The following is a 57,671-nucleotide window of genomic DNA, read 5'->3' as shown; positions in this document are numbered from 1 at the left end:
TTAATGGGGAGTATAATAAAAAGGACAACACCTTGAAAAATATAAATTATGAGGAGTTACGCGTATACAGAAAAAGACCGATTACGCTGCTGCGCTCCTTAGGCTATGCCATGAACGATCTCAACGGGTCGGCGTGGGGAACGCTGGTCGGCTCTTACCTGATGATATTTCTCAGCACCTGGGCGGGGTTAAATGCCGGGGTGGTGGGGACCATGTTATTCTCGCTTAAAATACTCGATATGATCGTTTGCGGGGTGATTGGTGGCGTTTCCGACCAGCTCTTTCGCACGGCGCTTGGGCGCAGACTGGGGCGCCGACATAGTTTATTTTTAATCGGCGCGACGCTCACCTTAATCTGTTTTCCGCTGCTGTTTACGGTCCATGTCGGTTCTTATCTATGGTATTTCGTGGTGTTGTTCCTGCTTGATACCGCCCAGTCGTTTAATAATATTGCGTATGAAACGCTCGCTACGGAAATGACCGAGAAGGCGCATGAGCGGGTGAAACTGAGCTCGGTGCGGATGTTTGTCTCCGCCTTTGGCACCTTTGCCGTTACCGGCTTGCCTGCGCTGCTGCTGGCAATGCTGGGCAGCGATAGCGCCCAGGCTTATACCATTTCCGGGATTGTGTTTGGTATTGTCCTGTTTGCCGGGACCGTCATTACCTGGCTGACTACCTGGGAGTTTTCACCGGGATATGTCGCAGCGTTCGAGAAAGGCGCTAAGGAGCCACGAGCAAAAAACATTATTTACGCGAGCAATGAATATCTTCACGTGATGAGAACCAAAGCTTGCCGTCGAACCTGCGTTATCTATTTTGTCTCGTATTTCGCGAAGGACTGTTTCAACACCGCCTTTTTCTTTTATGTCGTATTTATCCTCGGTCTGTCACAGGGAATGGCGCAGGCTGCCTCGTCGCTCTCTATTATTGGTTTGATGGTGGTGCCGATCGCCACCTATTTTATGTTTAAATTAGGGCCGAAATGGCTCTGGTCAGTGGCCTTTGCACTAATGATTGCCGTTCTTATCTATTATCTGGGGTTATATGTCTTGCATATTTCGCTCTCTGATGGAAGCGCATTCATTACTATTTTAATCTTGTCAGGATTATTCCAAATCGGGCGGCAGACGATGGAATATACGGTGTGGAACGTGATTCCGCTGGTACCGGATGTCGATACCCTGGTTTCTACCAAACTGCGCGCTGGAACGTTTGCTGCGTGCCAGACTTTTACTCGTAAATTAACCGGTGCGATCGGCTCCGCGATTATTGGTTGGATCCTCGCTGTTGGCGGATTTGATAAGTCTCTGACGGTGCAAACTCCAGCGGCACAAATGGCCATCATGACCGCTTTTATTTTTATTCCGCTTATTTGCCTGATCTACTCCCTGTATCTGATTCGCACATTTAATCTGAATCCGCAGACCCACAAGGTTGTTAAGGCTGAGATGGATCGTCTGCAGCAGGGGGGAGCCAAAGAGGATGTTGATCCGCAGACCCGGGCCATCGTCGAGGATCTCACCGGCTACGCTTATGATGAAATTTGGGATGCCAAAAAATGACTATCTATACTGTCAGCGAAAATAGCGATCTACAGACCCTGATTGACGAAGCTGCCCGTACGGCAACCGCCGAACATGGCGCAGAGATTTGTTTCCCGCCCGGCACCTGGCTGACGGGGCCATTGACCCTGTCCAGTCATATGACCCTCACTCTGGAGGAGGGGGCGACAATCCGTTTTATTGCCGACCCGCAGCTCTACCCGCCGATCTGGACGCGCTGGGAGGGAGTTGAATGCTATGCGCTGCATCCACTCCTCTACGCTGCGAATGCCTGCAACATTACCCTGCGCGGAGCGGGCGTGATTGATGGGGCTGGCCAGTGGTGGTGGGACACCTTCCGCCAGATAGAAGAGGAAGACCGTCAGGCGCCGCGGGAGATCTGGGAACTGCCGCTGGCGGCGCTGAATCCTGATTATCGTTCACGCCCCGGCGGCGGCGGGCGCCCGCAGACGCAATTCCTGCGCCCGCCGCTGGTTCAGTTCTGGAACTGTTCCGCGATTCGCCTGCAGGGCATTACCCTGCAAAACTCGCCATTCTGGACCCTGCATACCGTCTATTCCCGTGACATCATCATCTGCGGCGTGAAAATTATCAACCCGGCCGATGCCATCAATACCGATGCTATCGATCTGGATTCCTCAGAGAATATTACTATCGAGGACTGTCTGTTTGATGTGGGTGACGACGCGATTACCTTAAAATCCGGCTCGGGAGCGGACGGCCTGCGCATCAACCGTCCCACCCGCAACGTTACGGCACGTCGCTGTCGGATCCTCGCCAGCCACGGCGGTATCGCCATTGGTTCGGAAACGGCGGGGGGAATTGAAAACGTATCGGTGAGCGATTGCGTTTTCGTGGGCACCCAGCGGGCGATTCGCCTGAAATCCCGGCGCGGCCGGGGCGGCACCATTAAAAACATAACATTGCGCGATCTGACAATGGATGGCTGCTGGTGCCCGATTGTGATCGGGCAATATTTTGCCCCGGGCGTACTGGCGCATGAACGCGACGTGACGCTTTCCGAACAGCCGCAGCCGCTGACCGCCATGACGCCGCATATCCGTAATGTCGATATTGAGAATGTGCTGGCGACCAACGTGCTCTCCAGCGCCGCCTTCATTGTCGGGCTACCGGGAGCGCCGATCGACAATGTGAACATCAGAAACTTCAGCTATGCCCTGGCGCCGGAAGAACGGCTGCTGGAGACCTGGAATACGGAACCCACGGCAGGGCATTTTCACGACGACGATCGCGGCATTAAGGTGATTAACGCCCGCAACGTGAAAATTGAGTAACCTCGCGCTGCAGCCGACGCATTAGCCTCGGGCCTGGCCGCGGTCAGGTCCCGATCTGCTGCAGGTTGGTGTTGTTACCACTTCATCTCGCCGGTGTTGACCTTCGCGCTCAGCTCCAGCGAGCTCTCTTCCGCCAGCTTCGGCCAGCGCTGCTTCATCTCTTTGATCACGCCGGCGGAATCCTTATGCTTCTGCAGCGCCTGCTCAAACTGCTGCAGGTAGTCGCGGGTGAAGACGATTGCGCGGTCGCCTGCCGGCGGCGTGCCAAGATAGTGTCCCGGAATCACCTGCTGCGGATGCAGCGCGGTCATATGGTCGAGGGTTTTAAGCCACTGCAGGCGGCTTTCAGCGGTCTGGGTATCGGCGGTCCAGACGTGCATGTCCCAGGCGATGCCGGTACCGCCGAGAATGGCCTTATTACCCGGGATCCACACATAGGCGGCGTAGCTATCCGGCTCGCGGATTTCGACCTTCTCGCCGTCGATGGTAAAGGTGTGGGCTTCAATCACCTGCGGAGCATAGACCTGCTGCGGGGCGCCGTCTTTCATCTGCGGTCCCCACCAGGCCAGCTTCGCGGCTTTGGTGGCGTTAATGTGATTGACCACTTCCTGCGTCGCGACAATTTTCGCCTGCGGGAAGGCTTTAACCAGCGGCTCAAGGCCGAAGTAGAAATCCGGATCGCCGGAGGTGATCACAATCCGGCTCAGCTTCTTGCCGCTTTTACGGATCATTTCAACCAGCTTCTCGCCGTCCTTGACGCTGAACTGGGCGTCAAACAGCACCGCTTCGTGAGGGCCGGAGGCCAGCGTTGAGTTGACGGCGAAAATCCCTTTATCCTGCGGGTTGTAGGTTTGCAGCTGCAGCGGTGCGGCGAAGGCGGCGCTGCTGAACAGGGCGGTGGCGATGGCAAGGGTCGAAAGTTTCATGATTGTTTTCTCAATGTCGGGTGAATAACGCTATTTTACGTATTTCCTGATTTGCGAAAATTCCTGAAAAAAGAGATGCTGAGTTTCATAAAACGTGCAGATGGAAATGACGTATGGATAGAATTATCGCCGCCAGGGTGTATATCCGCATTTGCGAGCTGGGCAGCCTCAGCGCCGCCGCGCGGGCGCTGGGCATGTCGCGGCCGATGGTCAGCCGCTATCTTGAGCAGATGGAGCACTGGGCCGGCAGCCGCCTGATCCACCGCTCCACGCGCCGGCTAACGCTCACCGCCGCCGGTGAGAAAGTGCTGCAAAAAACCCGCAGCCTGACCCAGCTTTCGGATGAAATTGCCGGTCAAACCGAACGGGCGGTGCCCAGCGGTACGCTGCGGGTGGCCTGCGCCCACTTTACGGCGATGCAGCTTATTTCTCCGCTGCTGCCGGATTTTCTCGCCCGCTATCCGCAGCTGCGTCTTGAGCTGGATATCAACAACCATCCGGTCAGCCTGATCGGCGAACGCATCGACGTGGCAATCCGCATCACCGATAACCCGGAGCCTGGCGCCATCGCCCGCCGGCTGGGGGTCTGCCGGTCGGTGCTCTGCGCCTCGCCGCGCTGGCTGCAGCTGCACGGCCAGCCGCAGACCCCCGACGACCTGAGCCAGCATAACTGCTTGCATTACAGCCATTTTGCCGCCCCGCAGTGGCAATTTACCGATCCCGAGGGGGAAGCGGTGTCGGTGGCGGTCTTCGGCAACCTTAGCGCCGGGATCTCCTCATTGCTGCTCGATGCGGCGGTAGCTGGCTGCGGCATTGCGATGCTGCCGGTGCTGGAGGCGCAGCGCGCTCTGAACAGCGGGGCGCTCAAGCCGGTACTGCCCGCCTGGACCCCGAAAGCGCTGAGTGTCTACGGCATTTATCTCTCCCGGGATTACCAGCCCAGCGCGCTGCCGCTGTTCCTCGACGAAATCCAGCAGCAGCTGGCGCAAATCAGTTAACGATACTGTCTCCCGCCGCCCGATCCTGAAGATACCCTGCAGACCCCGCATCGCGCGGTCTGCAGGTCTGTTCATGTCCGCAATCTGGCGCCACGGATATTTTGTGTACGGTTCTCTTTCGTGAGCCATCTCCGACTTTCATTCTAATCCTCTGAGCAAATCTAGACATATCGCAATTTGAGATATATCAATATATGTACATTATTTTACCAATGATTAACATTCAGGAGCGGAGAATGGATCTGGGGATTGCCGGCAAGCAGGCGTTCGTCTGTGCATCATCGCAGGGGCTGGGCCTGGCCTGCGCGACGGCGCTGGCGGCTGAAGGGGTAAATGTCGTCCTCAACGGGCGTCATGAAGAGAAGCTGGCACCGGCCGCGGCGGCGCTGAGCGCGCGTTTTCCGCACATTGCGGTGGCGACTATGGTGGCCGACCTGACACAGCAGGAAGGCAGGGCGGCGATCCTCGCGGCGTACCCGCAGATCGACATTCTGGTCACCAACAACGCCGGTCCGCAGCCCGGGGCGCTCGCCGACTGGCATGAAGAGGCGCTGCTGTCGGCGATGGCGGCCAATTTCATTCCGGCGGTGCAGCTGATTCGGGCCTGGCTGCCGGGCATGCAGCAGCGGCGCTTCGGGCGGATCGTCAATATCACTTCGGCGATGGTCAAGGCGCCGCACTACATGATGGGGCTTTCCACCTCGGCCCGCACCGCGCTGACGGCGATCTGTAAAGCCATTAGCCGCGAGGTGGTCGCCGATAACGTGACCATCAATAACCTGCTGCCGGAGCGCATCGATACGCCGCGCCAGGCATTTATGCTGGAGCGATTGATGGCGAAAGAGGGCATAAGCCTGGAAGAGGCGCGCCGCCGCAATGAAGTCACCATCGCCGCCGGTCGTTTCGGCCGCCCGGACGAGTTTGCCGCCGCCTGCGCTTTTCTCTGTAGCCATCAGGCTTCCTACATTTCCGGGCAAAACCTGCAGCTCGACGGCGGGTCCTACGAGGGGCTGCTATGAACGCCGATATCCAGGCACTACTGGCGCTGGAGAACGAACGCCAGCAGGCGTTGGTTGCCGGAGACCGCCGGCGCCTCGCGCCGCTGCTGGCTGACGATCTGCTGCATATTCACAGCACCGGCATGGCGCACAGTAAAAACGCGTTCCTCGAACATGTAGTCAAAATGGGTGGTTTTGTCGCTATTGAGCGGCCAACGCCGGAGATCAGGCTGCTGGGCGATATTGCCATTATCAGCGGCGAAACCTGCAATATTGTGCGTTTGCTGAGCAATGGCACCGAACAGGTTCGCCACGGTTATTCCACGCTGGTGCTGCGTCGTACCCCGCAGGGCTGGCAGATTGTGCTGTCACAAATGACGCCCTTCGCGGCATAAAAAGGAGTGATATGAAGCTCGTGCGCTATACCCACCAGGGACGAACGCGTCTCGGAAAAGTTGTCGGTTCCACGGTTATCGATCTGTCCGAAATTGCCGGCATCGAACATTCGATGCGCCTGTTGCTCAACGACCTGCCGGCGCTCCGTGCACGGCTCGAACAGGCGACCGGCCCGGCGGTGGCGCTGGAGGATGTCCACCTTGAGGCGCCGATTATCGATCCGCAAAAATTTCTCGGCATCGGCATGAACTACCGCAAGCATGCCGAGGAGGCGCGGCTGGCGGGCATCACGATCCCGTCGTCGCAGCTGTGGTTTAACAAACAGGTGTCCTGCATCAACGGCCCGTTCGACCCGGTGGTGAAGCCGCGTCTGAGCGAGCAGATGGATTATGAAATCGAGCTCGGGGTGGTTATCGGTCGCCGTTGTCGCCACGTCCGCGCCAGTGAAGCGCCGGGGGTGATTGCCGGCTACCTGATCGTCAACGATCTCTCCGCCCGCGACTGGCTGAAAAAATCGCCGACCTTCACGCTGGGGAAATCCTTCGATACCCACGGGCCGCTGGGCCCGTGGCTGACCACCGCCGATGAAATCGCCGACCCGATGGCGCTAAATATGACGCTGACGGTAAACGGTGAATACCGCCAGCAGGCGGCCACCGGCGATATGATTTACGACATCTATCAACAAATTGAATATCTTTCCTCGGTGATGACGCTGGAGCCGGGCGACGTGTTTGCCACCGGAACGCCTTCAGGTATTGGCGCGCCGCGCGACTGCTTCCTGCAGCCGGGAGATGTGATGCAGCTGACTATCGATGGCCTGGGGTCGATGACCCATCGCGTAATCGCCGACGAAGACGCTGACGCCGCGACAGGAGAGGCAAGATGAGCCGACACCTATTTCGCGACTATCTGCTGCCCGCCGACGCGCCACGAATTCTGGCTGCCCGCAATGTTGACGTCGCCACCTACGGTGCGAGGATGCTGGCGACGGAGAAAGCCCGCGATCTGCAGGCCCAGTGGCAGGCGAAACTGGATGAGACGTTTCGCGGGATCACCACTGACGGGGCGGTTCGCCGCGGACTGTTCCCGTTAGCGGATGAAGGTTTTGTCGTTGATGAGGCGGTTGCCGCTGCCACGGTGCTGCTGGAGACGCTGGACGCCAACGCCCGACAACGCGTCTGTCAGCCCATTGACGCCCCGCAGTGGCGGGCCTGGTATAACCCGGAAATCCCGTTCAATGACTATGGCGTGCGCCTCGAAGCTACCGGCCCGGCGACGCGCGAGGCGTTTCTCGGCCTGCTGCGGACCTGTACCAGCGACAGCGGGTTTAATAAAGTCACCCGGCTGATGGACGCCAACCATTTTCTCGGCGAGCTGTATGACCTTAACAACATCATGAATCGCTGGAGCTTTCACTTCATGCTGTTTGGCGAGCCTTCCGTCGACAGGCCCTGGGGCTGGAATATTTACGGCCACCACGTCGCCTTTTGCTGCTTTATCGTCGGTCGCCAGCTGACCATCGCCCCGACCTTTATGGGCGTGGAGCCGAACGTTATCGACCGCGGCGATGACAGCGACGGGGCGTTGTTTACCGAAGAGGAGCGCTGCGGCCTGGAATTAATGCAGGCGCTGACGCCAGACCAGCAGACACGGGCGACGATTTTCCAGCACATGGAAGACCCGGCGATGCCGGTCGAACGCTTCAATTTTGCCGACCAGCGTCATCTCGGCGGCGCATTCCAGGATAACCGCATTATTCCCTATGAAGGCATTTGTGTGGCGGAATTTACGCCGTCACAGCGGGCGCAGCTAATGGCGACGGTGGCCTGTTTTCTGGATTTTCTACCCGATGCCCCGCGACAGCACCGGCTGGCGTTAATCGAGCAGCACCTGGCAGACACCTGGTGGTGCTGGATCGGCGGCTGCGGCGATGACGATGTCTTTTATTACCGCATTCAAAGCCCGGTGGTGATGCTGGAGTTCGACCACCATAGCGGGATGTGGCTGACTAACGAACAGCCGGCGCGTTTTCATATTCATACGATTACGCGTATTCCTAATGGCAACGATTATGGTAAAGCGTTATTGAAACAGATTCAGCCGTAAGCTGTGCAGTTCATTTCTGTCAATATCACCTGTCGCCGTGACTATTATTCACGGCGCGGGTGGGCGCACTGACGCGCCACTCACTAAGCGGTAATAAGCGGTAAATAAAAAACATCTCTGTCCCCTGCAATGAGGTTATCTGGCAATGGAATTAAACGGTTCATTCAGAGTCCCGACGCGGGCATTATTTCCGTTGGCGTTATTATGCAGTAGCGCTTACGCCAATACAGCCCCCATTGGCAATGATTCTGATTCATTTAACGACTGGCTGGCGCAAGGTAATATCTATGGAGAAGTCAAGACAATGCAATTTTTTAAGGAGTACAGTGGCACCGTCGCCGATAAACAAACCCACGCCTTCGGCGGCGATATTCAATATGTCAGCCCCGAATTTTATGGTTTTAGCTTTGGCGTCGCGGAATATGGTTCATGGAACCTGGGGCTGAATCCCGATAATAGTGAAAAAACCGAAGGCTATCTGCCGGCGGATAATATCAATGTGCTGGGTAAAGCCTATCTGCGCTACCGCGGATATGGTTTTAACCTGCAGGGCGGGCGCATCACGCTGGATACGCCTTTTGCCAACGGCGGTGAAGGCCGGACGATGATCCCTGCGTTGTATGAAGGTTTTGGCGGCGACTACAGCCTGCTGGATAAGCAGCAGCTGAAGCTGTACGGCTACCGGATATATCGCTTCAAGCCCTTTAGTTCCGATACCTTTGGCAAAGGCGATACCGGCGCACCTGAAGTAGACGATACCTCTATTCCGTCGGTGGACAGCGATGGTTTCACCACCTTCGGGCTGCGCTATGGTCATCTGTACGATGCTCAGGCCGAAGCCTGGTATTACCATTTCGATAAGCGGGCGCAGATGGCTTTTGCCGGGACTGAACTGCCGGTTCGGGGGTTAAGTATCGGTGACTGGACGCCATTTTTTGGCGCGCAATATCTGCATGAATGGGATACTTCCGATCAATCCTGGCCGTATAAAAATATCGATACCGATCTCTATTCCGCGCGCATCGGTATTCGTTCGCGGCAACACAGTTTCTCGGTAATTGCCACCCATGTGCCGAGCAAAGATGACGCCTTTTTAAATGGCGCCTATTTTGCGCCATATAACTTCGGTATTTATGACACGACCCCCATTGAGGCCGGACAGCCGCTGGCGTCGATGATTACCAGTAATCAGCCAGGCGACGCGCTGGCAGTGCGCTATGTTTATCATAATCAAAACGCGCTGGCGGTTATCGGCTATACGCGGCTGGATTTAAAAGACTCCAGCGGTATTTATTATCCGATTGCCGCCAAAGATATTAATGCCGGGTTTATGATCTTAGGCTATAACCTGACGCCACGGTTACATGCCGAATTTGAATTTGATTATATTGACTCACCGTCGCCGGTTACCGGTGATTATCATGCCGAACGTCTGCGCCTGGTGTATAAATTTGGCGCGATGATGCCGGATAACGATTATTAATTGTCAACAGGATCTGCCGTAACGGCAGATCCTGACAGGAGCATAAGCATGAGTGACCGAACCAGTATTTATAGCCAGGGCTTTGTCCACAGTAACCCCGTGCCGGCGGCCTGTAGAATTGGCAATATGGTGTTTTCCGGCGTGATATATGGCCGCGATCCGCTAAGCGGGGTCGTCCCGGATGATATCGATGCCCAGTGCGCGTTAATGTTCGCTAATCTCAAAACCGTGATTGAGGATGCCGGAGGCTCGCTGGATAATATCGCCCGTCTGACGCTATGGATGGCGGATAAAAGTGAGCGGGAGCGGGTCAACCCCCACTGGCTGCGTTATTTCCCCGACCCGGCATCGCGCCCGGCCCGCTACGCCATTGATGCGGTACTCAGCGGCAATATTCGCGTGCAGTGTGATTTTATCGCCGTACTTTAACCGCCATTTCACCAACGTTTTCTCCGCAGAAATCACTCTTATTCCTCACGCGAATAAAATTCAGACCGGCTTCATCGCTTTACGATATATTTAAAGTCTAGTTATGTTGCAATGGATGAAAAACAGGAGTCGACGATGGAACAAACACAACGCTCCGGAAAAAAGTCCGCCGACACCAAAACCTCGGCTGTCCCGCAGAATGCGGGGCAGACCGGGCGTCGTGGGCGGGTATTCGATTACGGTGAGCTACGCGTGCTGCTCCTGGCGATGCTGTCTGAACAGCCGAGCCATGGGTATGAACTCATTCATGACATTAAAGAACGCTTCGGCGGGTTGTACAAACCAAGTCCCGGGGTTATCTATCCGACCCTGACCTGGCTGTACGACCGTAACTATGCGGTGATCGATCTGGAAAAGGGCGGTCGCAAACGCTACAGCATCACCGACGAAGGACGGGCCTGGCTGACGGCGAATCAGTCGGTGATGGATATGCTTAAGTCGCGGGTGGCGCCGCAGGCCAACCGGGAGTCACCGCCGGTGATGGTCGAGGCGATGGATCATCTGAAGCGGGCGCTGAGCCTGCGGATTAAGTATGAGCCGCTGCCCGCTGGGATGATTGACAACCTGGCGCAGGCGATTCATCTGGCCGCCGAGCGGATTGAGCATCTGCTGACTACCCCGGTACCCGCTGAAGGGCTGCATTCGAGTATTGCCCATATCACGACGCCAAATGCGCCGCGCTTTATGCGCCGGCTGTGCAGCCATTTTCAACATCGTACGCCGGTGGTCAACGATGAGAACAGCGGGCAGTTTCGTCTGAGCATCGGCGATGTGCGGCTGGATGTGCTGGATAATGCGCTGCAGATTACGCTGACCGCGTCGCAGACCGACGATCTTACGGAGATGGAAACCATTCTGGAACGCCATCTGGCAGAGGCGGCGGTGCGCGAGACCTTAGATATTCGCTGGCAGCGGAGCTGATGTTGGTGGTGTAAGCTCTGTGGGTGGCGCACGAAAAAGGGTTCATGTTGTTTATGAACCCTTTTTTTATGGTGTGGTGTAGGGACTGGTGGTTTGGTTGAAAATGGCGGATTCAGGATTGTCTGTGGGATATTCCGTTCACGATAAGTTCTGCGTCATTTCTCAATGTCGTTGTGGGTGAACGGCCTGGGGGGCGTTTCGCTCGCCCCCCAGGACCCCCGGCATTGCGCTGAAAATTGCCGCTTCGCGGTGTGCTCCACTCCGGCTTCATCTGGCGGACCGGGCCGGACTCGACATCCCTGTCTCGACCAGCCCTCTGACGGCCGTCGTGGCCGTCAGTCCTGGATGCGCACCTGCGTTCCCGCCAATTTTCTTGATGCGCCTAACCCCCTTGCTGCCAGCCCGTTGTCGACAGAACCTTCTGCTGTAGCGAAGCAGATCTATGGTGAACGATTAGTCGAGATGGAACATCCGCGCCGCATTTCCGCCGAGGATATTGGCTTTATCTTCCGCTGAGATATCCAGGCTCTGAATCGTATCTACCCCCTGGAAGAACCAGTCTTTACGGATCGGGTAGGAGCTACCGTAGATGATATTTTTGCCACCGATCACCTTCACTGCGGCTTCCAGCTGGGCTTTACCCCATTGTGGTGCGCCGGAAGTATCAAAGAAGATATTGTTGCTTAACTGCGCGCGCAGATTGCCGGTTCCGGTCTGGAAACGATCCACCGCATCGTTGAACTGATGCTGCGGCGGCACCAGCATATCGGCGAAGGCATAGAACGCGCCACCCAGCATGGAATGGATAAAGCGCAGGTTCGGCAGCTCATCAAACATACCGCTGAACAGCTCGCGTCCGACGGCGGTGGCCTGGTCGATACAGCGACCAAACTGGCGACGCTGGTTGGTGTACGGCAGCACCGAGTGGTAGTCCACCGGCAGCGGCGTATGGTGAACCACCACCGGCACCTCCAGCGAGTTCAGGTAGCGCAGGTAAGGGCGGAACGCCGGATCGTCAAGGTAGATTTGCCCGTAGTGCGCGACAATCTGTGCCCCACGGAAACCCAGTTCATTCAGGCAACGATCCACTTCACGCAGACAATCTTCGGTACCCCACGGCGGTACTACCGCCAGCGCCGACATCTTGCCGCCGCTGCGTTTCACATACTCGGCCATCCGGTCGTTGACCTTTTTACAGGTCTCAAGATCCAACCACTCCTGCCACACCGGCAGACGGAAGATCGCATGGTCAATGCCCGCTTTTTCCATGTCCGCCAGCTGGCTTTCAAGGGTGTACTGGCCTTCGGCGTAGTTAAGGTTCACGTAGCCTTTAGGCTGTTCGATGATCAGCTGACGCAACGGTTTACCTTCAATCTGCTCAACCCGGGTGTGCACGCCGTACTGTTTCGGCACGCAGTCGAGAAACGCGTTCAGCAGTTTCTGGTCAGAAAACAGGTCGCCTGGCAGCCAGTGCATGTTGGCATCGATAATTTTAGTCATCTGTACTTTCCTTTTGTTTTTGATATGACGTTGGGGTGTTGTTATTTCTGTTCTGTAGCAAAAACGGACTGATATTTTCCGGGCGCCGCGTTCTCTTTCTGTCCAGGGATCCGCATCCCGGCTTTGGCGTGATATTCGCTAAAAATCGCCAGCGCCTCTTCATGAGGGAAAATGGTTTCGATATCGTCAAACGGCTTACCGCCGCTGCGCTCCTCGACAATCCGGCGCACCACCTCCGGGCCTTCGCCACGGGACGCCAGCACCAGCCAGTTCACCTTGTCGCGGCGCTCTTCTTCGTAGGCCTGCAGTGCGGCGACCGGGTCGCTGATGGCGCTCAGTTTTTCCGCCAGCACCCGGGCGTCAACGAACGCCTGGCACACGCTGTTGCCGCCGCGTGGGTACATGGCATGGGCGGCGTCGCCGAGCAGGGTGATTCGGCCAAACGACCACTGGGGGAGCGGGTCATGATCGATCAGCGGGAACAGGTAGCATTCACGGGCCTGGCGGATCATCTCGCTGACGTTGAGAAAACCGAGCTGGCAGTCGTCGAACACATGTTCGATCTCTTTCACGCCGGTCTGCTGGTTCCAGTCCTCTTCGCTTTGCGGTTTTTCCGCCTGTTCAATCACCCAGTTGACTAGTTGATTGCCCTGACCATCGACATTGTCCTGAATGGGGTAGACGATCAGGGTGCCCTGACGAATCGGGTCGCCGATGTGCAAAATCGAGCCGCCGGTTTTGATCGGTGGCATCACGGTGACGCCGCGATACAGCGTCAGGCCGGAAAAGTGGCTGCGCTCAGACGCCGGCAGCAGCTGGCTGCGTACCGCGGAACGAATGCCGTCGACGCCAATCACCACGTCGGCGCGTACCTGCTGCGGTGCGGCGGGATTCTGGCTGTTATCGAAGGTCACGGTCACGCCGTGCTCATCCTGAGTGAAATCCACGCAGCGGCAGCCGAGAGTAATGGCGTCGGGGCCCAGACGTTCCTGCACGGCACGGTAGAGCATCATCTGCAGATGACCGCGGTGCACAAACCGCTGGTCATGCTCATACCCCATATGGCGACCGCACTGTTCGCCGAAAATCTGCTGGCCATAGCCGGTGTAGAAGATGGACTCCTGAGCCTCGACGGAGATTGCGCAAAACTCCTCGTAAAGCCCCAGTTCTGTTAACTCTTTCACCGCGTAAGGTTTGATATCCACGCCGACGCCCAGCGGTTTAATTTCCGGTACGGCTTCAAATAAACGTGGGGTAAATCCCTGCTGGTGTAAGCGCAGGGCTGCAGCCAGCCCTGCCGGACCGGCACCAATAATGACGATATCCAACATAATGACTTCCTCAGTGTGTTTTATCGGCAGGCCTGATGGCCTGCCATCGTTAGTTCACGGATGATTTGTTAATGCCTGCGCTCTCGGTGGCGCGATGTTCAACGGTCGATTTATGGTTCGGATCGCGTAACCACACGGGGATACCGACCAGGCATACCGCCAGTCCTCCCATCACCAGTAGCGAAAGCGAGTGGCCGGTATGGTTGTGCAGCGCATTGAAGAACAGCGGCGGGCCGAGAAAGACGCCGATCAACGTCAACTGCGTGATAAGCCCGCTGGTTGCGCCAATGCTGTCCCGCGAAGGAGCCACCACCGGTGCCAGCGCCCACATGCCCACCAGCAGACCGCTGCCGAAGGTAAAGACCCACGACGCCACCAGCGAAGGCCACAGCCCCAACTGCAGGCTGAAGATCATCAGCGCCGGAAGACCCGTAAGCACGATCCCGATCGCCCCAATCAGCGTCGCCCGGACCCCGCGGTTGAGCAGGGCGCCGACCATCAGACAGCCGATGCCGTTACAGACCATCGCCACCACGTTCCAGCGCGAGACCGCCAGCACATCCACGCCATAGTTTTTGGCCAGCCACGGTGCGAGGGTGGTGATCACGCCGGTCTGCAAAAATGCATCAGCACCGAAGGAGATCCCCAGCAGCCACGGCAGCGGGCTTTTCAGGACATCGCGCAGACCCCGGGTTCGCGAGAACATGACCTTTTCTTCCGCACTGCGTCGCGGCAGGCACAGTTGCGCCAGCATCACCAGCAGTAGCGTCAGGATCGAGTGGGCCAGGAACGCCGCCCGCCAGTCGGCAAAATGCTCCGCCAGGCCGGCGGTCAGGAACGGCAGCAGAAAGCTGGCGGGGACAAAGGTCGACCACAACGCCATCGCCATCGTTCGCTGTTTGCCGGTGGTGATACGGATCAGCAGCGTCACCGCGGCCACCGCCGCCAGAACGTAGCCGACGCCGGTAATCGCGCGACAGATAAGCAGTAGCTTGAAGGTCGGAGAAGCAATCACCAGCAGATCGCCGGTGACGATCGCCAGCGCGCCAATCAACAGCACCACCCGGTCGCCGAAGCGGTCGACGGTGTAGCCCGCCAGCAGCGCGCCGAGGGCGACCATCAGGGAAGGGAGCGACATGATCAGCCCCACCTGACCGTGCCCGTTAATCTGAAACTCTCTGGCAATGGCGCCCAGCTCGGTCACCGCCTCGCTGACGGTCATTGCCGCCATCACGCCGAGCGCGTAGGTCACCAGAATTCTGAGGTAAGCATTTTGAAAAAATGTAGCCACAATCGTACTCCTGGATGCTGTTAAGTTTGCTCTCAGGCCGCGTGCGACGCTGGGAGCGATGAGGTACAGCGTGTGACGATGTGCAAAATCAGGCGTCGTTGGCCATGGCCAGGAAGCGTTCCAGATCCGGCGGCTCCACCCGCAGACGCGGCGGCTGCGGTGTGACCCCGACGAAGGTGGTGGCTTCGGTAAACCACTTGTTCTGTGCCGGCAGACCCCACTGGTCGGCCCGTTTCGGATCGGCGAGATCCCAGCCGATCGCCGGTTCCGGATCGATGTGCTGGTAATGGGTGTTGAACAGCTCGATGCGGTGCCCGTCGGGATCGCGGAAATAGATGAACAGCGCGCCGCTGATCCCATGGCGTCCTGGGCCGCGCTCCAGCTGCGGGGCATAGCCGAGCGCGCCAGCCACATCACAGGCGCGGATCATGTCGTTGGTGTCCGGGATGGTGTAGGCAAAGTGGTGCAGACGCGGGCCGACGCCGTTGGTAAAGACGATGTCGTGCGGGTTGCCTTTGCGCTGCATCCACACGCCCCACAGCTGCGTTTCGCCTTCCAGTTCGGACCAGGTGTATTCGCTGGTGCGAAAGCCCAGGCGCTGATAGAAGTCGAAGGCGGTACGCACGTTGCTGGCCTGCAGCTGGTAGTGGTCAAGCCGCTGGGCGCAGGCGCCGCGATAGCGATCGTACTGCTTGAACATCCGCTCACACGGCTCCATGCTGGCGCAGAATTCCAGCGGTACGCCGATGCTGTCATTGACGTGCAGGGTTAATCCCTGCCAGGGAACATCCACCAGTCGGGCATCAATGCCCTGGTCGTTGAAGTACGCCATCGCCCGCAGAATGTCCTCATCGCTGTGGACCCGCATGCCGATACGCGCACAGCCCGGTTGCGTACTTTTACGCAACACCAGACTGTGGTGACCGCGCTCTTCCAGGCCACGTAACCAGACGGTGGATGCATCTTCATCGCTGACGATCAGGCCAACCAGCTCGCAATAGAAATGTTTACTTGCCTCCAGGTCCCGTACGTTCAGAACCACATGGCTGGCCCGCGTCACGTTGAAGGGGGGCTGGCCGACGATCTCATTTATGTGCTGCATTGTAGGGTTCTCTCTTTCAGTCATCACTTCAGGTATCGGATACGTGGCGACTCTGCGGTCGCCTGTGCTGATCAAGACAATGCTCAATTGAGATATATCTTTTATTGCGATATATCGTGTAATGAACTGATAGTAGATGAGCCGAAAAAATTCGCTATCTCGCAATGATGAAAATGTGATCTGTTGCGCGAATGTTAATCATTGTCATTATGCTGTTAAAAAACAGCCCGCGGCGTGCGCTGCATTAACGTTTTGTTTTCGATAGAATTGTCCGAATCGGGACCCAGGATCGCCTACGCCATCTATACTCAGGATTCGACATCTCAACAGGAGCGAATCGATGGCAATCCATAAGAAAGGTCAGGCGCACTGGGAAGGGGATTTGAAAAGTGGGAAGGGGACGGTATCGACCGAAAGCGGCGCGTTGCACCAGCAGCCCTACGGTTTCAATACCCGTTTTGAAGGGGTGAAGGGGACCAACCCCGAAGAGTTGATTGGCGCGGCGCATGCCGCCTGTTTCTCGATGGCGCTGTCGCTGATGCTGAGCGAAGAGGGGTACACGGCCACGTCGATTGACACGGTTGCCGTGGTGACCCTGGATAAATCCGGCGGCGGTTTTGCCATTACTCAGGTGGCGTTGCAGAGCCAGATAGTCCTGCCGGGCATTGATGCGGCGGCCTTTGATGGCATTATTCAGAAAGCGAAAGCTGGCTGCCCGGTATCGCAGGTACTCAACGCCGAAATTAGTCTCGACTACCAGCTAAATCCTTGAGCCTCCGGTGCCCGTTTGCCGCGGGCACTTTCTCCACTGCGTTATGCGGAATATCTTCATTCGGGTTAAATTTCGGGCCAGTTTCGCGCCAGATAGTGGTATCTTTTGCCGTCACGGACAGCATCAGGCACAGCAATGACCCGCATACGAGAAGCGATCGAGGCCCAGGTTCTGGGTCTTACCGGTATGGCATTAAAAGAGATTGATTTTGAGCAGCCGAAAGGGGAACCGGGGCTATTCGGTCCGTCCTCCGCCATCTGGCAGGTACACGGCGATTTCACTTCGATGCTGTGCGGCGGCATCAGCGCCTTGCTGTTACAGATGCTGCACCCGCTGGCGCTGGCCGGCGTCTGGGATCACTCCAACTTTCGTGACGATATCTTTGGTCGCCTGCGGCGCACCAGCCAGTTTATTTCTGCCACCACCTTTGGCACCACTCCCGACGCCGAGCGCCTGATTGCCAAAGTGCGCGGGATTCACCTGCGGGTCAGCGGCTGGGACAAAGACGGAACCGCATATGAAGCCAGTGACCCGTCGCTGTTGACTTGGGTGCATGTGGCGGAATGCAGCAGCTTTATGGCGTCGCACCTGCGCTACAAGCGCACCGTGGTCAGCGAAGCGCAGCAGACGCAATATTTTCATGAAGCGGCGGAAATTGCCCGTCGTCTGGGCGCGCAGGATATTCCGCTGACTCCGCGCCAGGTGGCGGAGTATCTGCAGGATATGCGCCCGTCGCTGCGCTGCGATGAACGCACGCGGGAGGTGGCCGATGTGTTGCTCAACACCCGATTACCCAGCCGCCTGAGCCAGCCGGTGGGGCAGCTGCTGATGCGTGCCGGGGTAGATCTGCTGCCGCCCTGGGCGCAGGAAATGCTGTCGCTGCGACAACATCCTGTGCAGCGACATACCGCGAGGCTGGCGGTGCATGGGGTGGCCAGAGTGCTGCGGGCTTCGGTGCGTAATGGGGCTTATCATTGTGCGATGCGCCGCATGAACGAGCATTAATTAACATATATATACTCGTCATACTTCAAGTTGCATGTGTGTTGGCTACGTTCGCTCACCCGAATCACTTACTGGTGTAAGCTCATCGGGATTCACTCCCTTGCCGCCGTCCTGCAACTTGAATTATTTAGAGTATAAATGAGAGTGTATTAATTATTTTCTGGCGCGATATGCGCCATGATGATGCTATTTTTCCGGTGCCTAACTTTATTTCGTTAGCATATATTTCGCCCGCACAGGGCGTATTATCTCGGGAGCCGCAACGCGCGACGATGTTATTTTCCACGCCGAGTAAAAAACGACCGCTATTTCCTGCTTGTCGCCACCACGCCGCTCGATGCCGCATGATAGCTGGATCCACGCGCTGCTGGCAGAAGATTGCCTGAAAGCGAAAAAGGGACCATACTTGATCCGCCATTATTCCATCGCTGGTTTATGGTTATTCACTAACGCGCGTACACTTGCAGTATGCCGGGGATCTGTTCAATACAATAAGCCAATCGGTTAATAGCGTTACGCTATTGCCAGAATCGGCATTCAGGAAGTTAGCTCATGATCATTCGACCAGAACAACACTGGTTTCTTCGCCTGTTTGACTGGCACGGTTCGGTGCTGTCAAAAATCGTCTTTCGCCTGCTGCTCAACGTGCTGATGTCGATTATCGCGATTATTAGCTATCAGTGGTATGAACAGCTGGGGATCCATTTAACCGTTGCGCCGTTTAGCCTGCTGGGTATCGCCATCGCGATCTTTCTCGGCTTTCGCAACAGCGCCAGCTATAACCGCTTCGTCGAGGCGCGCAACCTGTGGGGAACGGTATTAATTGCCGAGCGCACGCTGATGCGCCAGCTGAAAAATATTCTACCGGCCGCCGCAGAAACGCATAAAAAAATAGCCAGCTACCTGATTGGCTTTAGCTGGAGCCTGAAGCACCAGCTGCGAAAAACCGATCCCAGCGCCGATCTTTACCGCCTGCTGCCGCGCGACGCGGCGGCGGAAATTATCGCCAGCTCGATGCCGACTAACCGGATCCTGCTGCTGGTGGGGCATGAGCTAGGCCAGCTGCGCGAAGCGGGGAAGGTCAGCGATATCACCTACGGCCTGATGGACAATAAGCTGGACGAGCTGGCGCACGTGCTGGGCGGCTGCGAACGTTTAGCGACCACGCCGGTGCCTTTTGCCTACACCCTGATTTTGCAACGCACCGTCTACCTGTTCTGCACGCTGCTGCCGTTTGCGCTGGTCGGCGATTTGCACTACATGACGCCGTTTGTCTCGGTGTTTATCTCGTACACCTTTTTGTCCTGGGATTCACTGGCGGAAGAGCTGGAAGATCCGTTTGGCACCGCGGCGAACGATTTACCCCTCAACGCCATGTGCAACACCATTGAGCGCAACCTGCTGGATATGACCGGCCAGCACCCGCTGCCGGAGCCGCTGCGCCCCGACCGCTACTACAACCTGACCTGATCGACTGCCGGGCATGACTGTTAAATAAGTTAAATCTAACGTGTGATAGATAACATTGATTATACAGTTCTGCGCCTGATTGTTATGCTTTCGTTAACAAAACGTCCGCCTGCGGTTATCGCGGCGGACGTATCGTTTTTACGTCGACCCACCGTTCGACGGGCATTCAGGAGCAGATATGAACATGAAAAGACGCGCAGTGCCTGGCGTGCATCCCTATGACGGTCCGGCCGGCGGCTGGGGCGCGCTGAAAGCGACCGCCATTGCTGTGCGTACCCAAATGGATGCCCTCGTTGCGCCGCAAACTCTGCTTCGCACCAACCAACCGGATGGTTTTGACTGCCCCGGCTGCGCGTGGCCGGACAAAGAGCACAAGTCGACCTTCCAGTTTTGTGAAAACGGTGCCAAAGCGGTGACCTGGGAAGCGACCAGCAAGCGCGTGACCCCGGCGTTTCTGGCGGCAAATACCGTCAGCTCGCTGCTGGCAAAAAGCGATTTTGAACTGGAAGGATACGGGCGTATTACCACGCCGCTGGTCTACGACCGGGACAGCGACACGCTGCGTCCGACCTCGTGGGAGCAGGCTTTCGCGCGTATCGGCGAGGTGGTCAGCACCATGGCGCCGGACGAAGTGGAATTCTATACCTCCGGTCGTGCCTCCAACGAAGCGGCTTATCTGTTCCAGCTGTTTGCTCGCGAGCTGGGCACCAACAACTTCCCGGATTGCTCCAATATGTGCCATGAATCGACCAGCGTCGGGCTACCACAGTCGATCGGGATTGGCAAAGGCACGGTTTCGCTGGATGACTTTGACACCACCGAACTGGTGATTTCTATCGGCCATAACCCCGGCACCAACCATCCGCGAATGATGGGCACACTGCATGAGCTGTCGCGCCGTGGGGTGCCGATTATCGTCTTTAACCCGTTGAAAGAACGTGCGCTGGAGCGTTTTGCCGATCCGCAAAACGTTATCGAGATGGCGACCTACGGCTCCACGGATATCGCCTCAACCTATTTCCAGGTCAAGGCGGGCGGCGACGCGGCGGCGCTGAAGGGTATTGCCAGGGCGCTGCTGGAGATGGAAGAGGCGCAGGGTAACGTTCTCGACCGACAGTTTATCGCCGAGCATACCCAGAATTTTCAGGCCTTCGCCGACGATTTACTCGCCACCCAGTGGCAGGATATCGAGCGTGAATCCGGCCTGACCCGCGCGGACCTGCAGCGGGTGGCGCAAGCCTATGCGGCATCGAAAGCGACGATCGTCACCTACGGCATGGGGATCACCCAGCATAACAAAGGGACCTCGAACGTCCGGCTGATCGCTGACCTGCTGCTGATGCGCGGCAATATCGGTAAACCCGGCGCCGGGATCTGCCCGTTGCGCGGTCACTCAAACGTTCAGGGCAACCGCACCGTCGGCATCACCGAGAAACCGAGCGCCAGCTTCCTTGCGAAGTTGCAGGCGGAATTTGGTTTCGTGCCGCCGCAGGAACATGGTCATGATGCGGTGAAAGCGCTGCAGGCGATGATCGAGGGTAAATCGAAGGTGCTGTTGTGCCTCGGCGGTAACTTTGCGGTGGCGATGCCCGATCATGCGCGGGCCTTCCCGGCGATGCGCGGGCTGGATCTCAGCGTGCATGTCGGCACCAAACTTAACCGCTCGCATCTGCTGGTGGCGAAAGAGACCTTTATTCTGCCGTGCCTGGGGCGTACCGAGCTGGATGAGCAGGAGACCGGGCGCCAGTCGATCACCGTGGAAGATTCGATGTCGATGGTCCACGCTTCGTCGGGCAAGCTGAAACCGGCCTCGCCGCAGCTGCGTTCGGAGCCGGCGATTGTGGCCGGCATGGCGATGGCGGCGCTGCCCGCCACTAAAATCGACTGGCTTTCGCTGGTGGCGGACTACGACCGTATCCGCGATCTGATCGAGCGCACCATCCCCGGTTTTGACAACTACAACCAGCGCATTCGCCACCCGGGCGGTTTCCGGATGCCGCTGCCGCCGACGGAGCGTATCTGGCCGACCCCGAGCGGTAAAGCGATGTTCTCGGTGTTCCACGGGGTCCATGAAAATGTGCAGGTCGAAGGCGACGAGGTGATGCGGCTGGTGACCTTGCGCAGCCACGATCAGTACAACACCACTATTTACGCTATGGATGACCGCTACCGCGGCATTTTCGGCCGCCGTGACGTGCTGTTTATGAACGAGCAGGATATGGCGAAGCAGGGGCTGGAGCATGGCGACCGGGTGGATATCACCACCGCCTTGCCGGACAGCGACCTGCGGCTGGAGGATATAACCCTGGTGGCCTACAGCATTGCTCCCGGCACCGTCGGCGCCTACTATCCGGAAGCTAACGTGCTGGTTCCGCTGGACTATATTGATCAGGAAAGCGGCACGCCGTCGTATAAATCGGTGCCGATTCGTCTGACCCTGCGTTCAAAAGAGATCCTGCCGCTCGCAGGAGTACGTTAATCCCTCCCGTCCGGCTGCCGGTACCCACCGGCGGTCGGACGGTCACTGTTTTACGCTCGCACTCGTTTCCTCAATCGCCGAACCGCTGCCACTTCCGAATGGCACTGCATCGCATTGCCTGTGCGGCTTGTATTTGGCCGATGCGGAACGTAACATTTACCTGACATGCTTTTTTTTCCGCGACGGACGAGGTCTGCATCGTCGTGAGGTTCGTCATTAGCGGACCGTTCTACACCGGGTCAACCATGGATATCAAACAGCTCAAATACCTGATCGCCCTCGATCAAACCCGTCATTTTGGTCAGGCCGCGGCGCTTTGCCATATCACGCAACCCACCTTATCCATGCGTATTCGCAGTCTGGAAGAGGAGCTGAATCTGGTACTGATTCAGCGAGGACAGCGCTTCGAGGGCTTTACGGCCGAGGGCGAGCGTATTCTGGCATGGGCGCGGGCGCTGCTGGCGGCCCATGACGGGCTGGAAGCGGAAGCGGCGATTTGCCGCGGTCAGATGGTGGGGCAGCTGCGGGTCGGGATGGTGCCGCTGGCCAGTCTTAACCCGATGCAGTTGATTAAACCGCTCAGCGAGAAATATCCTGAGCTGCAGTTCAGCCTGCTGTCGCTGACGTCTGAGCAGATTATCGACGGCGTGAGCCGCAACCAGCTCGATCTTGGGATCTGCTATCTGCACCATGTCGACAGCCAGCTTTTCCACGTGCGGTGGCTCCCGACCACGCGAATGGGGTTGCTGCACGATAAACGCCACTTTCAGTTTGCCCAGGGCACCCCGGACTGGGAGACCCTGGCCGCCTTGCCGCTCGGTTTTCTCACCAAAGGCATGTACTACCGTGAATCTATCGAGATGAGCTTTAAGGGCAAAGGACTGACGCCGAAAACGGTGTTTGAAAGCGACTCGACCTTTCAGATAATCCAGGCGGTACAGGCCGGGATCTGCTGTGCGATTATGCCGCTCAACAATGGTCTGGAAGCGTTAAGCGATAATCTCGACATTATTCCCATCGCCGAAACCGAAGTGGATTCCATGCTGGCGCTGATTATGCGTAATAAAGAGCCGGTGTCGTCGCTGGCGGAAAAATGTTTTGCCGATGCCCAGCGGATATTTAACGAGTAGCCGTTAGCGAGCGGACGGCTTATTTGCAGTCATCCTGATTGAGGCGGGTAAATAACGTGTTCGTACACAATATTACCTTGTCGCACCATGCCTGTTGATATGACACGAGCCGCGCCGCCAGACATTTTCCGGCGGCGCGGCGCGTGGTTATCAGATATCTTCCAGCTGAATACCGCGGGTTTTAGGCCCAAAAATACCGACCGAGAGCATCACCATCAGCATGCTGGCCACGATAAAGCTAATCACCCCCGGCGCACCGGCGTACTGCAGAATGATGCCGATCAGAATACTGGTGATGGCCGTCGAGAGGCGGCTGAACGAATAGCAGAAGCCGACCGCCCGGGCGCGAATGTGGGTCGGGAACACCTCGGCCTGATAGGCGTGGTAGCTGATGGTCAACCAGGCGTTGGACCAGGTGATCATAAAGCCGCAAATAACCAGCATCACCGGACTATTCTGCAGGGCGAAAAGGGTGCCGAACACCACCGTCATCAGTGCGGAGAGCACGATCTGCCATTTGTTCTCGAAGCGGTGAACAAAGCGGGTGCAGACCAGGCAGCCAATCGGATAGGCGAGGGTAATGAAAAAGGCGTACAGCAGGCTGTGGGTGATGCTTGCGCCCTGGCCTGACAGCAGCGCCGGCAGCCAGTTGCCGAAGCCAAAAAAGCCGATCGCCTGGAAGAAGTTCATGACCATCAGCATGATGGTGCGTTTGCGATACTCCGGCGCCCAAATCTCCTTAAAGGTGCCGGTCTGCGTTTTCGCGGTCCCGGTCTCCGTGCGGTGCTGCGGCGAGGGGGCAATACCGCAGCGCTGCTCCATCTCACACATCACCGCATGAGCGTCGTCGTTGCGGCCTTTGACTTCCAGCCAGCGGGCCGATTCCGGCAGCTTCTTGCGAATGACCCAGATAACCAGCGAGCAGAGCGCGCCGAAGATAATGACCCAGCGCCAGCCGCTCAGGCCGAACAGGGTGATCGGCACCAGCATCCATGACATCAGCGCCACGGCGGGCACCGAGAGAAACTGAATGAAAAAGGCAAAGGCGAAGGCTTTGTTGCGCAGGTGGGTGGGCACCCATTCGCTTAAGTAGGTGTCGATGGTGACCAGCTCAATCCCGAGGCCAATGCCGACGAGGAAGCGGAAGAAAATAACCCCCTCCGCGCTGCTCTGAAAGGCCATCAGCAGCGAGAACACGCCGTACCAGGCGAGCGCAAACATAAAGGTCAGGCGGCGGCCGAGCTTATCCGCCAGCGGCGCGAGGAGGCTGGCGCCGATAAACAGGCCGAAAAAGGTCGCCGAGGCGAAGGCAGCCTGATCCGATATGCCGAAAATACCCTGCTCGCCGACGTGAAAAATATTCTCCGCCAGCAGGCCGGTGCTGATGTACCCGGTCTGAAAAAGATCGTACAGCTCGAAGAAACCACCGAGCGCCAGCAGGGTGATAAATGACCACAGGCCGAAGGAGGCAGGCAGCGCATCGATGCGGCTGGTCAGGCTGGAGTGGGGCTGTCCTGCGGGGGCAAAGGGCGCATCCCCCAGAACGTGGGTGGTAGACATATTATTATTTTCCTCAGATAAAATGTTTGCCTGCTAATGTTAATTGATTGTTAATAGTTTTAAATTTTTAATCGCCCGCTCTATATCCATTCTTCAGATGAATATCTGGTGAATTTTATCAGGGGTTGTGGAAAACGCTGGTTTTTCGCGATCGGGCGCCGCGGATTTGAATGAAATGACTAACGGGCCGCAGGATCAGGTTCGGGTGGAGAAGATGGGGGAGGGGAGCTGCGTATCAACGTCGTTATCGATGTCGTTATCAATGACGCCCCTGCTTAACTGCCAGCCGCGGCGGACGGCGCTCGCTTTAGATTAAGATCTACGACGGCGTTGGCCTGGCCGGTGGCGTACGAAGATGACTCATCCGTACTCATTGCGCCCAGGCGCTTACTTTAAGCGGATATCATTCTCTTTCGCCCACTTTCTTAAGCGTCCGCAGGCATTCGCATAAGGTGACGACGTGTTAAACGAGATCATTCGCCCCATCGTCCATTTTGTGTACCAGGGTTTGGCATACAAAATGTCATCGCTGCGCTCGTCAATCAGCCGCACTATCTCATTTTTTACCGTCTGCAGCTCAGCGATTAGCGAGCCGTAGCTTAAGCCCCTGTAGTCTGAGTAAAATTTTTGCGCCAGAAGGCCAAGCTGATTCCATTTATAGCCGGTCTCCGGAAAATCGACGGACAGCCCTTTAGCATCAGAAACGATCCACTTTACGACCAGCGCATTCCAGCCCAGCAGGTACGAAGCAAGGTCATGAATGCTCATCTGGCTACCTTTGGCGTGCCCATCCATTGCGCTCTCTGCGGTAAGTTCTGCCGGTATGGCATGCAGGTAGCCCATTAATTTATCGAAGTTTTTATCGATAGCGCTCAGTAATTCAGATTTTGTTTGCGGCACGCTCATAAAGAATTCCCTCTCACGTAAGGTTCAGTGTACGCGCAGATAGTAGCGCTGAAAATAAGCCCGGGGGCACGATGAGATCACGTATTTGTCAATGCCGTACCTTTCTTTCCCCCGGCGCTGTGACCTATTTTGCGTCCTCTCGCTGCGGGGGGAGCGCCTGCAGTATTCTGCTGGCCTCAGCTTCACTCAGCGAATAGTCAAAAAAGCGCTGATAAAAGTCGCGGGTGACCGCCAGCATATCAATATCGGCGAAGCGCTGAGGCTGGAGCTGCTTTGCCGCCCACTGAATTTGCAGCGCACTTTCGGTCCCGTAGCGATCCCACGGGAAAACCCCCGCCGGGTTTTGCAGCACCCGGTGATTTTTGACCGCCCGCAGGGTGGAGAAGAGGTCACGATAGGCAGAATGGGCTAAATCACCGCATCCCGCGCCAAGGATAATCATATCCGGCTGCCAGGCCAGCACCTTTTCCGGCGAAATCTCCTGCATATTACCTTCGATCCCGACGGCCGCGTTCTGCCCGCCGGCCAGGCGGATCCAGGTGTCGATCAGCGTATGGCCGCCGTCGATCTTCAGCGGCTTCAGCGACTGGATATGCAGCACGCGCGGGCGTTCGGCGTCGGTCAGCGCGGCGGTGCGCTGGCCGATACGCGCGATAGCCTGCTGTAAATAGCGGTTGTAGGCCTGGGCTCTGGCCAGCGCCTGCGGCGTCCCGAGCACCTCGGCGGTGGTGGTGACGGAGCGCGCCAGCGACGGGTAATCGGTAAAGCTCATCTCCATGACCGGCAGACCGGCCTGGCGGTACGCTTCGGCATCGCCGTTGCCCCGGGCGACAAACACCACCTCGGCCCCGCGCGCCAGCAGCGCCTCGCTGGTGAAGTGCGGGCCGCGGCTGATAAGCGCCTGGTTGAGGCGGGGAGTGAGGTGAAACATCCACGGGCGGCTGTCCGGTCGATTTACCGTCGCGACGATGGTATCGCCCGCGCCGAGGGTCATCAGCAGCGAGTGGTGGGCAAACCACCCCTCGGCGATACGATCGACGCGATCCGGCAGCGTGACGCTACGTCCGGCATCGTCCGTCAGTTGGCGGCTGGCGAGAGCCGGAAACGCGAGCCAGGCGCAGAGTACAGCGGCAGCGATTTTTCTCATTATGATCCTTAGAAATCAAACTGTACCGAGGCCGTCGCTTCGCGCGGCGCGCCGAGCTGGGCGCTGGCGTAGCCGGCGCCGGTGTAGCCGGTAAGGGCCCCCGGAACGATATTGGTCCAGTAGCGGCGGTTGGTCACGTTAGTGACTGCTAACCGGAAGGTGGTGTCGGTCCCGAACAGCCGGGTGCGGTAATTGCTGCCGACATCCACGGTGGTATAGCTGCCGACCCAGCCGTCGTTGGCGCTATCGGTGGCCCGGCGGCCGACGTAGCGAACGTTGCTGTTCATGTCCAGCCCTGCAAGCGCATCGATGCTGTAAATCACCAGCATATTGGCGGTGAAGCGAGGCAGGCCGACCACCTGTTTGCCGTCAGCGCTGGCGCTGGCGGTATTGTGCAGACGTGGGTCGAGCCAGGTGCCGCCGCCGAACACGCGCAGAGCGGGCGCGATGCGGCCATCGGCCATCAGCTCCAGTCCGCGGTTTTTCTGCGTTCCGTCTTCGGCGAAATCACCGCTGTCGTTGGTGTAGGCAAACGGGCGCTCGGCCTGGAACAGCGCCGCGGTGAGCAGCAGATCGTTATGCATCGCGTACTTGGCCCCGGCTTCAAGCTGGCGGCTGCGGTAGGGATTGAGAACCTCGCCGGCGTTATTGGCGCCGGCCGGGGCGGTGTCGCCCTGCTGCATGCTATTGGCCCAGGTGGTATAGAGCGTCAGATTATCGACCGGCTTATACATCAGGCTGGCGGACCCGCTGGTACCGCGGTCATCGTGGCTGCTGCTGCGCTGGCTGCTCTTGCCGTAGTTGTCGACGGTAAACAGGCTTTCGCTGCCGGAGAGCAGCAGGCTCCACTGCGGGCTGAAAGTCAGGGTATCGTTGAGCAGAAAGACGTGCTGGGTGGTGGTCGCTGAATGATAGCGATCGGTGAAGTCCGGGTAATCCGGGTGCTCGTAGTCAGGGCTGTCGTCGAGGGTCGAGCTGCCGAGCTTTTGCGTCCCGCCATCGCGGGGGTTGTAGTTCTTCCACACGAAGCCGCGTACCCCCATCGCCAGGTCATGCTGCAGCCAGCCGGTTTCAACGCTGCCGGTGAGGTTGGCGAGATAGCTATTAATGGTAAAGCGGCTGGCGGCGGAGTTTGCGGTGGTGGTGGTATAGCTGCCGTTATTATCGGTTAAGGTGTTGGTGACGGTGGTGGATTCGCGATCCGCAATCTGGCGCAGGACGCCAACGTCCAGCAGCCAGTTGCCGTCAAAGTCGTGTTTGATATGCAGGCTGCCGGTGGTCGTGGCGTCGTCATTGCCGGCGTAATACTGGCCGTACTTGCTTTTGGTTGGATCAAGCGGCGACGGGAAACGGGTGCCTTTGGCTAAAGCAAAGGAGCCGGGCAGCCCCTTTTGATAGAAGTGATAGTAGCCGAAATTGCTCTCCAGAACCGTCTGGTCGGTGAGCTGAAAATCGAGCGCCAGACCCGCGTACTGGTTGCGTTGACGGCTGTCGCGGGTGTAGCCGTTGCCGTCCTGGCTCATCAGGTTCAGGCGATATTTTACCCGGTCACCGGCGTCCAGCGGGCCGCTGAGATCCAGCGCGACGTTGGCGCCGGAGCCGGTTCCGCCGCCCACCGTGACCCGCCGCAGCGGCACGTCGGTGGCGCGCTTAGAGACGAGGTTAAACATGCCCGCCGGGTTTGCCGGGCCATACAGCGCGCCGGCCATCCCGCTCAGAACCTCAACGCGCTGAAACTGCTCGGCCGGGTACTCGGTAGTGGAGACCACGTTCAGCCCGTCGATGGTGCTGTTCTGCACCACGCTGCCCTGCATACCGCGGGTCTGCGGACGAACGCCGTCGCCCTGAACCGAGGGCAGGTAGCGATAGATATCCTTCACGCTGCTGGCCTGTACCTGGCGGGTGAGCGAATCCGACAGGGTCTGTACCGACCACGGGACGTCAATCAGCCTGCGTTTGCCGAGGCTGCCAAGCGTCGCCTGCTGTTCGGCGGCGGGCGTGGCGTTATCCAGCGTTTCGGTCGGTGTTTCAGCGGTGACGACCATGGTTTCCGCGGCCTGAAGCGGCAGGGTCATCAGCAGAGAGGAACAGGGGATCATCCCGGTTAATAGAGCGAGTTTATATGAGCGCATTGAGTTAATTTCAGACGAATGAAAACGGAATGAGGCGAGAAATATCTTGCCTCTGTCTGAAGGGTACGATTTTTATTTGTATGACAAAAAAATAGAACCATTCGCTATATATGTCAATATATAGCGAATGGTTTCTTTACTTAATAAAAGCGAGGCCGGGCAGAATGTCGCCCGATCTTCAGGTCTGCTGATAGACAATTCGGTAACCGCCGTCGACGGCCTTAAGCCGGGCAAAGCCGGCGCTGGCGAGGTGCATACCGGCAATCAGCCACTGCTCGCCTGTCGCCTGCGCCAGTATACGTCTCCGGGTGTCTGCCGCCTCGGCGGGGTCGGCGTCAAAGGCGATTGCGACGGCCGGCAGGGCCGACTGAATATGTGGGAAATGCACAATGTCGCCCCAGATCAGCAGAGGCTTATCCCCGGCGTCGATACGAAACCCGCTGTGGCCTGGCGTGTGCCCAGGCAGCCAGACCGGACGAATGCCGGGGAGTACCTCATCGTCCGTTAGCAGGTTTACCCGCTCCTCATAGGCCGCAAGGGTGCGGCGAAACAGCATGAAATTGCCCTGAACCCGCTCGCTGACCCGCATGAACAGGGCATCATCATGCCAGTATGCAACCTCGCGGGGATGCAGATAGAGCCGCGCATTTTTATAGACGGCCTCGCCGTCGGCATCGAGCAGTCCGCCGATATGGTCGGGGTGGCCGTGGGTCAGCAGGATCGTATCAACGTCGGCCGGCACGATGCCCAGCTGGCGAAGGCGCTCGGGTAGCTCACCTCCGGCGTTATTCCGCCCGCCGGTGCCGGAATCCACGAGGATCGTGCGCCCTCGGCCGCGGATCAGATAGGCGTTGATATGCAGCGCCTGCGGGTCAGCTATCCCAGCCGCGCGCTGTCTTTCGTCGGCTTCAGCCGGATCAATGCCGGAGAGGATGGCGAGGCTAACGGACATATTCCCGTCGCTCAATGCGGTCACCCGATAATCGCCAACCCGACGGCTGATGGGGTTAATTATGCTCATGAACGCCTCCTTGTTGGGGATACAGCCGATCGGTTAGCGGCTGGTACAGCCAGATGTCCGCGGTAGCGGCGAGCAGGCGGGCCTTGTCTGGCGGAATGATGTACGCCAGCCGGCCTTCAGGGGCGCTATCCAGACCTGCGGCCCGCAGCCGCCACGGCCGGTAGCCCAGCTCGCGGTCAAGAAAATCGAGGGGCCGCGCCGTGAGCAGCAGGATCTGCTCTGCGGACACCGCCGGGGCCGGCTCCGCGCACTGATAAAGACCGCGCCGCCAGTCGCCGATGTTGGCCTGCCACTGCGCAAAGCTGCCACCGCCCTTCAGGCGGTACTCCGCGCTGGCGAGGACCGCGGCATCGCGAACGGTGTGAATGGCCAACCAGGCCGGGCAGCCCGGCGTGAGGGCCCTGAAGCGCTGGGAGGTGCTGAAGCCGTCAACGCTCAGCAGCGCCGGGAGCTTCACCCGGGTGTAAAAATCATTCCATTCGGCTTCGCTTGTCGGGTCGGTATAGCTGCATTCAACGGTATAAAGCATAAACGGGCCTCTGCATGAAGGTGAACAGCACATTGCTGATATTTCATCATGTTACTGGCTGTATTTAGCCGCCTGAATCGATATTATCTCATCGTTCAGTGACATTTTGTCACTGCACGTACTCATATCCAGGGGGCGCCATCATGCGAAGAAAACTGCCCAGCAGCGCGTCATTACAGGCGTTTGATGCGGCGGCAAGGCACGGTAATTTTGCCCGAGCGGCGGAGGAGCTCTCCCTGACCGAAGGCGCCATTAGCCGGCAGATTGGGCGACTGGAAGCCTTGCTGAACTGCCGATTGTTCGACCGCAGCGGAACCCGCGTGCGGCTGAACCCGAACGGCGCGCGCTATGCCCACCGGGTGCGCGAGACGCTTGAGCGCCTCGACCGGGACACCCAGTATTTAACGGGAATGACCGACGGCAGCCGCAGCCTCGAAATCGCCGCGCTGCCGACCTTCGCCAGCCGCTGGCTGATCCCGCGCCTCAGCGGTTTTAACCGCCGGCACCCGGATATCACGCTGAATATTGCGGTCCACACGGACCCTTTTATTCTGACCGGCAGCGGGTTTGACGCGGCGGTTCATTTTGAGCACCCGGCGTGGACCGGAATGCGTATCCGCTTTCTGCTCCAGGAAAGGCTGGTCCCGGTATGCCATCCCTCGCTGCTGACCACGCGGGATAGCGGCGAGCAGCTGAACGCGCTGCCGCGTATTCACCGACGGCAAAATCCGGATGCGTGGCAGCGCTACTCCGAGGAGAGCGGCATCGCGCTGGACAATCCGTCCCGGGGCGTGCGCTACGATCTGCATGAAATGGCCATCTCCGCCGTGCAGGCCGGGCTTGGCGTTGCGCTGCTGCCGCAGGTGTACGTCGAAAACGAGCTCAGCAGCGGGGCGCTGGTTGCCCCCTGGCCGGTTTCCGCACGGCTGAACAAAAATTTCTGCCTGGTCAAGCCGGTTGAGACGGGGATTAACGAAAGCGCATTAGAGGATTTTGAGCGCTGGCTGGTGACGGAAGTCAGCGGCGAACCGGCATAGCGGGCGCCGTTTTTTTTGCCGCCGGTGCGGTTAACGCGCTTTCGCAGACCGCAGAGTGGTCAACGGCGGCAATAGTACCTAAACTGCCGTCGTTGAACCGCCGCCGCTGACCCTGGAAAGAGACAATAATGACGCAAGGAACGAGCGATTTTAGTTTTACCGCGCTGATGGCGCAGCGGGCTCGGGAGCTGGCTCTGAGCCTTGATAGCGACCAGCAGGCGCTGGTTGCGCAGCTTGATGTGCTTGGGCGGAGGCTGCTGGCGCAAAGCGCCGCTCCCGGCAAAGGGCTTTACGTCTGGGGGCGCACCGGGCGCGGCAAAAGCCTGCTCGTCGATAGCTTCTTTGCCGGCCTGCCGCTGGCAGCCAGGCGCCGGGTGCATTTCCACTCTTTTTTTCGCGAACTGCATCAGCGCCTGAACGCGCCCACCTCGCCGTCGCTGCCGAAGGTTATCACGCAGATGACCGATGGCTGCCGGCTGATCTGTTTTGACGAGTTCCATCTCCACGATCCGGCGGACGCGATGCTGGTTAAGCCGCTGTTGGCGCAGCTGTTTCAGCGCGGCGTCGTCCTGATGGCAACCTCCAACTCCCCCCCGGAACGGCTGCTGGAAGATCCGCTATACCATGCGCGCTTTTTGCCCTCGATTGCGTTAATTAAACAGCATATGACGGTGGTCGCGCTCGACGGCGAAGAGGACTACCGGGCGCGTCACGCGCCAGCGGAGAGCCCGTTTTGCCAGGGCCTGCTGCTGATCCAGCCGTCGGACCACACCCGCAGGCGGCATGCTTTACCCGAGCCCGCCGCCAGGGCGCTGAAGCTGCCGGTCGGGTATCGCACCCTTGAGGTGGCCTCCGCACCGGCGGCTTTTTTACATTTTACCTTTAGCCAGCTGTGCCAGGGCTCGACGTCGGTGATGGACTACCTGACGCTGTGCGAAAGCCATTCATGCTGGCTGCTGGACGCGGTGCCGCCTTTAGGTCACGCGGGGCCGGCGGCGCAGCAGCGGTTTATCAACCTGGTGGATGTGCTCTATGAGAAGCAGTGTCGCCTGGTGTTGGTGAGCGAATGCGGATTACCCGAGCTGGTCGCGGGAGTTGAGCGGGAAGATATTCAGCGAACCTACAGTCGGCTGCAGCAGCTGCGGCAAGGATAAGGCGGGAAGAGATAAGCCCCGGCGGGCGAGAAGCCTGCCGGGGTGGGAGATTACAGATCGAAACGGTCGAGGTTCATCACTTTGGTCCAGGCCGCCACGAAGTCGGTGACCAGCTTCTGCTGCGCATCCTGGCTGGCGTAAACTTCTGCCAGTGCGCGCAGCACCGAGTTGGAACCAAACACCAGGTCGGCGCGGGTGGCGGTGAACCGGCTCTCGCCGCTCTTACGATCGCGGCCCTCAAACAGTTCGCCCCGTTCGTCGGTGGCTTTCCAGACGGTCGCCATGCTCAGGAGATTGACGAAGAAGTCGTTGCTCAGAACGCCACGGCGATCGGTGAAGACGCCGTGCTGGCTGCCGTCGAAGTTGGCGCCCAGCACGCGCAGGCCGCCTACCAGTACGGTAAGCTCCGGCGCGCTCAGCGTCAGCTGCTGGGCCTTATCCAACAGCAGCGTCTCGGTAGATACGCCCCCTTCAATACGGCGATAGTTGCGGAAACCATCCGCCAGCGGCTCCAGTAAACCGACGGATTCGATATCGGTCTGATCCTGGCGGGCGTCCACGCGGCCTGGCGCAAACGGTACGGTGACCGATACGCCTGCGGCAGCGGCGGCCTGCTCAACGCCGACCGCGCCCGCCAGCACGATAATATCGGCCAGCGATGCTTTCCCGGAGGCTTTTTGAATCGCCTGCAGCGTAGGCAGAACCTTCGCCGCGATGGCGTTGACCGGCCAGTCTTTCTGCGGAGCCAGCGCCAGACGCGCGCCGTTGGCTCCGCCGCGCTTATCTCCGCCGCGGAAGGTGGAAGCCGAAGCCCAGGCAACGGAAACCAGTTCGCTCACCGACAGGCCCGCATCGGCAATAGCGGTTTTCAGGGTGGCGATATCCGCCTCGCTCGGGCTGTGGACAGCCGCCGGGAGCGGGTCCTGCCAGATCAGATCTTCTTTCGGGACTTCCGGTCCGAGGTAGCGGGATTTTGGCCCCATATCGCGGTGAATCAGCTTGAACCAGGCGCGGGCAAAGGCTTCGTTAAACGCCTGCGGATCGTTGAGGAAGCGGCGGGAAATCTTATCGAATTCCGGGTCGAAGCGCAGCGTCAGGTCGGTAACCAGCATCGTTGGCTTACGTTTTTTCTCCGGGTCAAACGGATCGGGGATCAGGTCCGGCGCGTCTTTGGCTTCAAACTGAATGGCGCCGGCCGGGCTGCGGGTCTGTACCCACTCATATTTGTAGAGGTTTTCGAAGAAGTAGTTGCTCCACTGGGTCGGCGTCTGGGTCCAGACAACCTCAAGGCCCGAGGTGATAGCGTCCGCCCCGGCACCGCTGCCGTAGGTGCTGGACCAGCCGAGACCCTGAGCCTCAATGCCGGCGGCTTCCGGCTCGGGGCCTACGTGGCTGGTGACCGCCGCGCCGTGGGTTTTACCCAGCGTATGGCCGCCGGCAATCAGAGCTACGATCTCTTCATCGTCCATCCCCATGTTGCCAAAGGTGGCGCGAATGGCCGCCGCCGCGGAGAGCGGCTCGCCGCTGGCGTTCGGGCCTTCCGGGTTGACGTAAATCAGGCCCATTTCGGTTGCGCCCAGCGGCTGCTGCGCCAGGCTTTCCGGATGACGGTGCTCAAGCCAGGCTTTTTCATGACCCCAGTCAACGTCGAGGTCCGGTTCCCACACGTCTTCGCGTCCGGCGCCGAAGCCAAAGGTACGGAAACCGGCATTTTCCAACGCCACGTTACCCGCCAGCATGTAGAGGTCGGCCCAGGAGATTTTCTGGCCATATTTTTGTTTGACTGGCCACAGCAGGCGGCGGGCCTTATCCAGGCTGACGTTGTCCGGCCAGGAGTTCAGCGGGGCGAAACGCTGCTGACCGCGGCCGCTGCCGCCGCGCCCGTCAACGGTACGATAGGTACCGGCACCGTGCCAGGCCATACGAATAAACAGCCCAATGTAGCTGCCCCAGTCTGCCGGCCACCACTCCTGGGAGTCGGTTAGCAGGGCTCTCAGGTCGGCTTTTAGCGCGGAGTAATCGAGCTTTTTAAACTCTTCCCGGTAGTTAAATTCTTCACCCAGCGGATTCGAGCGGCTGGAGTGCTGGTTCAGCAGATCCACACGCAACTGGTTTGGCCACCAGTCTCGGTTAGCTGTGCCGCCGCCGGCGCTTTGCGTGGGCGCCGCGGTATGAAAAGGACACTTCCCTGCGGACGCGTTGTTAGATGAATCGTTAGACGTGCTCATATCAGGCTCCGTTTACTTTGGTGAATGCCATTACGATATACACTGCTTCCAATAAGTGATACTCGAATAAATCTACGGAATTAATAGTTATATCCTTTTAACAGCGGGTGATAAAGAAATCCATATTATATTTGTGGTTAAGCCCCGAAATACGTAAAAGCGACTTACTAACCATAGTATTAACGTATTAGTTTAGGAAATCGTCGCGGCACGTTTGGCGATAAAAGCGCCGGCCCACCAGGAAAAATCTTATGCACCAGCGGCGGCGGGCAACATCGGCATGACCCATGAGGCGAAGCCGGGCATAAGCGGTGAAATTTGAGGGGTTGCTGAGCGGTGAGCGACAGGCTATTACTATTCACGGCCATGTAACTGGTGCCTTGAGACAGAATACTGTCGGGGAGCATGGTCGCGACCGCCGCGCGCCTGGGCATAACTTTGTCTGGTGGAGATAAACTATGCCTGAATTGAGTTCGTTAATAACATTCGCGTTCGTTGCCCTGGGGCTGGTGCTGACCCCCGGGCCGAATATGATCTACCTTACCTCGCGCTCGATCTGCCAGGGCAAACGCGCCGGCCTGATTTCATTAGGCGGTGTGGCGCTGGGGTTCGTCTTTTATATGCTGTGCGCGGCGCTGGGGATCACCGCGCTGATTTTTGCGGTGCCCTATGCCTACGATATTTTGCGCATCAGCGGGGTCGTCTACTTACTCTACCTGGCCTGGCAGGCGATAAAACCGGGCGGTCGTTCGCTCTTTGCCGTGCGCGACCTGTCGGCAGACAGCGGGCGTAAGCTCTTTCTGATGGGCTTTATTACCAACCTGGCGAATCCTAAAATCGCCATTATGTATCTGTCGCTCTTACCGCAGTTTATCTCCCCCGGCCACGGCAGCATTCTCAGCCAGTCTTTGGTGCTCGGCTTCACCCAGGCATCGATCAGCGTGGCGGTCAACGCGCTGATTGTGCTGATGGCCGGCGAGGTGTCGCGGTTTCTTACCGGTCGCCCGCTCTGGCAGCGCTTTCAGCGCTGGCTGATGGCGACGGTGCTGGCAGGAATGGCGGTTAAAATCGCCTTTGAAGCGCGCAAATAACGCCCCGGCAGGCGTGAGCCTGCCTCCCTCTGCACCAAATCTACGCGTTGCCCCAAAACGACTCCCCATCCTGGTGTGTTTGCGGCGGTAAATATTACATCTTGTTGATTTTATGCTAATTATTATTTTGGCATATGCTTTGCAAGATAAAAACAGAAGGCAGCGCACCATACAATTTAGATGATCAAATAGCTGGCTAGGGTTCCGGTTCACGCAGGTGAATGACTGGTCCGAGAGCTGGCGACCTCTGCGAGGTTACACGGCGGGACAAAAGCCCGGGAGACAGCAGCACCAGTAGGTGTCGCGCTGCTCCTGTTTTTTGTGCCAACCAGAGGTTCATCATGAAGCGATCGCCACTACTCCGTTCTTTTATCCTGTCCCTGGCGCTGCTGGCCAGTTTCCCTTCCTTAGCCGCGGTGAAAAAAGAGTTCAACATCTGCTGGACGATTTATGCCGGCTGGATGCCCTGGGGTGCCATCAGCAACGAAAAAATCATCGATAAATGGGCCAGCAAGTACGGTATCAAGATCAATATCGTGCAGCTCAACGACTACATCGAATCGATTAACCAGTATACCGCCGGCCAGTTCGACGGCTGCACCATGACCAATATGGATGCCCTGACCATTCCTGCCGCTGGCGGGGTGGATACCACCGCGCTGATTACCGGCAGCTACTCTGACGGCAACGACGGCGTGGTGCTGAAGGGCGCGGGCAAAAAGCTGAGCGACCTCAAGGGGATGCAGGTTTACCTCCCGGAACTCTCGGTTTCGCATTATCTGCTGGTTCGCGGACTGGAAAAGGCCGGACTGCAGGAGCGAGACGTCAAAGTGGTCAATACCTCTGACGCCGATATTGTCTCGGCCTTCGGCACCAGCAGCGTGCGCGCCGCCGTGGCGTGGAACCCGCAGCTGTCGGTTATCAAAAAGACCCCACAAACCAGCGAAGTCTTTAGCTCCTCCCAGGTGCCCGGAGAGCTTATTGACATGATGGTGGTCAACAGCCAAACCCTCAAGGACAACCCGGCGCTCGGCAAGGCGCTGACCGGCGCGTGGTTTGAGATGATGAGCAAAATGCAGGCCGGGGATAAGCCGGCGCTGAGCGCCATGGCGGCCGATTCCGGCACCGACCTCGCGGGCTATGAAGCGCAGCTGAAAACCACTCATCTGTTCTGGACCCCCTCCGAGACCCTCAAATTTATCTCCACCCCGGAGCTGGCCAAAACCATGCAGCGCGTGGCGCAGTTCTCCTTTGACAAAGGGCTGCTGGGCGAGGGCGCCCAGAGCGCTGACTTTATCGGCATGGGCTTCCCAGGCAACGTCACCGTCGGCGACGCGGACAACGTCAAACTGCGCTTCGACGATAGCTACCTGAAGATGGCCGCCGCGGGCCAGCTGTAATGATTACCGACGGGAGTCAACGCCATGCGACAAATTAACCGCCATCCACAGCAGGGTATGCGGCTGATGCTGATGCTGATGCCCTTTGTGCTGCTGATCGCCGTCTGGGTTATCGGCTCTGCGCTGCGGCTGGAGGCCAATCCGCAGGACAAGCTGCTGCCCGGGCTGACGCAAATGGTCGCGGCCGTCGAGCGGATGGCGTTCACGCCGGACAAACGCAGCGGCGAATACCTGCTGTGGGCCGACACCCTGATCAGCCTGAGTCGCCTGCTGACCGGGCTGGCGCTCTCCTCGCTGATTGGCCTGTGCATCGGTATCGCCGCCGGGGTTTTCCCGCTCTACCGTGCGGCGCTGTCGCCGCTGATGACCGTGATTTCGATGATCCCACCGCTGGCGATCCTGCCGGTGCTGTTTATCGTCTTTGGTCTCGATGAGCTCTCCAAGGTGATGCTGATTGTTATCGGGGTCACGCCAATGCTGGCGCGCGATCTCGAGCAGCGGGCGCGGGAAATTCCGGCGGAGCTGTTTATTAAAGCGCAGACTCTCGGCGCCAACAGCTGGACGCTGGTGCTGCGGGTGGTGCTGCCGCAGCTGCTGTCGCGCCTGATTGTCTCCCTGCGCCTGCTGCTGGGTTCGGCGTGGCTGTTTCTGATCTCGGCGGAGGCCATTTCCGCCACCGCCGGTCTCGGATACCGCATTTTCCTTGTTCGCCGCTATATGGCGATGGACGTCATTATTCCCTACGTCATCTGGATAACCCTGCTGGCCTGGCTGATGGATCTGGCCCTGCGGCAGCTGCACAAAGCCTGCTTCCCGTGGGCGGAAGGAGGACGGGCATGAGCTTTATTGCCATTAAAAATATCTGGCAGGAGTACGGCGACCACGTAGTGCTGGAACGCATCAATCTCGAGGTCAGGGAGGGGGAGTTCTGTTCGATGGTCGGGGCCTCCGGCTGCGGGAAATCGACCTTTTTGCGCCTGTTGCTGGGCCAGGAGAAGCCGACCCGGGGCGCCATCACCCTTGACGGTCAGCCGCTGGCCGCCGAGCCAGACCGCAGCCGCGGCGTGGTGTTCCAGCGCTATTCGGTATTCCCGCATCTCAACGTGCTGGATAACGTGACCGTTGGCCTTGAGCTGCCGGCTTCGCCGCTGCTTGGCCGTCTTTTTGGCGCCCGCAGGCGGCTCGCCCGCGAACGGGCGGTGCAGATGCTCGAGAAAGTCGGCCTCTCCCACGCGCTCGATAAGTATCCGGCGCAGCTCTCTGGCGGCATGCAGCAGCGACTGGCCATCGCCCAGGCCTTCGTGATGCAGCCGCGCATCCTGCTGCTTGATGAGCCGTTTGGTGCCCTCGACCCGGGTATCCGCAAGGATATGCACGCGCTGCTTTTGCAGCTGTGGCGCGAAACGCGGATGACGGTCTTTATGGTCACCCACGATTTGGCCGAAGGCTTCAATCTCGGGACCCGGCTGCTGGTCTTTGACAAGGAGCGCCACGACCCGCAGGCACCCAACGCCTACGGCGCGCGCGTGACCTACGACATACCGCTTAACGAAGCCCGCATGTCGCAGATGCTCGGCACCGGCACCGATAACAACGTTTATGCATTAAGGAGATAGTCAGATGAAGCCACTTTTTCACTCCGCACCGAGCCTGCGCGAAGAGTTTGTCCCGGGCGGCGGCCATACCTCGTTTATTCTGCGCCGTGGGCAAATCCTGCGCCTGACCGACATCGACGGCGAGGCCAACGTCAGCATGATGATGCTCAATCCGCATGAAAAGAGCGAACGCCTGAATCTGCCGGATACCCTGAAAGGGCAGCACACCGCGCGTCTGACCGCCGGGCACTGCTTCTACTCCGATATGGGCCGCGTGCTGGCCGGGATCGTCGCCGATAGCAGCGGCTGGCACGATCCCTTTGGCGGGGTGCTCAACGCCGAAGAGACCTTAGACAAGTTCGGCGCCGGTCGCTACCAGGAGCTGCGCAACGGCTACTACCGCAACGGCGTCGATAACCTGCTGGTTGAAATGGGTAAATGGGATCTGGGCCTGGAGGATCTGCTGATGGTGGTCAACTTCTTCAGCAAGGTCACCGTCGCCGCCGACGGCAGCTTCCATTTCTGCGCCGCGCCCTCCAGCGCCGGGCGCTACGTCGAACTGTTTGCGCCGATGGACGTGCTGATTGTCCTTACCGCGCTGCCGCATCCGCAGGACCCCGCTATGGAATATGCCCCGCGTCCGGTCCAGCTGAGCTGGTTCGATGCTGACGATGCCCAGGCGGCGGTCGCCTCGCTGCTCACCCGCGATGAAAACCAGCGCGCGTTTGCCAATACCCAACTTTTTGCCCTCTGAGGAGCCGACCATGAGCCTTGTTACCAGTCCCCGCAACCCGGCTGATGCCGTTTATCGTCACGTGATCCCGGCGGGCGAACCCTGGCTGTTCGAAGTGAAGAAAGGGCAAACCCTGCGCCTGCTCGATCTTGAAGGCAACCAGGCTATCGACACCCTGTTTTATAACGCCGATAACCCGCGCGAACGCTACGATCCGCAGCGCACGCTGCGTCGCCAGGGGAACGTCTATCTGACCGCCGGCAGCGTGCTGTTCTCGAACCTTGGCCGGCCGCTGCTGACCATCGTTGCCGATACCTGCGGCCGCCACGACACCCTCGGCGGCGCCTGCGCCCAGGAGAGCAACACCGTGCGCTATGCTGCCGATAAGCGCTATATGCACAGCTGCCGGGACAATTTCCTCTGCGCCTGCCTGCACGACGGCCGCCTGCACAAGCGCGATATCGGCGCCAACATTAACTTCTTTATGAACGTGCCGGTGACGGAAGAAGGCGGGCTGACCTTCGAAGACGGTATCTCCGCCGCCGGGAAGTACGTCGAGCTGCGCGCGGAGTGCAACGCCATGGTGCTGATCTCCAACTGCCCGCAGCTCAATAACCCGTGCAACGGCTGGAATCCAACCCCGGCGGAGGTACTGGTATGGAACTGACCCGCTGGCAGCGCTGGCGACTGATGGCCTATCGCCTGTTTGCCGTACGCGCCGATCGCCTGAACAGTACGCCGTCGCGCAAATCCTGACGCCGACGCGCCCCGAGGACGACCCCGGGAAGAACGCTATTTTGCTGCGGGACGACCCGCCATGATGTGAGTCCCGCTTATGTTTAACACGCTACTTATTGCCAACCGCGGCGCCATCGCCTGCCGAATTCTGCGCACGCTGCGCGATATGCAGGTCAAAGGCGTTGCCGTCTATTCCGATGCCGATCTCAGCAGCCTGCATATTCGCGAAGCCGATGAAGCGATAAGCCTCGGCGACGGCCCGGCGGCGCAAACCTATCTGGTGGTGGATAAAATCATCGCCGCCGCGCGGCAAAGCGGCGCCGAGGCGATCCACCCCGGCTACGGTTTCCTCTCGGAAAATGCCGCCTTCGCCGAAGCCTGCGAAGCCGCCGGGCTGGTATTCGTTGGCCCAACGCCGCAGCAGCTGCGGACGTTTGGCCTTAAGCATACCGCCAGGGCGCTGGCTAAAGCGCAGGGCCTGCCGCTGCTGGAAGGAACCGAGCTGCTGGCCGATAGCGCCGAGGCGTGTCGTGCCGCGCAGGAGATTGGCTATCCGGTGATGCTGAAAAGCACCGCCGGCGGCGGCGGGATCGGCATGCGGGTGTGTCACGATGCCGGCGAGCTGGCGGAGGCTTTTGAGACCGTCCGCCGCCTCGGGCAGAACAACTTTAGCGATGCCGGCGTGTTCGTTGAAAAATATATCTCCCGCGCGCGCCACCTTGAGGTACAGATCTTTGGTGACGGGCAGGGGGAAGTTATCGCCCTGGGCGTGCGCGACTGCTCGATTCAGCGACGTAACCAGAAGGTTATCGAGGAGACGCCGGCCCCCAACCTGCCAGAGGGCATGGCGCAGGCGCTGTGCGAGGCGGCCATCGCCCTGGGCAAGGCGGTCAGCTACCGCAGCGCCGGGACGGTGGAATTTGTTTACGACAGCCAGGCGCAGCGCTTCTATTTTCTCGAGGTCAACACCCGCCTGCAGGTGGAGCACGGCGTGACCGAGCAGGTCTGGGGCGTCGACCTGGTGCGCTGGATGGTCGCCCTGGCGGCGGGGGATTTGCCGCCGCTGTCCCGGCTGATGGCGGATCTGCAGCCGCGCGGCCATGCGATTCAGGCGCGGATCTACGCCGAAGATCCCGGCCGTCAGTTCCAGCCGTCGCCGGGGCTGCTCAGCGAAGCGACCTTCCCGCCGGCGGATGGGCAAACCCTGCGAATTGACCGCTGGGTGGAGGCCGGCTGCGACGTGCCGCCGTTCTTCGACCCGATGCTGGCAAAAACGATCGCCTGGCAGCCCGATCGCGAGCGGGCTATCGCCCGTCTCAGCGAAGCGCTGGCGGCAACCAGGCTGTACGGCGTGGAAACCAATCGTCTCTACCTGCAGCAGATTCTGGCTTTCGCCCCCTTTACCGAGGGCGAACCCTGGACCCGCTGCCTTGAGCAACTGGATTATCAGGCGGCGACCGTCGAGGTGCTGAGCGCCGGGACCCAGACCAGCGTTCAGGACTATCCGGGGCGCCTCGGATACTGGGCGGTGGGGGTTCCGCCGTCGGGGCCGATGGACGAACGGGCGCTGCGCCTCGGCAACCGGCTGCTCGGCAACCCGCAGGGCGAGGCGGCGCTGGAAATCACCCTCAGCGGACCAACGCTTAAGTTTAACTGTCTCGCCGAGGCGGCAATATGCGGCGCGGCGGTGGCGATAACCCTCGACGGCGTGGCCCAGCCGATGAACCGCGTCTTTACTATTCCCGCCGGCGCGACGCTGAAAATCGGCCCGGTCAGCGGCGCGGGGGTGCGCAGCTACCTCTGCCTGCGCGGCGGCATTCAGGTGCCGGACTATTTAGGCAGTAAAAGCACCTTTACCCTCGGCCAGTTTGGCGGTCACGCCGGACGCGCGCTGCGCAGCGGCGACGTTCTGCACCTCGCGCCGACGCCCGGCGCAGAAGCCGGCGCCATGCTCCCGGTTGCGCTGCAGACCCATCTGGACGCGGTGCGGACGCTGCGGGTGATCTACGGCCCCCACGGCGCGCCGGAATTCTTTGCCGCAGAGTATATCGCTACCTTTTTTGCCACCGATTGGGAGGTCCATTTTAACTCCAGCCGTACCGGCGTGCGGCTGATTGGCCCGCAGCCGCTGTGGGCGCGCGACAGCGGCGGTGAGGCGGGGCTGCATCCGTCGAATATTCACGATAATCCCTATGCTGTCGGAGCGGTCGATTTTACCGGTGATATGCCGGTGATCCTCGGCCCGGACGGCCCGAGCCTCGGCGGTTTTGTCTGCCCGGTCACGGTAATTGAGGCCGACCTGTGGCAGCTCGGGCAGCTGAAAGCCGGCGATAAGGTGCGCTTTGCGGCGGTCGATTTAGCCACCGCCCGTCGTCTGGCGCAGGGCCGCCGCGAGGAGCTGGCGACCCTTGAACCTGCGGCTATCGGCTGGCAGCCGGCGCCGCTGGCGTCGCCGGTGGTGATGAGCTGCGGGGAAGGCAGTAAACGCCTGGTGGCGCGGCTCTCCGGCGATACCCATCTGCTGCTGGAGGCCGGAGAGGCCGAGCTGGATCTGGTTCTGCGCTTTCGCATCCACGCGCTGATGCAGACGCTGGAGGCGCAGGCCCGGATGGGGGTCATCGATCTGACGCCAGGGATCCGCTCTTTACAGGTTCACTTCCAGCCGGAAACCCTGACTCTGGAGGCGCTGCTGGCATGGGTGCGCGCGGAATGGGCGACGGTGTGCGTCAGCGACGATCTCGAGGTTCCCACGCGCGTGGTGCACCTGCCGCTGTCGTGGGACGACCCGGCCTGCCGCAAGGCTATTGATAAATATATGACCACCGTTCGCCGCGACGCGCCCTGGTGCCCCAGCAATCTTGAATTTATCCGGCGGATTAACGATCTGCCCGACGACCGTGCGGTCTGGGATACGGTGTTTGACGCCAGCTACCTGGTGATGGGGCTGGGGGATGTCTATCTCGGCGCGCCGGTGGCCACGCCCCTTGACCCGCGCCACCGGCTGGTGACGACCAAATACAACCCGGCGCGCACCTGGACGGCGGAAAACTCGGTCGGGATTGGCGGCGCCTACTTGTGCGTGTATGGCATGGAAGGCCCCGGCGGCTACCAGTTCGTCGGCCGCACCCTGCAAATGTGGAATCGCTATCACGAGGTGGCCGATTTTGCCGGCAAGCCGTGGCTGCTGCGCTTCTTCGACCAGCTGCGCTTCTATCCGGTCTCCGCCGAAGAGCTGCTGCAGATCCGCCGTGATTTTCCGCTCGGCCGCTATCCGCTGCGCATTGAGCACAGCACCCTGCGGCTGGCGGAGTATCAGCAGTTCCTTAAGCGCGAGGCCACGAGCATTGACGCCTTCCGCCAGCACCAGCAGCGGGCGTTTAACGAGGAGCGCGAGCGCTGGATAGCCAGCGGTCAGGCGCATTTCGAGAGCCAGGAGGCGGCGGTTGAAGAGGGCGCAGACGCGCCGCTGCAGAGCGGGCAGCAGGGGGTAGAAAGCCCAATTTCCGGCAACCTGTGGCAGGTGCAAACCGCGCCGGGCAGCCGGGTTCGCGCCGGGGACGTTCTGCTGGTGCTGGAGTCGATGAAAATGGAGATCCCGCTGCTGGCCCCTTGCGATGGGGTGATTGCCGAGGTGAACGTCCAGCCGGGGGCCTCGGTTCGCGCCGGGCAACGGGTGGCGGTAATAATGGAGGAAAACGTATGAATCAGCACAGTTTTGACTTACGCCTGGGCACCCTGGCGACGGGCTATCGCGACGGTCGGCTGACGCCCCGGGCGCTGATGGCGGAGCTGCGCCAGCGCGCCAGCGAACTGAATCCAGAGTATCAGCTGTTTATTCATATTCTGACGGCAGAGGAGCAGGAGCCCTGGCTGGCGGCGCTGGACGGGGTCTCGCCGGAGACCCTGCCGCTGTACGGCGTGCCGTTTGCGATTAAGGATAATATCGATCTCGCCGGGATCGTCACCACCGCCGGGTGTCCGGCGTTCGCCTACACCGCCGAGCGGGACGCGACGATTGTGGCTCAGCTGATTTCGCTGGGCGCGGTTCCGGTCGGTAAAACCAACCTCGACCAGTTTGCCACCGGCCTCAACGGCACGCGCTCGCCGTACGGGCGCTGCCGCAACGCCGTGCACCCAGCGTATCCGTCGGGCGGTTCAAGCGCCGGCTCGGCGCTGGCGGTAGCGCTCGGCGTCGCCAGCTTTGCGCTCGGTACGGATACCGCCGGCAGCGGGCGGGTTCCGGCATCGCTAAACAACCTGGTCGGGCTGAAGGCCAGCAAAGGGCTGATCTCTACCGCCGGCGTGGTGCCGGCCTGCCGGACGCTCGACTGTACGACCTTTTTCAGCGCCACCGCCGCCGAATCGAGCCGGCTGCTGGCGCTGACCGCCGCCGTCGATCCGCGGGATGCCTACAGCCGACGCAATCCGCAGTGGAACGCGGCGCAGGCCTTCGGGGCGCCCGCGCCGGGCTTTCGCTTCGGCGTTCCGCAGACGCTTAACTTCCTCGGCTGCGCGCAGAGTGAAGCGCTGTTTTTACAGGCCAAAGCGCGGCTGCTGGCCCTCGGCGGCGTGGCGGTGAGCATCGATATGGCGCCGTTTCTCGCCGCCGCCAGCCTGCTGTACGACGGGCCGTGGGTAGCGGAGCGCTACGCGGTGGCGGGGCCGCTGATTGAACGGCAGCCGGAGGCGGTCCTGCCGGTGATCCGCGACGTGCTGGCGAAGGCGCCGCAGGCCGACGCGGTCGCCGCCTTTCAGGCGATGTATCAGCTGCAGGCCTATAAGGCGCAGTGTGATGCGCTGCTCGACGGCGTGGAGTGCGTCCTGACGCCGACCTATCCGCGCCCGGTTACTCTGGCGGAGCTGGAAGCCGAGCCGGTAAAGCGCAACGCCGATCTGGGCTATTACACTAACTTTATGAATTTGCTGGACTATGCGGCCGTCAGCGTGCCGACGGGTTTTTTGGCGAACGGCCTGCCTTCCGGCGTGACGCTATTTGGTCGGGCCTTCACCGACCAGTTCCTACTCGGGCTGGCCGATGCCTTCCAGCGGGTGCAGCCGCTGCCGTTGGTCGGCGGGGCGCAGATCGCCCCTGAGCCGCCTGCGGTTAACGCCTGCCACGATCGCCAGGCGCTGGTGGTCTGCGGCGCGCATCTCGATGGGCTGGCGCTAAACGGACAGCTACGGGAGCGGGGCGGACGCCTGCTGGCGGCGACGGAAAGCGCGGCCTGCTATCGCCTCTACGCGCTGGCCGACGGCAGGCGTCCGGGGATGGTGCGGGACGAAAACGGCGGGGCGGCCATTGCGGTGGAGGTGTGGGAGCTGCCCTCCGCGGAGCTGGGATCGCTCCTGGCGGCGATCCCAGCTCCGCTAGGATTAGGTAAAGTGGAGCTGGCGGACGGGCGCTGGCTCAGCGGCTTTATCTGCGAGGGGTACGGCCTGCAGGGGGCGACCGATATTACAGCCTACGGCGGATGGCGGGCCTGGCTGGCGCGCTAGACAACCTGTTGCCCCTGCCAGAGCGGCGCAGGGGCAACGTTAAGTGACGGCGTCACACAATATGAGGGAGCGCGTCCCCCGCGCGCGTTGCTCACATGCTGAAACATTTCTGCCAATTCATTAGCAACCTTTCCTTAGGGCTCCTGCGCCGATAAGGCTATCCTTCCCCGCTTTTAATTTTTTGCTTCTTATTGAAACTCAGGTGAATTACCGCCAATGACTCTATTGAGAGATGAAATTCGCGATCACTCAGCGGAAGAGATGCTGTTTATTCGCCGGGCCGTGGTGGCTTTTATCCTGGTGGTGGTCTGCTTTAGCATACTGATCGTCAACCTCTATCGCCTCCAGGTCAGGCAGCACGATTTCTATCAGACCCGCTCGAACCAAAACGATATCAAAATGCTGCCTATCGCGCCGAGCCGCGGGTTGATATTCGACCGCAACGGCGTTCCGCTGGTCCAGAACATCACCCTCTATCGCCTGCAGGTGATCCCCAGCAAGATCGCCGACATGAAGGCGCTGCTGCAGCAGCTGACACCGGTCGTTGATTTAACCCCCGATGATATCGCCGGCTTCCGCGACGATATGCTGCACAACAGCCGCTACAAAGAGGTGACGCTAAAATCCGCGCTCAGCGACGTCGAAGTGGCGCGCTTTGCGGTCAACGAATTCCGTTTCCCCGGCGTAACCGTGGAGAACTACCAGCAGCGCGATTACCCTTACGGCGCCGAGCTGGCGCACGTTGTCGGCTACGTCTCGAAAATTAACGATAGCGATCTGCAGCGGCTGGCCAAAAACGGCGAGGCCGAGAACTATGCCGCCGATCGCAATATCGGCAAGCAGGGCATTGAGGGCTATTACGAACAGGAGCTGCACGGTACCACCGGCTACCAGGAGGTCGAGGTGGATAACCACGGGCGGGTGGTGCGCCTGCTGAAAGAGGTGCCACCGGTCGCCGGCAAAAATATCTATCTGACGCTCGATCTGCACCTGCAGCAGTACATTGAATCGGTGCTCAAGGGGCAGCGTGCGGCGGTGGTGGCGGTCGACCCGCGCGACGGCGGGGTGCTGGCGATGGTTTCCAGCCCGAGCTACGATCCCAACCCCTTTGTGAAAGGCATTGGCTATAAGGCTTACCGTTCGCTGCTCGATAACGCCGACCGGCCGCTGATCAACCGCGTCACCCAGGGGCTCTACCCGCCGGCGTCGACGGTTAAACCCTATATGGCGCTCTCGGCGCTCTCGGCCGGGGTGATTACGCCCACCACCACCTTCTTCGGCGCGCCGACCTGGACGCTGCCCGGCACCCAGCGTCGCTACCGCGACTGGCTGAAAACCGGCCACGGCATGCTCAACGTTACCAAGGCCATTGAAGAGTCGGCGGATACCTTCTTCTATCAGGTGGCCTTTGAGATGGGGATCGACCGGATTCACACCTGGCTGAGCAAGTTTGGCTACGGCCAGCCGACCGGGATCGATCTCAATGAAGAGTATTCGGGGGTGCTACCGAGCCGCGAATGGAAGCAGCGGATTCATAAGAAACCGTGGTATCAAGGGGATACTATCTCGGTCGGTATCGGCCAGGGCTACTGGATTGCCACCCCGATTCAGATGGTGAAAGCGCTGACGACGCTGATCAACAACGGCAAGGTGAAGAACCCGCATCTGCTCCACTCCATGAAGCGCGGCAATAAGGTTGAGCGCTATCAGCCGCCGCAAAACGCGCCGCAGGTGGGCGATCCGAAATCGCCGTACTGGGGGATTGTGCGCAACGGGATGTACGGCATGGCCAATCTGCCAAACGGCACCGGCTACAAACTGTTCCACACCGCGCCGTATCAGATCGCCGCGAAGTCCGGCACCTCTCAGGTCTTCAGCCTGAAGGAGAACCAGACCTACAATGCGAAAATGATCCCGGTCAGGCTGCGTGACCACATTTTCTATACCCTGTTTGCCCCGTATCAGCATCCGCGGGTGGCGATGGCGCTGATCCTTGAGAACGGCGGCGGCGACGGCGTGGTGGCAGGACCTACGGCGCGCGCCATTCTTGATCATATCTTCGACCCGGCTAACGCGCCGGCGGCGGCAGAGGGCGGCGCGCAGGCTAACGTCCCTCAGGTCGATAGCGTCGACGCGCAGTAGGACAGGGCCCGGCCGCTGCGGCGGTCGGGCACGCCTTCAGGCGGTAAAGCCACCGTCAACTTTGAGTCCGGCGCCGTTAACGTAGGAGGAGCCGGGCCCGGCAAGCCAGCTCACCAGGTTTGCCACTTCCTCCGGGTTGCCGAGCCGTTTTTGTGGGTTCGCGTCGCGCAGCCACTGGCCGATAGCGCCGGTGCCCGGCGTCATATCGCTGATAACCGGCCCGGGCTGGACGTCATTCACCGTAATGCCGCGTTCGGCTAAATCCCACGCCAGCCCCCTGACCATGCGCGCCACCGCCGCTTTGGTCAAACCGTAGACCGTTGAGCCCGGCGCTCCGGCTTTTTCGGCGGCAATGCTGCCGGTGGTGATAATGCGCCCGCCGCGGCGCAGATGGGCCAGGGCGGCCTTCACCGCCACGAACGGGCCGCGAACGTTGACAGCATACATGCGGTCAAAATCGCTCAGCGAAAAGTCGTCAACGGTGCCGGTTTTCAACATGCCGGCGTTGTACACCAGGATATCCAGCCCGCCGAGGAGCGCTGCCGCGCGATTGACGGCTTCGGCGAGCGCGGCCGGGTCGGCGCTGTCGGCCTGCAGAGCCTGCACGTTGTTCCCCACCCGCTGAAAATCCGCCAGCCGCTGCTCAACCTGCGCGGAAGGGGTAATCCACGTAAAGACGACCGCGGCGCCGTCGGTGGCCAGCTTCTCTACGATGGCGGCGCCAATACCGCGTGAACCGCCAATGACCAGCGCCGTTTTGCCGCTGAGTGTTGCTTTTTTCATCGCTTACTCCTTTCTGGATTGATTAGTCCAGAATTAGGCCAAAAAAAGCTCCCCGCAGGGGAGCGGTTACAGATTCCTCAGGGCGATATCGATGGTTTGTCGCAGGCTTTCCGCCGGCGCGCCGGCGCGGGCGCTGACTTTCAGACCGTTCAACAGGGTGCCCAGATAGCGGGCCGTGGCGTCCGGCGCAAGATGAGTGTCTATCTCGCCGCTTTGTTGCCCCTGATGGATCCGCGCCTCCAGCGCTGCCAGCAAGCGCCGCGAGGCCAACTCGCCAGTGGCCACGATTTCCGGGTCGCTGACGCCAAATTCGCAGATCGCGCTGACGCCAAGGCAGCCCTCTTCACCCGGACGCCGGGCGAACGTCACCAGCGCATGGGCCAGCGCCGCCTTTGCCGACGTCACCTGCGCCATGCTGCGGATAATGTCGCTCACGCTATCGTCGGTATAGCGCGAGAGCGCCCGCAGATAGAGCTGACGTTTGTCGCCAAAGGTGTCATAGAGGCTCTGACGGCTAATGCCCATCGCTTTGAGCAGGGTATCGGTAGAGGCTCCGCTGAATCCGCGATCGGCAAATACCTTAATCGCCTGCTCCAGCACCTCGTGTTCATCGAATGCTTTATTTCTCGCCATAGCCGCCACTGTAGTTCTTTCCGGACTGAACGGTCAAGAATGATTCTTTGCCGTTTTGTGCGACTCCGGTTGAGGTAGGCCATCCGCCACCTTTATTCCCGCACGGCGTGACTCATAGATATTGGTTATTTGCCGAAACCGCCGCTTTTCTCCATAGTGAAGCGTGGGGTAAGCATTGAGGGAAAAGGTAATGGCATTGAGAAACAAGCTGCTTATTGTGCAGACCGGCACGCCGCCGCAGGAGATTATCGCCGATCACGGCGACCTGCCGCGATGGTTCACCGACCTGCTGGCGCCGTGGCGGGAGCAAATCAGCGCGGTGCGCGTATTTGCCGGCGAGCCGCTTCCGGCACCGAATAATGATACGGTGGCGGTGATCACCGGCTCCTGGGATATGGTGACGGATCGCCTGGCGTGGAGCGAGATGACCGCGGAGTGGATCCGCGCCGCGATGACCATCGAGATGCCGTTGTTTGGCGTCTGCTACGGTCATCAGCTGATGGCCCACGCGCTGGGCGGCGAGGTAGATTACCATCCGGCCGGGCGCGAAACCGGGAGCAAAACTATTTCGCTCTCGGCCGCTGGCCTTGACGATAGCCTGATTGCCGACCATCCCGAGCCCTTCAGCGCCCACCTGACGCACCTGCAAACGGTGACCAAACTGCCGCAGGGAGCGACGGTGCTGGCTTCGTCCGAGCACGATCCGCATCAGATCGTTCGCTACGGCGCCCACGCGCTGTCGACCCAGTTCCACCCCGAAATCACCCCGGAGATTGCCCGCTCGCTGATTTACTACCGCCAGGCGGTGCTGCGCAGTGAGGGGATTGACCCGGACAGGCTGAGCGGTGCGGTGGAGGAGAGTCCGGTGGCCTCGGCGATTTTGACCCGCTTTGTCGCTCGCTATCTGACCTCGGATCGCCCAACGGCTTAAGCCTGCGGCGCTTTCTCCTGCAGCCAGGCCGCCGTTTCGCGAAGAATTTCGTCCGAGAGCGCCGGATCGCTGGTCATTCGCGCCAGAATCACCGCCCCGACCATCGCCGACCAGCTGCCGACGGCCGCGCGGCGCTTCGCCGCGTCATCTTCCCCGTTAACGGTCTTGCTCAGATTGGCTATCTGCTGCTTCAGCCCGGCGGTCATTTCGCTCCGGGCCGGCTCTGACTGGCGGATGGTGTCGGCAGCCAGCGCCGCCAGCGGGCAGCCGCTGGCAAAGTTGTCCCGATGCTCAGGGGAGAGGTAGCGTTCGATTTGCGGCGCGCTGCCGTTTTCAACGGCGCCGGTCGCCGCCTGCAGCTCCGCCAGGGTCAGGGCGATCAGCTCATCCTTCGATTTGAAGTAGCCGTAAAATCCGCCGTGGGTAAGACCCGCTGATTTCATGATATCGGTGACCGTGACCGCATCAAAACCCCGCTCGCGAAACAGACGACCGGCGGCGGCAAGGATTGTCTGCTTATTCTCTTCGACCTGTTTTCTGCTCACTCTCATGGCGTTATTCCGCGCTGAAAATTATTTATGATAACCATCATATAACATTATTTACAGCATACCCAGCCTGTGACATTATTCATGATAATCATCATGTATAAATCCAGGAGAGTACAGAATGAGCAGCAAATCAGCCGTACTGGTAACCGGCGCATCGACCGGGATTGGCGCAGTCTACGCCGAACGCTTTGCCCAACGCGGCCACGATCTGGTTCTCGTCGCGCGCAATACCGAACGCCTTACCGCGCTGGCCCAGCGTCTGCGCAGCGAGACCGGGGTGCAGGTGGACATTTTAGCCGCCGATCTGACGAACAATGACGACATTGCCGCCGTCGAGCAGCGTCTGCAGGAAGATACGCGCATCGGCGTGCTGATCAACAATGCCGGCACCTCTATTCCCGGCGACTTCCTCAGCCAAAGCAGCGAGGAGATCGCCCGGCTGATTGCCCTCAACGTGACGGCGGTGACCCGGCTGGCTCATGCTATCGCGCCCCGACTGGCGGCCGCGGGCGAAGGGACGATAGTCAACATTGCCTCGGTGGTCGGACTGGCACCGGAAATGGGCCTGACCGTGTATGGCGCAACCAAAGCCTTTGTGCTGTTTCTCTCTCAGGGCCTCAACGTCGAGCTGGCCGCCAGGGGCGTCTACGTCCAGGCGGTGCTGCCGGCGGCGACCCGCACCGAGATTTGGCAGCATAGCGGCAAAGATGTTGATGCCATTCCCGGCGTGATGGCGGTGGATAAGCTGGTGGATGCGGCGTTGGCGGGTTTCGATCGCCGTGAATTTGTCACCATTCCGCCGCTGCACGATGAAGCGCAGTGGAACGCTCTCAATGCGGCGCGCCTGACGATGCTGCCCGGTTTTGCGCAGTCGGAACCGGCGCCGCGCTATCTCTCCCTCGGCTAAAACGCCGTTACGGCCTTTTTTCCTTCGCCTCTTGTCGCGACTTTTGTATCACCGTGTATCAGAGCCGTCCGGCGATACAGGGTGCGACAAAATGGTCTTGTCTGACGTATAGAGCAGATACATCGCCGTGTTTTGCTGTGTACGTCATTCAACCCACAAGAGGCATTCTGATGAACATCACACCTTTCACCCGTCATTGTGCGGCGCTGGCGCTGGCCGCCTCAGCGCTGGTCTCCGCAAGCGTTTGTGCTGCAGAAGATAGCGGCGGCTTTAACACCATACGGCAAATCAACGCCGGCGATCTGAATATCGGTTATGTCGATATCGGGCCGCGCGATGGTCAGGCGGTTATCCTCCTACACGGCTGGCCGTACGATATTCAAAGCTATGCTCGCGTCGCACCGGCGCTGGCGCAAAAAGGGTTTCGGGTGATTGTGCCGTATCTGCGCGGCTATGGCACCACGCGCTTTCTCTCGCCGGAGACGCCGCGTAACGGCCAGCCTTCCGCCATGGCGGCCGACATCGTGCATCTAATGGACGCCTTAAAAATCAAACATGCCGACATCGCCGGGTTTGACTGGGGCGCGCGCACGGCGGATATCGTTGCCGCGCTGTGGCCGGAGCGGGTGAAGTCGCTGGTTTCGGTGAGCGGGTATCTGATTAGCAGCCAGCAGATTGGCGCAAAACCGCTGCTGCCGCAGGCGGAGCTGTCGTGGTGGTATCAGTTCTACTTCGCCACCGAGCGCGGCCAGCAGGGCTACCGTCAGAACACTCATGACTTCGCAAAGCTGATCTGGCGCCAGGCCTCTCCTGGCTGGAAGTTTAGCGATGGCGCGTTTGAGAAAAGCGCCCGGGCGCTGGATAACCCGGATCACGTTGCCGTGACTATCAGCAACTATCGCTGGCGGCTGGGTATTGAGAAGGGCGAACAGAAGTACGCCGCCTATGAGCAAAAGCTGGCGCAGCTGCCCGCCATCAGCGTCCCGACCATCACTATCGAAGGTGACAATAACGGCGCGCCGCATCCGGCGGCGGCAAGCTACCGAGCGAAATTTAGCGGCAGATATCAACACCGCGATTTTACGGGCAATATCGGACACAATCCGCCGCAGGAGGATCCGACTCATTTCGTGCAGGCGGTAGTTGATGCCGACCGCCTGTAGGCCGGGCGCCGGGAAGTGTGGTTTGCGCTTCCGGCGCCAGCGCATATTCTTTTTGAGTTGAATCCATTCTTAGCGGAGCCTGCAGTGGAACATATTGACCATATTTTGGTTGTCGATGACGATCGCGACATTCGCGAGCTGGTCACCACCTATCTGAATAAATCGGGATATCGGGCGACCGGGGCGGCCAACGGCAAGGCGATGTGGGCGGTCCTGCAGGCCCACCAGGTGGATCTGATCGTGCTGGATATTATGCTGCCCGGCGACGACGGACTGGTTCTCTGCCGCCAGCTCCGCGGCGGGCGGCAGGACATTCCGGTGCTGATGCTGACCGCCCGCACCGACGACAGCGACCGGATACTCGGCCTCGAGATGGGGGCTGACGACTATCTGGTGAAGCCTTTTGTCGCCCGCGAGCTGCTGGCGCGGATTAAGGCCATTTTACGCCGCACGCGGGCGCTGCCGCCCAATCTGCAAATTACCGAGGCCGGTCGGCTTATCGCTTTCGGCAGCTGGCTGCTGGACACCTCCGCGCGCCATCTGCTGGACGACAGCGGTACCCTCGTTGCGTTGAGCGGTGCGGAATACCGCCTGCTGCGGGTGTTTCTCGACCATCCGCAGCGGGTGATGAACCGCGACCAGCTGCTGAATTTGACTCAGGGCCGTGATGCGGAGCTGTTTGAGCGCTCCATCGACCTGCTGGTCAGCCGCCTGCGCCAGCGGCTGCGTGAAGACGCGCGCGAGCCGGCCTATATCAAAACCGTGCGCAGCGAAGGCTACGTGCTCTCCGTGCCGGTCTCTATTCGCGAGGCGCGCGAGTGAAGCTCTGGCCCGGCTCGCTGCAGTCCCGGCTGATGCTGATGATTTTCTTTGCCTTACTGCTGGCTAACGCGCTCACCTTTTCGCTGCTGTTCTATGAACGGATGAGCAGCGCCCGCAGCGTGATGCTGGGCAACCTGCAGTACGATGTTGCCACCAGCGTGGCGATTCTTGACCGACTGCCGGCCGCCGAGCGCCCGCAGTGGCTGGCCCGGCTGGCGCGCGGCAACTACCGCTACCGGCTGGCGGCAGGCGAAAGCGGGGTCTATCCTACTAGCTGGCGCTCCCGCGACGCGGTGCGCTCGCTGCAGGAGACCCTGAGCGGCCGCTATCCGCTGAGCATCATCGCCGTACCCGGCCCGCGGGAGCATATTCAGGCCCACATCACTCTCCACGACGGCGCGCCGCTGAGCATCGACCTATGGCCGCGCCTGCCGGTGATTGCCCGTTGGCTGCCGGCAGTGCTGCTTATCCAGTTTTTGCTGCTGCTGTTTTGCGCCTGGTACGCGGTTCGCCAGGTGGTGCGCCCGATGACCCGTTTTACCCGCGCCATTGACGCCCTCGAGCCGACGACAAACGCCCCCGGTACCCTGGCGGAGAAGGGGCCCGTGGAGGTGCAGCATGCCGCCCGCGCCTTTAACGCCATGCAGACGCGGATCCACGATCATCTCGAGGAGCGGGCGCGGATCCTCGCGGCGATTTCTCACGACCTGCAAACGCCTATTACGCGGATGAAGCTGCGGGTTGAAATGGCGGATCTGCCGGAGTTGCGCGACAAGCTGCTGCAGGACCTTGATAACATGACCCGCCTGGTCAGGGAGGGGATCGCCTTTGCCCGCTCGGCTCAGCCGCTGGAGGAGAAGCGCCAGCGGATGAGCCTGAATGCATTCCTCGACAGCATTGCCTGCGATTATGCCGACGTCGGCCGTCCGGTCATTTTTCAGCCCACCGCGGGCGCCGATACGCTGCTGATCCAGCCCCAGGCGCTGAAGCGCATCATGACTAACCTTATTGATAACGGACTGAAGTTCGGCGATAGCGTAGAAATCACCCTCGAATTTCGGGCAAACGGCGACGTTTGTATTGAGGTGCGGGACGACGGGCCCGGGATCCCGGAGGAGGCGCTGGAGGCTGTGCTGCAGCCGTTCTATCGCCTGGAGAACTCCCGCAACCGCGATAGCGGTGGAACCGGCTTAGGGCTGGCTATCGCCGCTCAGCTGGCGGCGCAGATGCAGGGGAAGCTGCTGTTACGCAACGGCGAGCGGGGCGGGCTTGCGGCTTCTCTTATTCTCGATGCCGGGGCTTTGTATGCTTGTGTATCTGACGCCGTCGCCGACAACCTGGCAGACAAAACCCCCTAGTTCCCGACACGTTGCCCATACATTCGCCTGTTGTAATGCGTTTGCTGCCGCCGTTGGCCGCTATCGCACGACGAGGAGAATGATTATGTCCGTCCTGATTGCTTTTTTTGCCGGCATGCTGACGCTGCTGAGCCCCTGTACCTTACCGGTTATCCCGCTTATTTTCGCAAACGTTCGCGGCAGACCGGGCCATCTGGCGCTGATGCTCTGTGGGATGGTGCTGATGTTTACCGGCGTGTCGCTGCTGGTCACGGTGGCGAATGAGCAGGTGGTGAGCCTGACCATCGCCGGGCGCTGGCTGGCGCTGATGTTCCTCGCAGCGGTGGGCCTGAGCCTGCTGTCGACGCGCGTCGCGCAGCGCCTGACGTCGCCGCTGGTGGCGCTGGGGAACCGCCTCAACGACCACAGCTACCGCCGCAGCGCAGGCGCCGCGGCGCTGTTCGCCGGTCTCGCCATCGGCCTGCTGTGGGCGCCCTGCGCCGGGCCGGTACTTGGGGCGATCCTGAGCCTCGCCGTTGTGAGCGCCAGCCCGGCAACGACCGGCCTGCTGCTGGCCGCCTACGGCAGCGGCTGCGCGCTGATGCTGGCGCTGCTGCGGCTGTTTGGCTCACGTTTGGCTGCCCGCCTGCGTAGCGGGCTGGCCTTAACCCAGCGCCTGCGCCAGCTTGCCGGTGCTGGTATTCTGGCTTCGGTGGCGCTGATCGCCAGCGGCGCGGATAGCTATCTGCAGGGCGCCAGCAGCCTGACCAATCGCCTTGAACAGCGGCTGAGCGCCGCGCTGCCGCAGCCGCCGCAAAAAACCGTTCTGCGGCCGATCGTCGCCGCACAGCCAACCAGCGCAATGCCCTCCCTGGCCGGGGGAACGGCGTGGATTAACTCCGGGCCGCTGAACGGGGAAGCGCTGAAGGGGAAGGTGGTACTCATCGATTTCTGGACCCGGGATTGCATTAACTGCCAGCATACCCTGCCGTACGTGCGCGACTGGGCGAATAAGTATCGCGGGCAGGGGCTGGTGACGATCGGCGTGCATACCCCGGAGTATCCGTGGGAGCGCTCGCTCCCGGCGCTGCGGGAGGCGGTGGCGAAATGGCGGCTGCCGTATCCGGTGGTGGCGGATAATACCTACGCCATCTGGAACGCCTTCGGCAACCGCTACTGGCCTGCGCACTACATCTTTGATGCCCGCGGCCAGCTGCGCTACACCGCCTTTGGCGAAGGGGATTACGCTCGCCAGGAGCTGGTTATCCAGCAGCTATTGCGCGAGGCGAGAACCTGAATTAAACCGCAGACGACACGCCGCCGGTAATGGATAAGTGACATTGTCACCTAGAGGTTAGTCCGCTCAGCGCCGCCCAGACCCCGCTGAGGCTGTGGCTTACAAACATCACCTGCCACGCAATGGCCGCCGCATCGAGCGCAGCGATGGCCCTGGATCGCATCAGGCACGGGCTTTCAAACATCACCAGCGGAAGCGGTTCGCCCGCGGCCAGCAGGGCGGCGACGTCGAGGTCCGGATGATAAATCCACTCCAGCGGGCACTGACCTAAGGTTTGCCCGGCGTTGCCGGCTTGCCACAGCAGCGCCATATCCAGCGCGCACTCCGCCAGCGCCTGACGCAGGGGAAGATTGCGGCCCCCCCTGGCGACGATCCGCAACTGCGGGTGGTGGCGCTTAAACTGGCCGCGGATCCCCGGCATCAGGGATTCGCCAAAATCCTCCTGCATCCCGATGCGGATTTCGCCGCTCAGCCGTTCACCTTTGAGGGCGCCCAGGGTCTCATCGTTGAGCTCCAGCAGGCGCCGGGCATAGCCCATCAGCTTTTCACCCTCGGCGGTGAGCGCCAGGTGGCGGCCCTGTTTCATCACCAGCCCGGCGTCGCACTGCATCTCCAGCTTCTTAAGCTGAGCGCTGACCGCCGAGGTGGAGCGCGACAGGCGCATCGCCGCCTGGGCAAAGCTGCCGCGTTCGATCCCGGTCACAAAGGTGCGTAGCGCATCGAGATCCAGCGCTGGCGGCATGAGCTTTCCATAATCATCCTCTTATTCAGGATGATGACTCCTGAATTATTCGATTTTCGGGAAGGTACTGTGGCACCACACTGGCCCCAACGTCAACATTCCCCTCGGAGTGACCATGATCGTTATGCAATATCGTTTTACGCTGCCCGCCGACTACGATATATCGATTATTGAGCGCCGCATTGGCGACGGCGGCGCGAGGAGAGGCGTAAAAATAAATATCCTCCGGCATAGCCGGAGGTTTTTCATATGCGCCTATAAGGCTCTGTTACCAGCCGCGCCCTAACAGGCGCATAGCAATCTGACATTTGCATCTATGGATTACTTACGGCCCGTAAA

Annotated in this window: 47 protein-coding genes, 2 pseudogenes and 2 riboswitches; of the genes and pseudogenes, 33 read left to right on the top strand and 16 right to left on the bottom strand. The window is 59.9% G+C overall.

Annotated features, from left to right (window positions below; translation table 11 throughout):
• The first annotated feature begins 32 nt into the window (after nucleotides 1-32).
• Together GVK32_RS24900 and GVK32_RS24895 are read left to right on the top strand one after the other, a co-directional pair.
• Nucleotides 33-1,562 carry an MFS transporter gene (locus GVK32_RS24900; protein WP_200842939.1) on the top strand — a complete coding sequence of 510 codons (1,530 nt, stop codon included), beginning with the start codon at nucleotides 33-35 and terminating at the stop codon, nucleotides 1,560-1,562.
• The gene (locus tag GVK32_RS24895; RefSeq protein ID WP_159873129.1) at nucleotides 1,559-2,857 is read left to right on the top strand and encodes a glycoside hydrolase family 28 protein; all 1,299 of its coding nucleotides are present in this window, start codon (nucleotides 1,559-1,561) and stop codon (nucleotides 2,855-2,857) included. Before GVK32_RS24900 ends, GVK32_RS24895 begins: the two co-directional genes overlap by 4 nt.
• Nucleotides 2,858-2,931: 74 nt before the next feature.
• Here the strand turns inward: GVK32_RS24895 and GVK32_RS24890 are convergent, their stop codons facing one another.
• Nucleotides 2,932-3,783, bottom strand: a complete 852-nt coding sequence (locus GVK32_RS24890; protein ID WP_159873127.1) for a Vmh family MBL fold metallo-hydrolase — start codon at nucleotides 3,781-3,783, stop codon at nucleotides 2,932-2,934.
• A 113-nt stretch (nucleotides 3,784-3,896) separates the two neighbouring features.
• Between GVK32_RS24890 and GVK32_RS24885 the strand changes: the two genes are divergently transcribed.
• The 8 genes from GVK32_RS24885 (at nucleotide 3,897) to GVK32_RS24850 (ending at nucleotide 11,177) form a co-directional block, all read left to right on the top strand.
• Complete coding sequence (locus GVK32_RS24885) at nucleotides 3,897-4,781, top strand: LysR family transcriptional regulator (protein ID WP_159873125.1); 885 nt, start codon at nucleotides 3,897-3,899, stop codon at nucleotides 4,779-4,781.
• Nucleotides 4,782-5,017: 236 nt separating this feature from the next.
• On the top strand, nucleotides 5,018-5,800 hold the full coding sequence (locus GVK32_RS24880; RefSeq protein WP_159873123.1) for an SDR family oxidoreductase: 783 nt from the start codon (nucleotides 5,018-5,020) through the stop codon (nucleotides 5,798-5,800).
• On the top strand, nucleotides 5,797-6,174 hold the full coding sequence (locus GVK32_RS24875; RefSeq protein ID WP_159873121.1) for a nuclear transport factor 2 family protein: 378 nt from the start codon (nucleotides 5,797-5,799) through the stop codon (nucleotides 6,172-6,174). The genes GVK32_RS24880 and GVK32_RS24875 overlap by 4 nt, the downstream gene beginning before the upstream one ends.
• 11 nt (nucleotides 6,175-6,185) lie before the next feature.
• A complete protein-coding gene (locus GVK32_RS24870; RefSeq protein WP_159873119.1) occupies nucleotides 6,186-7,064 on the top strand; it encodes a fumarylacetoacetate hydrolase family protein in 879 nt (292 codons plus the stop codon).
• Nucleotides 7,061-8,284, top strand: coding sequence for a DUF3500 domain-containing protein (locus tag GVK32_RS24865; RefSeq protein WP_159873117.1), 1,224 nt, complete (start codon nucleotides 7,061-7,063; stop codon nucleotides 8,282-8,284). Before GVK32_RS24870 ends, GVK32_RS24865 begins: the two co-directional genes overlap by 4 nt.
• Nucleotides 8,285-8,588: 304 nt before the next feature.
• A complete protein-coding gene (locus tag GVK32_RS24860; RefSeq protein ID WP_227697901.1) occupies nucleotides 8,589-9,767 on the top strand; it encodes a hypothetical protein in 1,179 nt (392 codons plus the stop codon).
• A 48-nt stretch (nucleotides 9,768-9,815) separates the two neighbouring features.
• Complete coding sequence (locus tag GVK32_RS24855) at nucleotides 9,816-10,196, top strand: RidA family protein (protein WP_159873113.1); 381 nt, start codon at nucleotides 9,816-9,818, stop codon at nucleotides 10,194-10,196.
• 135 nt (nucleotides 10,197-10,331) lie between these two features.
• Nucleotides 10,332-11,177: a DUF2218 domain-containing protein gene (locus tag GVK32_RS24850; protein WP_159873111.1), complete on the top strand. Its 846-nt coding sequence runs from the start codon at nucleotides 10,332-10,334 to the stop codon at nucleotides 11,175-11,177.
• A 453-nt stretch (nucleotides 11,178-11,630) separates the two neighbouring features.
• Here GVK32_RS24850 and GVK32_RS24845 read toward each other — a convergent pair whose 3' ends face one another.
• From GVK32_RS24845 to hpaD, 4 genes are all read right to left on the bottom strand, one after another.
• Entirely contained in the window at nucleotides 11,631-12,677 is a 1,047-nt protein-coding gene (locus tag GVK32_RS24845) for an amidohydrolase family protein (RefSeq protein WP_159873109.1), read from the bottom strand.
• Nucleotides 12,678-12,718: 41 nt separating this feature from the next.
• The gene (locus tag GVK32_RS24840; RefSeq protein WP_159873107.1) at nucleotides 12,719-14,008 is read right to left on the bottom strand and encodes an FAD-dependent monooxygenase; all 1,290 of its coding nucleotides are present in this window, start codon (nucleotides 14,006-14,008) and stop codon (nucleotides 12,719-12,721) included.
• Nucleotides 14,009-14,057: 49 nt separating this feature from the next.
• A complete protein-coding gene (locus GVK32_RS24835) occupies nucleotides 14,058-15,299 on the bottom strand; it encodes a CynX/NimT family MFS transporter (RefSeq protein ID WP_159873105.1) in 1,242 nt (413 codons plus the stop codon).
• Nucleotides 15,300-15,387: 88 nt separating this feature from the next.
• Nucleotides 15,388-16,401, bottom strand: a complete 1,014-nt coding sequence (hpaD, locus tag GVK32_RS24830) for a 3,4-dihydroxyphenylacetate 2,3-dioxygenase (RefSeq protein WP_159873103.1) — start codon at nucleotides 16,399-16,401, stop codon at nucleotides 15,388-15,390.
• 340 nt (nucleotides 16,402-16,741) lie between these two features.
• Here hpaD and GVK32_RS24825 point away from each other — a divergent pair, with 340 nt between their 5' ends.
• The 5 genes from GVK32_RS24825 (at nucleotide 16,742) to GVK32_RS24805 (ending at nucleotide 23,257) form a co-directional block, all read left to right on the top strand.
• Nucleotides 16,742-17,173: an OsmC family protein gene (locus GVK32_RS24825; protein WP_123754288.1), complete on the top strand. Its 432-nt coding sequence runs from the start codon at nucleotides 16,742-16,744 to the stop codon at nucleotides 17,171-17,173.
• A 135-nt stretch (nucleotides 17,174-17,308) separates the two neighbouring features.
• Nucleotides 17,309-18,178 (top strand): oxygenase MpaB family protein, encoded by an 870-nt coding sequence (locus tag GVK32_RS24820; protein WP_159873101.1) that lies wholly within the window; start codon nucleotides 17,309-17,311, stop codon nucleotides 18,176-18,178.
• Nucleotides 18,179-18,730: 552 nt separating this feature from the next.
• A complete protein-coding gene (locus tag GVK32_RS24815; RefSeq protein WP_159873099.1) occupies nucleotides 18,731-19,648 on the top strand; it encodes a bestrophin family protein in 918 nt (305 codons plus the stop codon).
• Between the two features lie 178 nt (nucleotides 19,649-19,826).
• Nucleotides 19,827-22,127 (top strand): FdhF/YdeP family oxidoreductase, encoded by a 2,301-nt coding sequence (locus GVK32_RS24810; RefSeq protein ID WP_159873097.1) that lies wholly within the window; start codon nucleotides 19,827-19,829, stop codon nucleotides 22,125-22,127.
• Between the two features lie 245 nt (nucleotides 22,128-22,372).
• Entirely contained in the window at nucleotides 22,373-23,257 is an 885-nt protein-coding gene (locus GVK32_RS24805; protein ID WP_159873094.1) for a LysR family transcriptional regulator, read from the top strand.
• A gap of 150 nt (nucleotides 23,258-23,407) precedes the next feature.
• On the opposite strand, the gene GVK32_RS24800 is transcribed toward GVK32_RS24805, so the two are convergent.
• From GVK32_RS24800 to GVK32_RS24775, 6 genes are all read right to left on the bottom strand, one after another.
• A complete protein-coding gene (locus GVK32_RS24800) occupies nucleotides 23,408-24,817 on the bottom strand; it encodes an MFS transporter (protein WP_159873092.1) in 1,410 nt (469 codons plus the stop codon).
• Nucleotides 24,818-25,204: 387 nt separating this feature from the next.
• Nucleotides 25,205-25,723: a ClbS/DfsB family four-helix bundle protein gene (locus GVK32_RS24795; protein ID WP_159873090.1), complete on the bottom strand. Its 519-nt coding sequence runs from the start codon at nucleotides 25,721-25,723 to the stop codon at nucleotides 25,205-25,207.
• Between the two features lie 124 nt (nucleotides 25,724-25,847).
• Nucleotides 25,848-26,870: an ABC transporter substrate-binding protein gene (locus GVK32_RS24790; protein WP_159873088.1), complete on the bottom strand. Its 1,023-nt coding sequence runs from the start codon at nucleotides 26,868-26,870 to the stop codon at nucleotides 25,848-25,850.
• 8 nt (nucleotides 26,871-26,878) lie between these two features.
• A complete protein-coding gene (locus GVK32_RS24785) occupies nucleotides 26,879-29,002 on the bottom strand; it encodes a TonB-dependent siderophore receptor (RefSeq protein WP_159873086.1) in 2,124 nt (707 codons plus the stop codon).
• A gap of 178 nt (nucleotides 29,003-29,180) precedes the next feature.
• The gene (locus GVK32_RS24780) at nucleotides 29,181-30,023 is read right to left on the bottom strand and encodes an MBL fold metallo-hydrolase (protein ID WP_159873084.1); all 843 of its coding nucleotides are present in this window, start codon (nucleotides 30,021-30,023) and stop codon (nucleotides 29,181-29,183) included.
• Nucleotides 30,010-30,552, bottom strand: a complete 543-nt coding sequence (locus GVK32_RS24775; RefSeq protein ID WP_159873082.1) for a sugar ABC transporter — start codon at nucleotides 30,550-30,552, stop codon at nucleotides 30,010-30,012. The genes GVK32_RS24780 and GVK32_RS24775 overlap by 14 nt, the downstream gene beginning before the upstream one ends.
• Nucleotides 30,553-30,695: 143 nt before the next feature.
• Between GVK32_RS24775 and GVK32_RS24770 the strand changes: the two genes are divergently transcribed.
• Together GVK32_RS24770 and zapE are read left to right on the top strand one after the other, a co-directional pair.
• On the top strand, nucleotides 30,696-31,589 hold the full coding sequence (locus tag GVK32_RS24770; RefSeq protein ID WP_159873080.1) for a LysR substrate-binding domain-containing protein: 894 nt from the start codon (nucleotides 30,696-30,698) through the stop codon (nucleotides 31,587-31,589).
• A 128-nt stretch (nucleotides 31,590-31,717) separates the two neighbouring features.
• On the top strand, nucleotides 31,718-32,743 hold the full coding sequence (gene zapE / locus GVK32_RS24765) for a cell division protein ZapE (RefSeq protein ID WP_159873078.1): 1,026 nt from the start codon (nucleotides 31,718-31,720) through the stop codon (nucleotides 32,741-32,743).
• A gap of 50 nt (nucleotides 32,744-32,793) precedes the next feature.
• Here zapE and katG read toward each other — a convergent pair whose 3' ends face one another.
• The gene (katG, locus tag GVK32_RS24760) at nucleotides 32,794-34,971 is read right to left on the bottom strand and encodes a catalase/peroxidase HPI (RefSeq protein ID WP_159873076.1); all 2,178 of its coding nucleotides are present in this window, start codon (nucleotides 34,969-34,971) and stop codon (nucleotides 32,794-32,796) included.
• A gap of 358 nt (nucleotides 34,972-35,329) precedes the next feature.
• Nucleotides 35,330-35,410, top strand: a riboswitch (ZMP/ZTP riboswitch).
• A gap of 19 nt (nucleotides 35,411-35,429) precedes the next feature.
• Here katG and GVK32_RS24755 point away from each other — a divergent pair.
• From GVK32_RS24755 to mrdA, 9 genes are all read left to right on the top strand, one after another.
• Nucleotides 35,430-36,062, top strand: coding sequence for a LysE family translocator (locus tag GVK32_RS24755; RefSeq protein WP_159873074.1), 633 nt, complete (start codon nucleotides 35,430-35,432; stop codon nucleotides 36,060-36,062).
• Between the two features lie 185 nt (nucleotides 36,063-36,247).
• Nucleotides 36,248-36,346, top strand: a riboswitch (guanidine-I (ykkC/yxkD leader).
• A 57-nt stretch (nucleotides 36,347-36,403) separates the two neighbouring features.
• Nucleotides 36,404-37,462, top strand: coding sequence for a putative urea ABC transporter substrate-binding protein (locus tag GVK32_RS24750; RefSeq protein WP_159873072.1), 1,059 nt, complete (start codon nucleotides 36,404-36,406; stop codon nucleotides 37,460-37,462).
• Between the two features lie 24 nt (nucleotides 37,463-37,486).
• Nucleotides 37,487-38,302, top strand: a complete 816-nt coding sequence (locus tag GVK32_RS24745) for an ABC transporter permease (RefSeq protein WP_159873070.1) — start codon at nucleotides 37,487-37,489, stop codon at nucleotides 38,300-38,302.
• The gene (locus GVK32_RS24740; protein WP_159873068.1) at nucleotides 38,299-39,078 is read left to right on the top strand and encodes an ABC transporter ATP-binding protein; all 780 of its coding nucleotides are present in this window, start codon (nucleotides 38,299-38,301) and stop codon (nucleotides 39,076-39,078) included. Before GVK32_RS24745 ends, GVK32_RS24740 begins: the two co-directional genes overlap by 4 nt.
• A gap of 4 nt (nucleotides 39,079-39,082) precedes the next feature.
• Nucleotides 39,083-39,811 (top strand): urea amidolyase associated protein UAAP1, encoded by a 729-nt coding sequence (locus tag GVK32_RS24735; protein ID WP_159873066.1) that lies wholly within the window; start codon nucleotides 39,083-39,085, stop codon nucleotides 39,809-39,811.
• 10 nt (nucleotides 39,812-39,821) lie between these two features.
• Nucleotides 39,822-40,457 (top strand): urea amidolyase associated protein UAAP2, encoded by a 636-nt coding sequence (locus GVK32_RS24730; protein WP_041145463.1) that lies wholly within the window; start codon nucleotides 39,822-39,824, stop codon nucleotides 40,455-40,457.
• Between the two features lie 168 nt (nucleotides 40,458-40,625).
• Nucleotides 40,626-44,231, top strand: a complete 3,606-nt coding sequence (uca, locus tag GVK32_RS24725; RefSeq protein WP_159873064.1) for an urea carboxylase — start codon at nucleotides 40,626-40,628, stop codon at nucleotides 44,229-44,231.
• Nucleotides 44,228-46,024 carry an allophanate hydrolase gene (gene atzF / locus GVK32_RS24720; protein WP_159873062.1) on the top strand — a complete coding sequence of 599 codons (1,797 nt, stop codon included), beginning with the start codon at nucleotides 44,228-44,230 and terminating at the stop codon, nucleotides 46,022-46,024. The genes uca and atzF overlap by 4 nt, the downstream gene beginning before the upstream one ends.
• 216 nt (nucleotides 46,025-46,240) lie before the next feature.
• Complete coding sequence (gene mrdA, locus GVK32_RS24715) at nucleotides 46,241-48,166, top strand: penicillin-binding protein 2 (RefSeq protein WP_200842938.1); 1,926 nt, start codon at nucleotides 46,241-46,243, stop codon at nucleotides 48,164-48,166.
• Nucleotides 48,167-48,202: 36 nt separating this feature from the next.
• On the opposite strand, the gene GVK32_RS24710 is transcribed toward mrdA, so the two are convergent.
• On the bottom strand, nucleotides 48,203-48,949 hold the full coding sequence (locus GVK32_RS24710) for an SDR family NAD(P)-dependent oxidoreductase (protein WP_159873060.1): 747 nt from the start codon (nucleotides 48,947-48,949) through the stop codon (nucleotides 48,203-48,205).
• Nucleotides 48,950-49,015: 66 nt separating this feature from the next.
• Entirely contained in the window at nucleotides 49,016-49,582 is a 567-nt protein-coding gene (locus tag GVK32_RS24705; RefSeq protein WP_159873058.1) for a TetR/AcrR family transcriptional regulator, read from the bottom strand.
• 190 nt (nucleotides 49,583-49,772) lie between these two features.
• Between GVK32_RS24705 and GVK32_RS24700 the strand changes: the two genes are divergently transcribed.
• Nucleotides 49,773-50,513: a glutamine amidotransferase gene (locus GVK32_RS24700; protein ID WP_159873056.1), complete on the top strand. Its 741-nt coding sequence runs from the start codon at nucleotides 49,773-49,775 to the stop codon at nucleotides 50,511-50,513.
• Here the strand turns inward: GVK32_RS24700 and GVK32_RS24695 are convergent.
• A complete protein-coding gene (locus GVK32_RS24695; RefSeq protein ID WP_159873054.1) occupies nucleotides 50,510-51,064 on the bottom strand; it encodes a TetR/AcrR family transcriptional regulator in 555 nt (184 codons plus the stop codon). The genes GVK32_RS24700 and GVK32_RS24695 overlap by 4 nt on opposite strands.
• Before the next feature lie 118 nt (nucleotides 51,065-51,182).
• On the opposite strand from GVK32_RS24695, the gene GVK32_RS24690 reads away from it, so the two are divergent.
• The 5 genes from GVK32_RS24690 (at nucleotide 51,183) to GVK32_RS24670 (ending at nucleotide 56,590) form a co-directional block, all read left to right on the top strand.
• A complete protein-coding gene (locus GVK32_RS24690; protein WP_159873052.1) occupies nucleotides 51,183-51,971 on the top strand; it encodes an SDR family oxidoreductase in 789 nt (262 codons plus the stop codon).
• 170 nt (nucleotides 51,972-52,141) lie between these two features.
• Nucleotides 52,142-53,134 carry an alpha/beta fold hydrolase gene (locus GVK32_RS24685; RefSeq protein ID WP_159873050.1) on the top strand — a complete coding sequence of 331 codons (993 nt, stop codon included), beginning with the start codon at nucleotides 52,142-52,144 and terminating at the stop codon, nucleotides 53,132-53,134.
• Between the two features lie 84 nt (nucleotides 53,135-53,218).
• Nucleotides 53,219-53,956 (top strand): response regulator, encoded by a 738-nt coding sequence (locus GVK32_RS24680; protein WP_159873048.1) that lies wholly within the window; start codon nucleotides 53,219-53,221, stop codon nucleotides 53,954-53,956.
• Nucleotides 53,953-55,314 carry an ATP-binding protein gene (locus tag GVK32_RS24675; RefSeq protein ID WP_159873046.1) on the top strand — a complete coding sequence of 454 codons (1,362 nt, stop codon included), beginning with the start codon at nucleotides 53,953-53,955 and terminating at the stop codon, nucleotides 55,312-55,314. The genes GVK32_RS24680 and GVK32_RS24675 overlap by 4 nt, the downstream gene beginning before the upstream one ends.
• 85 nt (nucleotides 55,315-55,399) lie before the next feature.
• Nucleotides 55,400-56,590, top strand: coding sequence for a cytochrome c biogenesis protein/redoxin (locus GVK32_RS24670; RefSeq protein ID WP_159873044.1), 1,191 nt, complete (start codon nucleotides 55,400-55,402; stop codon nucleotides 56,588-56,590).
• Between the two features lie 49 nt (nucleotides 56,591-56,639).
• Here GVK32_RS24670 and GVK32_RS24665 read toward each other — a convergent pair.
• Nucleotides 56,640-57,332, bottom strand: a pseudogene (locus tag GVK32_RS24665) (LysR family transcriptional regulator); the annotation flags it as partial.
• A 115-nt stretch (nucleotides 57,333-57,447) separates the two neighbouring features.
• On the opposite strand from GVK32_RS24665, the pseudogene GVK32_RS28970 reads away from it, so the two are divergent.
• Nucleotides 57,448-57,534, top strand: a pseudogene (locus GVK32_RS28970) (DUF4865 family protein); the annotation flags it as partial.
• Nucleotides 57,535-57,671 lie beyond the last annotated feature (137 nt).

The sequence above is a fragment of the Klebsiella sp. 18074 genome (assembly GCF_902705905.1).
In the GTDB taxonomy this organism is placed as follows: Bacteria; Pseudomonadota; Gammaproteobacteria; order Enterobacterales; family Enterobacteriaceae; genus Klebsiella; species Klebsiella terrigena.
Note: the sequence above shows the minus strand (reverse complement) of the source record. Positions and strands in the feature narration are given on the sequence as shown.

Coding starts and splice junctions, on each gene's coding strand:
- GVK32_RS24860 (WP_227697901.1), top strand. CDS start 8,589: ATGCAATTTTTTAAGGAGTACAGTGGCACCGTCGCCGATAAACAAACC.
- katG (WP_159873076.1), bottom strand. CDS start 34,971: ATGAGCACGTCTAACGATTCATCTAACAACGCGTCCGCAGGGAAGTGT.
- GVK32_RS24685 (WP_159873050.1), top strand. CDS start 52,142: ATGAACATCACACCTTTCACCCGTCATTGTGCGGCGCTGGCGCTGGCC.
- GVK32_RS24890 (WP_159873127.1), bottom strand. CDS start 3,783: ATGAAACTTTCGACCCTTGCCATCGCCACCGCCCTGTTCAGCAGCGCC.
- GVK32_RS24810 (WP_159873097.1), top strand. CDS start 19,827: ATGAACATGAAAAGACGCGCAGTGCCTGGCGTGCATCCCTATGACGGT.
- GVK32_RS24795 (WP_159873090.1), bottom strand. CDS start 25,723: ATGAGCGTGCCGCAAACAAAATCTGAATTACTGAGCGCTATCGATAAA.
- GVK32_RS24840 (WP_159873107.1), bottom strand. CDS start 14,008: ATGTTGGATATCGTCATTATTGGTGCCGGTCCGGCAGGGCTGGCTGCA.
- GVK32_RS24670 (WP_159873044.1), top strand. CDS start 55,400: ATGTCCGTCCTGATTGCTTTTTTTGCCGGCATGCTGACGCTGCTGAGC.
- GVK32_RS24825 (WP_123754288.1), top strand. CDS start 16,742: ATGGCAATCCATAAGAAAGGTCAGGCGCACTGGGAAGGGGATTTGAAA.
- GVK32_RS24710 (WP_159873060.1), bottom strand. CDS start 48,949: ATGAAAAAAGCAACACTCAGCGGCAAAACGGCGCTGGTCATTGGCGGT.
- GVK32_RS24845 (WP_159873109.1), bottom strand. CDS start 12,677: ATGACTAAAATTATCGATGCCAACATGCACTGGCTGCCAGGCGACCTG.
- mrdA (WP_200842938.1), top strand. CDS start 46,241: ATGACTCTATTGAGAGATGAAATTCGCGATCACTCAGCGGAAGAGATG.
- GVK32_RS24700 (WP_159873056.1), top strand. CDS start 49,773: ATGGCATTGAGAAACAAGCTGCTTATTGTGCAGACCGGCACGCCGCCG.
- GVK32_RS24755 (WP_159873074.1), top strand. CDS start 35,430: ATGCCTGAATTGAGTTCGTTAATAACATTCGCGTTCGTTGCCCTGGGG.
- GVK32_RS24800 (WP_159873092.1), bottom strand. CDS start 24,817: ATGTCTACCACCCACGTTCTGGGGGATGCGCCCTTTGCCCCCGCAGGA.
- GVK32_RS24695 (WP_159873054.1), bottom strand. CDS start 51,064: ATGAGAGTGAGCAGAAAACAGGTCGAAGAGAATAAGCAGACAATCCTT.
- GVK32_RS24870 (WP_159873119.1), top strand. CDS start 6,186: ATGAAGCTCGTGCGCTATACCCACCAGGGACGAACGCGTCTCGGAAAA.
- GVK32_RS24770 (WP_159873080.1), top strand. CDS start 30,696: ATGCGAAGAAAACTGCCCAGCAGCGCGTCATTACAGGCGTTTGATGCG.
- GVK32_RS24865 (WP_159873117.1), top strand. CDS start 7,061: ATGAGCCGACACCTATTTCGCGACTATCTGCTGCCCGCCGACGCGCCA.
- uca (WP_159873064.1), top strand. CDS start 40,626: ATGTTTAACACGCTACTTATTGCCAACCGCGGCGCCATCGCCTGCCGA.
- GVK32_RS24690 (WP_159873052.1), top strand. CDS start 51,183: ATGAGCAGCAAATCAGCCGTACTGGTAACCGGCGCATCGACCGGGATT.
- atzF (WP_159873062.1), top strand. CDS start 44,228: ATGAATCAGCACAGTTTTGACTTACGCCTGGGCACCCTGGCGACGGGC.
- GVK32_RS24705 (WP_159873058.1), bottom strand. CDS start 49,582: ATGGCGAGAAATAAAGCATTCGATGAACACGAGGTGCTGGAGCAGGCG.
- GVK32_RS24730 (WP_041145463.1), top strand. CDS start 39,822: ATGAGCCTTGTTACCAGTCCCCGCAACCCGGCTGATGCCGTTTATCGT.
- GVK32_RS24850 (WP_159873111.1), top strand. CDS start 10,332: ATGGAACAAACACAACGCTCCGGAAAAAAGTCCGCCGACACCAAAACC.
- GVK32_RS24820 (WP_159873101.1), top strand. CDS start 17,309: ATGACCCGCATACGAGAAGCGATCGAGGCCCAGGTTCTGGGTCTTACC.
- zapE (WP_159873078.1), top strand. CDS start 31,718: ATGACGCAAGGAACGAGCGATTTTAGTTTTACCGCGCTGATGGCGCAG.
- GVK32_RS24780 (WP_159873084.1), bottom strand. CDS start 30,023: ATGAGCATAATTAACCCCATCAGCCGTCGGGTTGGCGATTATCGGGTG.
- GVK32_RS24895 (WP_159873129.1), top strand. CDS start 1,559: ATGACTATCTATACTGTCAGCGAAAATAGCGATCTACAGACCCTGATT.
- GVK32_RS24875 (WP_159873121.1), top strand. CDS start 5,797: ATGAACGCCGATATCCAGGCACTACTGGCGCTGGAGAACGAACGCCAG.
- GVK32_RS24855 (WP_159873113.1), top strand. CDS start 9,816: ATGAGTGACCGAACCAGTATTTATAGCCAGGGCTTTGTCCACAGTAAC.
- GVK32_RS24785 (WP_159873086.1), bottom strand. CDS start 29,002: ATGCGCTCATATAAACTCGCTCTATTAACCGGGATGATCCCCTGTTCC.
- GVK32_RS24735 (WP_159873066.1), top strand. CDS start 39,083: ATGAAGCCACTTTTTCACTCCGCACCGAGCCTGCGCGAAGAGTTTGTC.
- GVK32_RS24740 (WP_159873068.1), top strand. CDS start 38,299: ATGAGCTTTATTGCCATTAAAAATATCTGGCAGGAGTACGGCGACCAC.
- hpaD (WP_159873103.1), bottom strand. CDS start 16,401: ATGCAGCACATAAATGAGATCGTCGGCCAGCCCCCCTTCAACGTGACG.
- GVK32_RS24805 (WP_159873094.1), top strand. CDS start 22,373: ATGGATATCAAACAGCTCAAATACCTGATCGCCCTCGATCAAACCCGT.
- GVK32_RS24745 (WP_159873070.1), top strand. CDS start 37,487: ATGCGACAAATTAACCGCCATCCACAGCAGGGTATGCGGCTGATGCTG.
- GVK32_RS24790 (WP_159873088.1), bottom strand. CDS start 26,870: ATGAGAAAAATCGCTGCCGCTGTACTCTGCGCCTGGCTCGCGTTTCCG.
- GVK32_RS24750 (WP_159873072.1), top strand. CDS start 36,404: ATGAAGCGATCGCCACTACTCCGTTCTTTTATCCTGTCCCTGGCGCTG.
- GVK32_RS24815 (WP_159873099.1), top strand. CDS start 18,731: ATGATCATTCGACCAGAACAACACTGGTTTCTTCGCCTGTTTGACTGG.
- GVK32_RS24885 (WP_159873125.1), top strand. CDS start 3,897: ATGGATAGAATTATCGCCGCCAGGGTGTATATCCGCATTTGCGAGCTG.
- GVK32_RS24880 (WP_159873123.1), top strand. CDS start 5,018: ATGGATCTGGGGATTGCCGGCAAGCAGGCGTTCGTCTGTGCATCATCG.
- GVK32_RS24775 (WP_159873082.1), bottom strand. CDS start 30,552: ATGCTTTATACCGTTGAATGCAGCTATACCGACCCGACAAGCGAAGCC.